The organism is Acinetobacter seifertii, from assembly GCF_000368065.1.
In the GTDB taxonomy this organism is placed as follows: Bacteria; Pseudomonadota; Gammaproteobacteria; order Pseudomonadales; family Moraxellaceae; genus Acinetobacter; species Acinetobacter seifertii.
Genome location: NZ_KB851200.1, coordinates 1,202,904 through 1,260,574, shown reverse-complemented (window position 1 = coordinate 1,260,574; position 57,671 = coordinate 1,202,904). Strand labels below are relative to the sequence as shown.

The 57,671-nt window shown below is 38.3% G+C and carries 48 protein-coding genes and 1 pseudogene (2 of these 49 cut by a window edge); 33 read left to right on the top strand and 16 right to left on the bottom strand.

Features of this window, described 5'->3' with window-relative positions:
- The 3 genes from F985_RS13290 to F985_RS13280 form a co-directional block, all read left to right on the top strand.
- Window positions 1–410 carry the end of a GntP family permease gene (locus tag F985_RS13290; protein WP_004701709.1) on the top strand. Its footprint begins 1,012 nt before the window's first position, so 410 of the gene's 1,422 nt are visible here — the last part of the coding sequence; its start codon lies off the left edge, out of view; the stop codon is at window positions 408–410.
- Between the two features lie 33 nt (window positions 411–443).
- Window positions 444–1,229: a 3-hydroxybutyrate dehydrogenase gene (locus F985_RS13285; protein ID WP_004701707.1), complete on the top strand. Its 786-nt coding sequence runs from the start codon at window positions 444–446 to the stop codon at window positions 1,227–1,229.
- 325 nt (window positions 1,230–1,554) lie between these two features.
- Complete coding sequence (locus F985_RS13280; RefSeq protein WP_004701705.1) at window positions 1,555–2,541, top strand: AraC family transcriptional regulator; 987 nt, start codon at window positions 1,555–1,557, stop codon at window positions 2,539–2,541.
- A gap of 63 nt (window positions 2,542–2,604) precedes the next feature.
- Here F985_RS13280 and F985_RS13275 read toward each other — a convergent pair whose 3' ends face one another.
- Together F985_RS13275 and F985_RS13270 are read right to left on the bottom strand one after the other, a co-directional pair.
- Window positions 2,605–3,948 (bottom strand): MFS transporter, encoded by a 1,344-nt coding sequence (locus F985_RS13275; protein ID WP_004701703.1) that lies wholly within the window; start codon window positions 3,946–3,948, stop codon window positions 2,605–2,607.
- A 16-nt stretch (window positions 3,949–3,964) separates the two neighbouring features.
- Window positions 3,965–5,176, bottom strand: coding sequence for an OprD family outer membrane porin (locus F985_RS13270; RefSeq protein ID WP_409360312.1), 1,212 nt, complete (start codon window positions 5,174–5,176; stop codon window positions 3,965–3,967).
- A gap of 369 nt (window positions 5,177–5,545) precedes the next feature.
- Here F985_RS13270 and F985_RS13265 point away from each other — a divergent pair, with 369 nt between their 5' ends.
- From F985_RS13265 to F985_RS13245, 5 genes are read left to right on the top strand one after another with little or no spacing between them, the layout of a single operon-like run.
- On the top strand, window positions 5,546–6,796 hold the full coding sequence (locus F985_RS13265) for a dienelactone hydrolase family protein (protein ID WP_004701700.1): 1,251 nt from the start codon (window positions 5,546–5,548) through the stop codon (window positions 6,794–6,796).
- Between the two features lie 12 nt (window positions 6,797–6,808).
- Window positions 6,809–7,594: an SDR family oxidoreductase gene (locus tag F985_RS13260; protein WP_004701698.1), complete on the top strand. Its 786-nt coding sequence runs from the start codon at window positions 6,809–6,811 to the stop codon at window positions 7,592–7,594.
- A 43-nt stretch (window positions 7,595–7,637) separates the two neighbouring features.
- A complete protein-coding gene (locus F985_RS13255) occupies window positions 7,638–8,876 on the top strand; it encodes a styrene monooxygenase/indole monooxygenase family protein (RefSeq protein WP_004701696.1) in 1,239 nt (412 codons plus the stop codon).
- A gap of 29 nt (window positions 8,877–8,905) precedes the next feature.
- Entirely contained in the window at window positions 8,906–9,436 is a 531-nt protein-coding gene (locus tag F985_RS13250) for a flavin reductase family protein (protein WP_004701694.1), read from the top strand.
- Window positions 9,437–9,489: 53 nt separating this feature from the next.
- On the top strand, window positions 9,490–10,437 hold the full coding sequence (locus tag F985_RS13245) for a SphA family protein (protein WP_004701692.1): 948 nt from the start codon (window positions 9,490–9,492) through the stop codon (window positions 10,435–10,437).
- A 57-nt stretch (window positions 10,438–10,494) separates the two neighbouring features.
- On the opposite strand, the gene F985_RS13240 is transcribed toward F985_RS13245, so the two are convergent.
- The 4 genes from F985_RS13240 to antA all read right to left on the bottom strand — a co-directional run bounded on the left by F985_RS13240 (window position 10,495) and on the right by antA (window position 14,951).
- Window positions 10,495–11,553: an AraC family transcriptional regulator gene (locus F985_RS13240; RefSeq protein WP_004701690.1), complete on the bottom strand. Its 1,059-nt coding sequence runs from the start codon at window positions 11,551–11,553 to the stop codon at window positions 10,495–10,497.
- 448 nt (window positions 11,554–12,001) lie between these two features.
- Window positions 12,002–13,036 carry an anthranilate 1,2-dioxygenase electron transfer component AntC gene (antC, locus tag F985_RS13235; protein ID WP_081401286.1) on the bottom strand — a complete coding sequence of 345 codons (1,035 nt, stop codon included), beginning with the start codon at window positions 13,034–13,036 and terminating at the stop codon, window positions 12,002–12,004.
- Between the two features lie 5 nt (window positions 13,037–13,041).
- The gene (gene antB, locus F985_RS13230; protein WP_004701688.1) at window positions 13,042–13,533 is read right to left on the bottom strand and encodes an anthranilate 1,2-dioxygenase small subunit; all 492 of its coding nucleotides are present in this window, start codon (window positions 13,531–13,533) and stop codon (window positions 13,042–13,044) included.
- A gap of 2 nt (window positions 13,534–13,535) precedes the next feature.
- A complete protein-coding gene (antA, locus tag F985_RS13225) occupies window positions 13,536–14,951 on the bottom strand; it encodes an anthranilate 1,2-dioxygenase large subunit (protein WP_004701687.1) in 1,416 nt (471 codons plus the stop codon).
- 220 nt (window positions 14,952–15,171) lie between these two features.
- On the opposite strand from antA, the gene F985_RS13220 reads away from it, so the two are divergent.
- The 4 genes from F985_RS13220 (at window position 15,172) to F985_RS13205 (ending at window position 17,802) form a co-directional block, all read left to right on the top strand.
- Window positions 15,172–15,522 (top strand): winged helix-turn-helix domain-containing protein, encoded by a 351-nt coding sequence (locus F985_RS13220; protein ID WP_004701686.1) that lies wholly within the window; start codon window positions 15,172–15,174, stop codon window positions 15,520–15,522.
- A gap of 180 nt (window positions 15,523–15,702) precedes the next feature.
- Window positions 15,703–16,488 carry a molybdate ABC transporter substrate-binding protein gene (modA, locus tag F985_RS13215; RefSeq protein WP_004701685.1) on the top strand — a complete coding sequence of 262 codons (786 nt, stop codon included), beginning with the start codon at window positions 15,703–15,705 and terminating at the stop codon, window positions 16,486–16,488.
- A complete protein-coding gene (gene modB, locus F985_RS13210) occupies window positions 16,485–17,177 on the top strand; it encodes a molybdate ABC transporter permease subunit (RefSeq protein WP_000971591.1) in 693 nt (230 codons plus the stop codon). The genes modA and modB overlap by 4 nt, the downstream gene beginning before the upstream one ends.
- 4 nt (window positions 17,178–17,181) lie before the next feature.
- Window positions 17,182–17,802 (top strand): ATP-binding cassette domain-containing protein, encoded by a 621-nt coding sequence (locus F985_RS13205; RefSeq protein WP_004701684.1) that lies wholly within the window; start codon window positions 17,182–17,184, stop codon window positions 17,800–17,802.
- Window positions 17,803–17,848: 46 nt separating this feature from the next.
- Here F985_RS13205 and F985_RS13200 read toward each other — a convergent pair whose 3' ends face one another.
- Together F985_RS13200 and F985_RS13195 are read right to left on the bottom strand one after the other, a co-directional pair.
- Window positions 17,849–19,453: a PepSY-associated TM helix domain-containing protein gene (locus F985_RS13200; protein WP_004701683.1), complete on the bottom strand. Its 1,605-nt coding sequence runs from the start codon at window positions 19,451–19,453 to the stop codon at window positions 17,849–17,851.
- A 2-nt stretch (window positions 19,454–19,455) separates the two neighbouring features.
- A complete protein-coding gene (locus F985_RS13195) occupies window positions 19,456–19,746 on the bottom strand; it encodes a hypothetical protein (RefSeq protein ID WP_004701682.1) in 291 nt (96 codons plus the stop codon).
- 410 nt (window positions 19,747–20,156) lie between these two features.
- On the opposite strand from F985_RS13195, the gene F985_RS13190 reads away from it, so the two are divergent.
- Window positions 20,157–20,888: a 4'-phosphopantetheinyl transferase family protein gene (locus F985_RS13190; RefSeq protein ID WP_004701681.1), complete on the top strand. Its 732-nt coding sequence runs from the start codon at window positions 20,157–20,159 to the stop codon at window positions 20,886–20,888.
- A 40-nt stretch (window positions 20,889–20,928) separates the two neighbouring features.
- On the opposite strand, the gene entS is transcribed toward F985_RS13190, so the two are convergent.
- The 4 genes from entS to fes are packed head-to-tail and all read right to left on the bottom strand — an operon-like array spanning window position 20,929 to window position 30,784.
- Complete coding sequence (gene entS / locus F985_RS13185) at window positions 20,929–22,179, bottom strand: enterobactin transporter EntS (protein ID WP_004701680.1); 1,251 nt, start codon at window positions 22,177–22,179, stop codon at window positions 20,929–20,931.
- Complete coding sequence (locus tag F985_RS13180) at window positions 22,176–29,327, bottom strand: non-ribosomal peptide synthetase (protein WP_004701679.1); 7,152 nt, start codon at window positions 29,325–29,327, stop codon at window positions 22,176–22,178. The genes entS and F985_RS13180 overlap by 4 nt, the downstream gene beginning before the upstream one ends.
- A 12-nt stretch (window positions 29,328–29,339) precedes the next feature.
- Window positions 29,340–29,555 carry an MbtH family protein gene (locus tag F985_RS13175; protein ID WP_004701678.1) on the bottom strand — a complete coding sequence of 72 codons (216 nt, stop codon included), beginning with the start codon at window positions 29,553–29,555 and terminating at the stop codon, window positions 29,340–29,342.
- 29 nt (window positions 29,556–29,584) lie between these two features.
- A complete protein-coding gene (gene fes / locus F985_RS13170; RefSeq protein ID WP_004701677.1) occupies window positions 29,585–30,784 on the bottom strand; it encodes an enterochelin esterase in 1,200 nt (399 codons plus the stop codon).
- Window positions 30,785–31,049: 265 nt separating this feature from the next.
- Between fes and F985_RS13165 the strand changes: the two genes are divergently transcribed.
- From F985_RS13165 to F985_RS26135, 5 genes and pseudogenes are all read left to right on the top strand, one after another.
- A complete protein-coding gene (locus tag F985_RS13165; protein WP_004701676.1) occupies window positions 31,050–31,820 on the top strand; it encodes an SDR family oxidoreductase in 771 nt (256 codons plus the stop codon).
- A gap of 44 nt (window positions 31,821–31,864) precedes the next feature.
- The gene (locus tag F985_RS13160) at window positions 31,865–33,088 is read left to right on the top strand and encodes an isochorismate synthase (RefSeq protein ID WP_004701675.1); all 1,224 of its coding nucleotides are present in this window, start codon (window positions 31,865–31,867) and stop codon (window positions 33,086–33,088) included.
- Window positions 33,089–33,099: 11 nt separating this feature from the next.
- A complete protein-coding gene (locus F985_RS13155; RefSeq protein WP_004701674.1) occupies window positions 33,100–34,764 on the top strand; it encodes a (2,3-dihydroxybenzoyl)adenylate synthase in 1,665 nt (554 codons plus the stop codon).
- 21 nt (window positions 34,765–34,785) lie between these two features.
- A pseudogene (locus F985_RS13150) lies at window positions 34,786–35,436 on the top strand (isochorismatase family protein); the annotation flags it as partial.
- Window positions 35,437–35,454: 18 nt separating this feature from the next.
- A complete protein-coding gene (locus F985_RS26135) occupies window positions 35,455–35,655 on the top strand; it encodes a phosphopantetheine-binding protein (protein ID WP_406935456.1) in 201 nt (66 codons plus the stop codon).
- A gap of 44 nt (window positions 35,656–35,699) precedes the next feature.
- On the opposite strand, the gene F985_RS13145 is transcribed toward F985_RS26135, so the two are convergent.
- Window positions 35,700–38,849 carry a multidrug efflux RND transporter permease subunit gene (locus F985_RS13145; RefSeq protein ID WP_004701672.1) on the bottom strand — a complete coding sequence of 1,050 codons (3,150 nt, stop codon included), beginning with the start codon at window positions 38,847–38,849 and terminating at the stop codon, window positions 35,700–35,702.
- Between the two features lie 217 nt (window positions 38,850–39,066).
- On the opposite strand from F985_RS13145, the gene F985_RS13140 reads away from it, so the two are divergent.
- The gene (locus F985_RS13140; protein WP_004701670.1) at window positions 39,067–41,028 is read left to right on the top strand and encodes a TonB-dependent receptor plug domain-containing protein; all 1,962 of its coding nucleotides are present in this window, start codon (window positions 39,067–39,069) and stop codon (window positions 41,026–41,028) included.
- Window positions 41,029–41,168: 140 nt separating this feature from the next.
- On the top strand, window positions 41,169–41,570 hold the full coding sequence (locus F985_RS13135; RefSeq protein ID WP_004701669.1) for a transcriptional repressor: 402 nt from the start codon (window positions 41,169–41,171) through the stop codon (window positions 41,568–41,570).
- Between the two features lie 71 nt (window positions 41,571–41,641).
- Here F985_RS13135 and F985_RS13130 read toward each other — a convergent pair whose 3' ends face one another.
- A complete protein-coding gene (locus F985_RS13130) occupies window positions 41,642–43,423 on the bottom strand; it encodes a bifunctional metallophosphatase/5'-nucleotidase (protein WP_004701667.1) in 1,782 nt (593 codons plus the stop codon).
- Between the two features lie 307 nt (window positions 43,424–43,730).
- On the opposite strand from F985_RS13130, the gene ppk1 reads away from it, so the two are divergent.
- The 10 genes from ppk1 to F985_RS13085 all read left to right on the top strand — a co-directional run bounded on the left by ppk1 (window position 43,731) and on the right by F985_RS13085 (window position 52,343).
- Entirely contained in the window at window positions 43,731–45,806 is a 2,076-nt protein-coding gene (gene ppk1 / locus F985_RS13125; protein WP_004701665.1) for a polyphosphate kinase 1, read from the top strand.
- A gap of 223 nt (window positions 45,807–46,029) precedes the next feature.
- On the top strand, window positions 46,030–46,104 hold the full coding sequence (gene pqqA, locus F985_RS0104385; RefSeq protein ID WP_001982218.1) for a pyrroloquinoline quinone precursor peptide PqqA: 75 nt from the start codon (window positions 46,030–46,032) through the stop codon (window positions 46,102–46,104).
- A 75-nt stretch (window positions 46,105–46,179) separates the two neighbouring features.
- A complete protein-coding gene (gene pqqB, locus F985_RS13120; protein ID WP_004701663.1) occupies window positions 46,180–47,091 on the top strand; it encodes a pyrroloquinoline quinone biosynthesis protein PqqB in 912 nt (303 codons plus the stop codon).
- An 8-nt stretch (window positions 47,092–47,099) separates the two neighbouring features.
- Window positions 47,100–47,858, top strand: a complete 759-nt coding sequence (pqqC, locus tag F985_RS13115) for a pyrroloquinoline-quinone synthase PqqC (RefSeq protein ID WP_000195110.1) — start codon at window positions 47,100–47,102, stop codon at window positions 47,856–47,858.
- Entirely contained in the window at window positions 47,855–48,139 is a 285-nt protein-coding gene (pqqD, locus tag F985_RS13110) for a pyrroloquinoline quinone biosynthesis peptide chaperone PqqD (protein ID WP_004701662.1), read from the top strand. Before pqqC ends, pqqD begins: the two co-directional genes overlap by 4 nt.
- Window positions 48,136–49,290 carry a pyrroloquinoline quinone biosynthesis protein PqqE gene (gene pqqE, locus F985_RS13105; RefSeq protein ID WP_004701659.1) on the top strand — a complete coding sequence of 385 codons (1,155 nt, stop codon included), beginning with the start codon at window positions 48,136–48,138 and terminating at the stop codon, window positions 49,288–49,290. The genes pqqD and pqqE overlap by 4 nt, the downstream gene beginning before the upstream one ends.
- Window positions 49,291–49,306: 16 nt before the next feature.
- On the top strand, window positions 49,307–50,359 hold the full coding sequence (locus tag F985_RS13100) for a dipeptidase (RefSeq protein WP_004701657.1): 1,053 nt from the start codon (window positions 49,307–49,309) through the stop codon (window positions 50,357–50,359).
- Window positions 50,360–50,936: 577 nt separating this feature from the next.
- The gene (locus tag F985_RS13095) at window positions 50,937–51,113 is read left to right on the top strand and encodes a hypothetical protein (protein ID WP_004701655.1); all 177 of its coding nucleotides are present in this window, start codon (window positions 50,937–50,939) and stop codon (window positions 51,111–51,113) included.
- 244 nt (window positions 51,114–51,357) lie between these two features.
- Window positions 51,358–51,594, top strand: a complete 237-nt coding sequence (locus F985_RS13090; protein ID WP_004701653.1) for a hypothetical protein — start codon at window positions 51,358–51,360, stop codon at window positions 51,592–51,594.
- Window positions 51,595–51,755: 161 nt separating this feature from the next.
- Window positions 51,756–52,343, top strand: a complete 588-nt coding sequence (locus tag F985_RS13085; protein ID WP_004701651.1) for a uracil-DNA glycosylase family protein — start codon at window positions 51,756–51,758, stop codon at window positions 52,341–52,343.
- Window positions 52,344–52,353: 10 nt separating this feature from the next.
- Here F985_RS13085 and F985_RS13080 read toward each other — a convergent pair whose 3' ends face one another.
- Window positions 52,354–53,919, bottom strand: a complete 1,566-nt coding sequence (locus F985_RS13080) for a phospholipase D family protein (RefSeq protein WP_004701649.1) — start codon at window positions 53,917–53,919, stop codon at window positions 52,354–52,356.
- A 414-nt stretch (window positions 53,920–54,333) separates the two neighbouring features.
- Between F985_RS13080 and panB the strand changes: the two genes are divergently transcribed.
- Window positions 54,334–55,125: a 3-methyl-2-oxobutanoate hydroxymethyltransferase gene (gene panB, locus F985_RS13075; protein WP_004701647.1), complete on the top strand. Its 792-nt coding sequence runs from the start codon at window positions 54,334–54,336 to the stop codon at window positions 55,123–55,125.
- Between the two features lie 307 nt (window positions 55,126–55,432).
- Window positions 55,433–55,900 carry a hypothetical protein gene (locus F985_RS13070; protein ID WP_004701645.1) on the top strand — a complete coding sequence of 156 codons (468 nt, stop codon included), beginning with the start codon at window positions 55,433–55,435 and terminating at the stop codon, window positions 55,898–55,900.
- A 114-nt stretch (window positions 55,901–56,014) separates the two neighbouring features.
- Here F985_RS13070 and F985_RS13065 read toward each other — a convergent pair whose 3' ends face one another.
- On the bottom strand, window positions 56,015–57,175 hold the full coding sequence (locus F985_RS13065; protein WP_004701643.1) for a catalase family protein: 1,161 nt from the start codon (window positions 57,173–57,175) through the stop codon (window positions 56,015–56,017).
- 183 nt (window positions 57,176–57,358) lie between these two features.
- Here F985_RS13065 and F985_RS13060 point away from each other — a divergent pair, with 183 nt between their 5' ends.
- Window positions 57,359–57,671: the 5' end (the start) of a non-contractile tail sheath protein gene (locus F985_RS13060; RefSeq protein WP_004701642.1), read on the top strand. The gene runs 1,559 nt beyond the window's last position; the window shows 313 of its 1,872 coding nt (coding positions 1–313); it begins with the start codon at window positions 57,359–57,361; its stop codon lies off the right edge, out of view.

Sequence of the window (57,671 nt, the reverse complement as noted above, 5' to 3'; positions counted from 1 at the left end):
ATGGCTTTGGTGCAATTATTGCGTCATTACCGGGCTTTGCCATGATTAGTCATGCAATGAGCAGTACCTTCACAAATCCTTTAGTAAATGGGGCGGTGACGACAACCGTTTTAGCAGGTATTACCGGTTCGGCTTCTGGTGGTATGAGTATCGCTTTAAGTGCGATGGCTGAACATTATAACGCCGCGATTTTAGCTGCAGGTATTCCACCAGAAGTCATGCACCGTGTGGTTGCAATGGCGTCGGGTGGTATGGATACGCTTCCGCATAATGGTGCTGTCATTACTTTACTCGCTGTTACAGGTTTAACCCATAAACAATCGTATAAAGATATTTTTGCAGTTACGGTAATTAAAACATTAGCAGTATTTGTAGTGATTACGGTCTTTACCGTAACGGGTATTGTTTAAATCAGCACGTTATAAGTATTAAGGAGTAAATAGATGACTAAACTTTTAGACGGTAAAGTTGCTTTTATTACAGGTTCTGCAAGTGGTATCGGTCTAGAGATTGCTAAGAAATTTGCTCAAGAAGGTGCCAAAGTTATTATTTCTGATATGAATGCCGAAAAGTGCCAAGAAACGGCGAATTCACTTAAAGAGCAAGGCTTTGAAGCATTATCTGCACCATGTGATGTGACCGATGAAGACGCTTATAAACAAGCAATTGAGCTTACTCAAAAGAACTTTGGCACGGTTGATATCTTAATTAATAATGCTGGCTTTCAACATGTTGCACCTATTGAAGAGTTTCCAACGGCTGTTTTTCAAAAGTTAGTTCAGGTCATGTTAACAGGAGCATTTATTGGTATTAAACATGTTTTACCAATCATGAAAGCTCAAAAATATGGACGTATTATTAACATGGCTTCAATTAATGGCTTGATTGGTTTTGCTGGAAAGGCAGGTTATAACAGCGCGAAACATGGCGTGATTGGTCTAACAAAAGTTGCGGCATTGGAATGTGCACGTGATGGTATTACGGTAAATGCTTTATGTCCGGGTTATGTAGATACGCCATTGGTTCGTGGGCAAATTGCAGATTTGGCTAAAACTCGTAATGTAAGTTTAGATAGCGCACTTGAAGACGTAATTTTGGCAATGGTTCCTCAAAAGCGTTTGTTATCTGTTGAAGAAATCGCTGACTATGCAATTTTCCTTGCGAGTAGTAAAGCTGGTGGAGTAACAGGCCAAGCTGTCGTTATGGATGGTGGCTACACAGCTCAATAATTTAAGTGTTTTAAAAGCCGCTTATTTTAAAATAGGCGGTTTTTTTATTCGTTAAAATTTACGATAGTCCACTGTTTAAAATAATGATTTATATCTACTCTATTTGTTTATAAAAAATCTAATAAAATAAGTTCGTTAAGGTATAAAATTATACTTTAAAGGTATTTAACTTATTTCCATTTTTAAAATTTAATAGAGTATGAGAAAGTAATCTTTACTCTCTTTCTTGATTCGGTATTTTCAGGAAAATTCGTCAATTAAAGGATATTAATTGGCATACAAGTTGCTTTTTAAGCAATAAGTTATTTAGCTAGGTGAAAAGGATATGATATCACTCAGCCAACAGATGGAACTCAATCATTATTCACGCAAAGCTGAATTTGCGCAAAATCTGATGTCCACAATTTGCGGTGAACACCGTCTAGATACAATTTACAAAGATACTCTCGATTTTCACTATGACGGAATGCGTTTGCCTAATAAAAAAATGGCGATCGGTACAATCAGTTATGGTGCAAACGTTGCCATTAACATCTCAAATTTAAAAGCTTATAGCATCAGTTTACCTATACAAGGTCGACAAGCTCTCAACATTCGTGGCGCTCATTATCAATCTGATGAAAATAGAGGCCTTATTGTTTCAAATAACGATCAGCAAGATTTGATTATCGATAAAGATTGCAGAAAATTTCAGGTGGTTATTCCTGAACGGAGTATGCAGATTGTGCTTGCGGATTTACTTAATAAACCCATAGAAGCTCCCATTATTTTTAACCCTGAAATGCACTTAGACTCTGAGCAATTGATTGGTGCATGGTGGAAGAACATTCAAAATTTTGTACAGTTAAAATCACAATATAGCAATTTTTATGGTTTGCAGATATTGTCTGAAGATTATGAAAATTTTGTAATTAAAGCGTTATTATTGTCTCAAGAAAATAATTATTCTGAAGCCTTAAAGTCACTCTCACATCAAGACGAGCCAGCTTATATTCTTAAGGTTCGTAATTTTATTATTGAACATGCTCACGAAGAAATCTGTGCAGAAGATTTGCAACGTCTCGCTGGGGTTTCAAAATCAAAATTGTATGACGAATTTCAACAGTACTACGGCACCAGTCCAATGTCGTATTTAAAAAAATATCGTCTCCAACAAATTTATAAAATCCTGAGCACCACAGGTGCAGATAGAAAGGTTTCTATTTCAAAGCTTGCCTATGACTGGGGCTTTAACCATTTAAGTCGTTTTTCTCAAGAATATCGTGAAGAGTTTGGTGAAAATCCAAGTGAGACCAAAGGCAAAATTTTCTGATATTTAATTTTTCCAATAAAAAACTGATGTAGTTGCCTAAATCAGTTTTTTATTGATTAATATTTATAGACTTTCTTCTAGCTTTAACACTTGTTTGTTTTTAGATTTCTCATAAATCACTTTCAGACTAAGCGCAATAAATGAGACGAAAGTTGGTATTGCTAGAATAAAGAAAATACCGCTTAAGCTTAGGTTAAAAGTAAAAATGAGCGAGCCAAAGAAAGCACCTAAAATTGCACCGATACGACCAATACCATGCATCCATGAAACACCAACCGCGCGACACACTGCTGGATAGAACATAGCTGCAAGTGGCAGTAATGAGGACTGAGCACCAGCGAGTAAGGCACCAATTAAGAAAATAGTAAGCCCTAATAAGAAAATATTTGAGCTTACTAGACCTGCAACAATGAATAGGCCGAAAGCAATGAGATATGAATATTTAATGACTGTAGTTGGATTCAGCTTATCCATGTACCATCCCATAATGGTTGCACCAATTACACCACCAAAAGGGAAAATCGCAGCAATTAAACTAAACTGTTGAGTACTGAAACCAGCTGTTTTTAAAATTGTTGGCATCCAGCTTGTTAAAAGATAGAACACCAACAGACTCGTAAAGCAACAGAGCCAAAGCATACTTGAACCCCACAGATATTTTCCTAAAACCACTTTAACCGGGTTTTCATCTGAAGCATTTTCTGCTTGAGTTAAAACAAGGTTTACCGGCTCTTGGAAGGAATGTCCTTGAATATTTTCTAAAATACGCTGAGCTTTGTCTTGTTTATGACGTGTAATTAAGTATTGAGTTGATTCAGGTAATTTAAGCAATAAAGCAACCACTAAAATGAGGGGAATGCTTCCGCCAATAATAATCACTTTAGCCCAGCCATAGCTTTCTAATAGATAAGCTGACAGCACACCGCCACAAGAAATACCCAGCATGAAACCACAGCCAGCAAGACCTGTTAAGAATGCTTTACGTTTTACAGGCATATATTCAGAGACAATTGTACTGATGTTTGGCATGGCTGCGCCTAAACCTACACCTGTAATAAACCTATAAATCATTAAGTCTTGAGTTGAATTAGCAAAGCCGCACAAAATTGTAAATATTGAAAATAAAAGACTTGTAAAAACAATGACGCCTTTACGTCCAAATTTATCGGACAAAGGCCCCGAAATGATTGCACCGATCGACATACCAACTAAAGCAGCACTTAAAACCGGAGCAAGTTGCGGCTTGGTAATTCCCCAATCATCTAATAATGCAGGGGCAACAAAACCAATAATTCCTGTGTCTAGACCATCACAGAAGAAGACAAAAAAGCCTAGGATAAAAACCATCCACTGTAGTGGAGACAGTTTCTCACGGTTGATAATCGTGTTTGCATCTATCGTTTTCATACGTATTCCTTATTCATTAAAATTTTTTGCTGTAATTGACGAAGAAACGGTTTTCAGAGAAATCATTTCCATGCTTAACGTCATAATTGATGAAGATGTACTGAAGAGCTAAGCCTTTGAGGAATGGCTGTTGAAGGGCATAATTGACAATAACGTTTGCTTCACTTTCTTTATTTTTTAAGCCATCTGCTGTCTTAAAGTGATCGCCATATACATATTTGAAAGTGGTATTTAAGCCAGGCACATAACCTTTAAAGTCATAGCCATAAATAAAGTGATAGGACTTTTCATCTTGTTTGAAGAAACCAGTCGTGTTCCAGTTAATGAAATAAGTTTCAGGCAAGAAACCATCTGGTAACGGGTAAGCAGACTCACCAATAATTTGCTGATAACCCACACCAAAACTATGATTTTTTACTTTAAGCGTTTCTAGTAGCCCTACATTTTGTGCATCGATGTCAAAAAGATTTCCATTATCTTTGGCATTGAAATATTTGAACTTTGAATTAACTGAAAAATTAGAATTTTTCCATATATGGTCAATGCCGACATAGTGTTTGTTATATAAATCCTCCATATTCCCAAAGTAATATTCTCCCTTCAATGTAGGCGTAAATTGATAGCGCAGATCTATGTAGTTAAGTCCGTCGGAGTAGCCAGTCACACCTTTTGAAGTAAAAGAAAATCTGTGAAAGTCTTCTTCATTTCGCGGAGATACTTTTTCAATGCGGCCAATTTCTGCAAAAAGCTTATCGTTTAGCTGGCTCTTAAGATTAGTTCCCCAATAAGATGTCAGGAGTTGTCGACTTGCATCTACAGTGGTTACGGGTAGATCCAGCCATAATTCACCAATGCTGAGTAGTGTCTTGTTGTAGCCTAGCTTTAAGGTCGCACCATATTTTAGATAATCGGGTGCTTGTGACTGCGTCGCTTTATCGAAAGGTAATACCGTATCTGCAACATGTTTATCTTGGCTTAAACGAACCGCATATTGTGCTGAAGCATTTGCGCCAATTTGAATTGGGGTTCCCCCAATTTCTAACGGCGTATCATGCATATTTGAGTTGTAAAATAGAGAAACTGATTGTGACCAGCTACCTGTGTCCTTTACATCTGGATTGTCATAGTTTCTGTCTATATATGCATTTTTTGATGTAAATTTCCATTCTTCATCCGCTGAATAAGCCTGAGTAGAAAATGCACTACAACATAAAATATTGATGAGCATTAACGTTTTTTGTTGTCCATAAAGTGGCCATGGTCGATGCATAAATAAAACGCCTTAATTTAGAAAATGACTGGGCTTTTTTTATGTAATCAAACGGATTACATGACTTGATTGAACTATTTTTAGCCAATCGTCACTATCCAATAAGTCCTAATCTTCATCCATTTTTTCCAAATGAGATAAAAAGTATTAATTTAATTTTTTAATTTAAGCTTTTGAAATATAGGTGTTTCTTGTTTTTTTAGTTTTTATCCAGTTTGATAAGTTTTGATAATTGCGCAGAGATTGGATAGTGCTTGCAGCTTTTGGACAGTCTAAAAAAAATTTCGGATAGAAGATAAAGCCATAACAATGTCAGGAGTTGACACTATGGCTGGTCAAACCATTCAAATTAAAACAGCATCTGGAAAGCAGTTCAGTGCATATCTAGCGACACCAGAAACAGGAAAAGGACCCGGTGTGGTGCTTTGTCAGGAAATCTTTGGGGTGAATGCGGCCATGCGAGAAAAAGCAGAATTTCTTGCAGAAGAAGGCTATACCGTTTTAGTTCCTGATTTATTTTGGCGTGTAGCACCTAATATAGAACTGGGTTACACACCAGAAGATTTTCAAAAGGCTTTCGAGCTTTATCAGCAATATGATGAAAATCTTGGGGTTGAAGACATTCAGGACAGCTTAGCTTTTTTAAAGACTCGACCAGAATGTGACACCTCTACAGGCCTCGGTGTGGTGGGGTACTGTTTGGGTGGAAAGCTTGCTTATCTGGCAGGCTGCCGACTTCCTGACGTGGCATGTGCTGTAGGTTATTACGGTGTAGGCATTGAAAAATCGTTAGATGAGTTAGCCAACGTAAAAGGAAGTTTGGTTTTACATATTGCAGAACTGGACCAATTTACACCGCCAGGTGCGAGACAAGCGATTGTTGATGCAGCCAACCAATATTCAAATGTACAAGCTTATGTTTATGAAGGTGTTGATCATGCTTTTGCACGCCCAAAAAGCAATCATTATCACAAACCTTCAGCCCGCTTTGCCCACGAGCGTACAGTAACAGCTCTACATAACACGATTGGACCGAAATATGACTTAGTTGCTTTATGGGAAGAGCATATTCGTCATGAGTTCGATACGCGTGACGTGCCAGCAACCATGGCAACAATGGTCGCAGAACCGTATGTCAACCATATTCCAACCTTAACTGGCGGTGTAGGTCAAAGCCAGCTCGCTCGTTTTTATCAATATCACTTTGTTCATCAAAATCCAAAAGATATGAAGATCACTTCGATCTCTCGTACGGTTGGCTCAACGCAAGTGGTAGATGAGTTCATTATGAGCTTTACCCACGATGCTGAAATTGACTGGTTATTACCGGGTGTAAAACCGACTGGTAAATACGTCGAAATTCCAATGCTAGGTGTAATTCAGTTTAGAGGTTCAAAGCTGTGCCATGAGCATATTTACTGGGACCAAGCATCGGTACTGGTTCAAATTGGTTTATTAGACCCAACGGGCTTACCCGTTGCAGGTGTAGAGACCGCGCGAAAACTTCTTGATGAAGATCTTCCTTCAAATACGTTGATGCCATCTTGGTCAAGTAGTGAAGGCAAGCCAGTCAATTAAGGAGTATCTGTAATGAATATAGATTTAAAAGGAAAAGTCGCTGTGGTGAGCGGCGGCGCAACACTGATTGGTAAAGCTGTTGTACAAGCCTTAGTCAGTGCAGGTGCTCATGTCGCTATCTTAGATATTGATGCCAAAGGCAAGGCAATTGCAGAAAGCTTTAATCATGATGTGATGTTTATTCAAACCGATTTAACCAGTGATGCGGCTATTCAACAAGCTGTGGCAGATATTCACCAACATTTAGGTGAAGTGAGCTACTTGGTGAATTTGGCATGTACTTACTTAGATGACGGTTTTAAATCTTCACGTCAGGACTGGTTACAAGCACTCGATATTAATTTGGTCTCTACAGTTGAGCTGAGCCGTGCTTTATACCATGACCTAAAAAAGCAGCAAGGTTCAATCGTTAATTTTACTTCAATCTCGGCCAAAGTGGCACAAACAGGGCGCTGGTTATATCCAGTGTCTAAAGCCGCGATACGTCAACTCACACAAAGCATGGCAATGGATTTTGCTGCTGATGGCATTCGCGTCAATTCAGTTTCTCCGGGTTGGACATGGTCTCGTGTTATTGCAGAAGTCAGCGGTAATAACCGCGAAAAGGCCGATAGCGTGGCAGCCGATTATCACTTGCTAGGTCGATTGGGTCATCCCGAAGAAGTTGCCAATGTTGTTTTGTTTTTATTGTCACCCGCTGCGAGTTTTGTCACCGGAGCAGATTATGCGGTCGATGGCGGATATTCAGTGATGGGCCCTGAAGGATCACAGCCTGCTATTCCACGTTTAGCCGAATAGCACAGCGTTTTAAAAGCACATTTAGAAAATTATGGAGAATATTATGCGCCGTATTGCAATTGTTGGAGCAGGACAGTCTGGTTTACAGCTTGGTTTGGGCTTATTAGATACAGGCTATGACGTAACCATGGTCACCAATCGAACTGCCGATGAAATCCGCCAAGGTAAAGTCATGTCAAGCCAGTGTATGTTTCATACCGCTTTACAAACTGAACGTGACTTGGGACTAAATTTTTGGGAAGAAGAATGTCCAGCTGTAGAAGGCATTGGGCTAGCTTTAGTTAATCCTGAAAATGGTGGTAAAGCATTTGAATGGAGTGCTCGGCTTGAGCGTTACGCTCAATCGGTCGATCAACGCGTCAAAATGCCATATTGGATGGAAGAGTTTGAACGCCGTGGCGGTCAATTGGTAATTCAGGATGTGGGAATAGACGAGTTAGAACAACTCGCAAACGACTACGAACTTGTATTACTCGCTGCTGGTAAAGGTGAAGTCGTTAAACAATTTGAGCGTGATGATGCACGTAGTGTTTTTGATAAGCCACAGCGTGCTTTGGCATTGACCTATGTCAAAAACATGAAGCCAATTTCGCCATACTCTCGTGTGACTTTTAATATTATTCCAGAAGTGGGCGAATACTTTTCATTTCCAGCACTTACAGTAAATGGTCCTTGCGACATTATGGTGTTTGAAGGTATCCCAAATGGGCCAATGGACTGTTGGCAAGATGTCAAAACACCAGAACAGCATCTGCAATGCAGTTTGGACTTACTCAAGAAATTTGTGCCTTGGGAATATGAACGCTGCGCTAATGTTGAGTTAACCGATGCTGGTGGATATTTAGCAGGACGTTTCCCGCCGACAGTACGTAAACCCGTTTTAACCTTACCGTCTGGCAAGAAAATTTTTGGGATGGCAGATGCCTTGGTGGTGAATGACCCGATTACTGGTCAAGGCTCAAACAACGCTGCTAAGTGTAGCAAAATCTATTTCGATGCCATTTTAGCCAATGATAATCAAAACTTTAGCGAACAATGGATGGTTCAAACTTTTGAACGTTATTGGGCTTATGCAGAAAAAGTGGTGGCTTGGACTAATAGTCTGTTAGTACCACCGCAACCCCATGTTGTTGAGCTATTAGCAGCCGCAAGCCAAAACCAAAGCATTGCTTCCATTATGGCCAATAACTTTGATGACCCTCGTGCCTTTGCTCCTTGGTGGTTTGATGCAAATCAGGCTCAAGCATTCTTGGCCTCAAAAACCGCAGCAAAAGTGGCTTAAGGGCAAAACAGCAAAGGGAGATATGAAAAATGGACACAATTGAAACTTTAGCTTTACAAGCAATTAATGCTGAAAACCCGAGAGAAATCCGTAATTTGCTTGGACAGTTTGTAACTGGCGTTACCGTGATTACAACTCGTGGTAAAGATGGTCGGAAGATAGGCATGACAGCCAATTCCTTTTCATCATTATCTTTAGATCCACCATTAATTTTATGGAGCCTTTCAAAAACAGCACCAAGCTTGTCTGATTTTGTTGAAGCTGAATATTTTGCCATTCACATGTTGGCGCAGGAGCATCATCAACTTTCGGGGCATTTTGCTCGAGGTGCTGAAGACAAATTTGCAGGCATTGCCCATCAACAATGCAATGCAGGCGTTCCAATTTTGTCCGACGCACTCGCAACCTTGGTTTGCCGCAATGTAAATCAGTATGAAGGCGGAGATCACCTGATTTTTATTGGTCAAATTGAACAATACCAACAACGCCAAGGTGAACCATTGGTATTCCACGCAGGAAAGTATCGGATTGCCGCAGAGCATCCAGAATTAGCACATTAATTCACCACAATCACGATCAATCCGGTCGTGATTTTTTTATAGGAAATAAGAAGATGAAAAGCACTTTAATTAAACATGGATTTTTAGCAGGGACATTGTTGGGTTTGCCATTAGTTTCTCATGCCTATGATTTACCGAACGTAAACTTAGGTATGACCAGCTTTCTCGATGGTGGATTACCCGCAGGGCCTGGCTGGTATGCTCAAACTTACTTTCAAAATTACGATAGTAATAAACTGGCCGATGCCAATGGACAAAAATTAGGTTTACCTAAAACAGATTTAAATTATCAAGTATTGGTTGAGCAGATTAGTTATTTATCGAATGTCCGAGTAAAAGATAAAGCCAGCCTAGGTATGAATTTTTTAATTCCTTTTGTCAGCAAAATGGACATGGATGATGGCTTGAATAATGCTGCTATTAAAGCCCAAAGTGGCTTTGGGGACATTATGATAGGACCTTTTATTCAATTCGATCCAATCATGGGCGCGCAAGGGCCGAAGTTTGTACATCGTTTTGAGTTTCAGGTGAATTTACCTACTGGCGAATACGATCGGCAAAAAGATATTAACCCCAGTAATAACGCTGTTTCATTTGACCCTTATTGGGCTGCAACGTATTGGTTTAATCCTAAATGGACTGCATCCACACGTATCCATTATCTCTATAACTTTAAGAATAATGACCCAAGCTATGCTTTTGCTGGAGCTAATGATATGCAAGCTGGGCAAGCAATTCATGCAAACTTCGCAACAGACTATGCCATTACTGAACAGTTTCGCTTAGGACTAAATGGCTATTGGCTAAAACAAGTCACTGATACCGAAGTCGATGGTGAAAAAGTCAAAGGTAGACGTGAGCAAGTCTGGGCGATTGGTCCGGGTGCGATGTATAGTTTTTCTAAAAATGATCACTTGGTTGCAAATGCTTATTTTGAGCAAGATGCTGAAAACCGTCCAGAGGGAACACGACTACAAGTTCGTTATGTCCATCATTTTTAAATCATAAAAAAAGCCTTTTATATCAATCAATATAAAAGGCTTTTATCTATTTTTAGTTTACGAAAAAATTGAAGTAATTAAGCCTGAGCCTTCACTTTGACCAGAACGGCGGGTAGAAGATGGTAATTCCCCATAACGGCGTTTATATTCTTGAGAAAAACGGCCTAAATGACTAAATCCCCATTTAAATGCAACGTCAGTGACAGAGAGATTCTCATTGTGCATCAGCTCTAAATGAGCCTGTTCAAAACGTAATTCTTTTAAATAAGACATTGGGGTAGTCCCCAAATAGTTTTTAAAACCAGTAAATAGTGTTCTCACACTCACGCCAGCATGTTCAGCCAAAATTTCTACATTAAGCGGCTCATGTAAATGTTCTTTAATATAGGCTTCAGTACGCTTCACGAAATAAGGAGAGACTGTTTTTTCTTTATGCTGATCTATTTTATGTAATGCGTTATTGGGTTGACCATAAATGAGTGCATTAAATAGATTTGACTCAAATTGTTTAAAGGCTAAAGGATGATGAAGCGGGTGTTGCTCGCATGCCAAAGCATCTATCAAGGTTCTAACGAGCTGTAAAAAATAGGCTCCACTTTGTGTAGAAAAGTCTAATTTTGGGTCAAAAACGAGTAAGTTATTTTCTGAATCGGCAATGTGCTGACGGCAATGATACGTAAAATCATCCTTTGAAACTTTTAGAATGAGCTGTGGTGAGTTCGCATGCCAGCGCATACGTAAAGATTGCTGAGGAGAAATAAGAGATGCAACTTGAGAATAAGAAATAAACTTTTGTGAACCAAACTCGATTTCTGCATAGCCTTGAGTTGGAATTTGAATTAAGTAAAAGTTATCTAGGTGATCTGGTTCAATGATGACATCCGCACCATATTCCAAGCGACTAATAGACAATGCGCCTGTTTTAACATGGTGCATAGTTGCACTGAAATCTCGCTTCTGCTGAGAGATTTTAAGATCATGTGGTTTAAAAATTTGCCCTACATTTCGGCAAGTTTCGTTTAAATCGTGGTGATCAAATACCAAATTATGTTTGGTAAAGATAGACTCATTTTGAAAATGACGTCCACTGAGTTCTGGGGAGTTGGCTTGGTTCATATTTATCCCTTTTGGCTCACTCCTGTATTTACTGTGCAAAATGTGTGAAGCCTTAGCTTTGCAACACGTAAATACGGCACTTAAAAAATTAAGTTACTCGCAAATTACAATGAGATATAAGCAAAATACAGACCAATTTAACCGCTAGTTAATGTGATTTTCTCAAATTTTTACGTCGGATTTTGTCCATCCATTTAATACATTCGAGAAATAGAATAGGGGGATATAAAAGGTGCTATAAGTTAATCTCATCATGATCTTATTCCTTAAGATCTATCAAAATTTATAGCAAATCCGAGTGAGCTGGTCAATTTATTTTGTCGGAATTAATTATTTTATGTTATTGATATATTAAAACTTTTAATTTAAATGTAAAAGTTCAATATACCCCTTATAAGAGTATATTGAATCATTTCAGGTTTAAGTGGTTTTTAAATTATTTACACTTTTAACGCGAGGTATTGCTCTGTAAAAACTTCTCGCTATAAATACGATAGTTTTGCAAAGATTGCTCATCTAACCAATTTTTCACGGCTTCAATCATTGGTGGTGGGCCACATAAATACATATCAAAAGCTTGTTCAGCCAGTTGATCTTTATTCAAGTGCTCATGAATATAGCCTGCTTTGCCTTGCCATGTTTCAGTTGCTTTAGTCACAATCGGGTGATAACTAAAGTTTGGAAGCCGTTCTGCGTAGGCATGTAAACGCTTTTGTTCACACAAGTCAGTTTCATTATTTACGCCGTAGTACAACTGAACGGCAGGTGAGTTAGGCTGCTCGACCAAGTTATCAAGCATTCCTAAAAATGCGGATAATCCTGTTCCACCTGCCACAAAAACCAGTGGACGCTGTACTTCACGTAAATAGAAACTACCAAGCGGTGCTTCAATAAGTAGGGTTTGTCCGACCTGACAACGATCACGCAAATAATTACTCATCACACCATCTGGCAAAAGACGAATTAAGAATTGCAATTGATTGGTTGCGTTTGGTCTGTTTGCAAATGAATATGAGCGCCAATCTTCAGTATCTGGAATTTGCAAACGAGCATATTGACCCGGTAAAAACTGAAGTTGGGCAGCATGACTGCTTGCATCAAGATGCAAAATTGCTGTTGTTTCAGAAACCAACTCAACAGCGGTCACTTTGGTTTCAATTTTTAAAGTATCACCAGCGTTACAGATCGCAGAATCATGATCGAAATAAAAAGCTGCATCGGATTTCACACGCGTCTGGCAAGCTAACATTTTACGCTCAGCCAAATCACGCTCACTTAATGCGTCTTCATCAACATATTCTTGTTCATAAATACCAGTTTCACACTGACCCTGACAGGTACCACAAACACCTTCACGGCAGTCTAGCGGTAGGTTAATTCCTTGGCGAACTGCTGCATCAAGCAACAATTCGTCGTTATTTACCGAAATGAAAAAGGTTTTGCCATCGGCAAAGTTAAGTGCAACTGAATGTCCCATTTTCATTCCCCTTAAACGTGATAGAAGTCTAAAACGGAATCAATTTTGTCATTGAGCAAAATGCTGTGTTGACGACGAATACGGAAACCATCCGCTGTTTGGCGTAAAAGATAAGTAGCGTGTCCGTAAAAACAGCCTTCTAAGCCTTGACGGTTATAGAGCGTTTGCCATGCGACTTTTGCTTCAATTAATCCGTCATCCAGTGTTTTTACACGAATGTTATTCATGCTGTGTAACGTACGTGGTAGCGGCGTTGCAGATGCAGCTTTACCGGTACGAATACGGAATACACGGTCTTCAAGTCCAGTACGGTCCGCATAATAAATATAAGACAAACCCTGATTTGGATCTTGAACATAGTTATGGTCATCAATCCACTGTGGAATATGATATTCACTATCTTCATCGTAAAGTTCTAGATAGGCATCCCAGTCATAAGCGTCACAAAGTTCTGCTTTTTTGTACAAAAACTGAGATACAGCAAAATTTAGTTCTTGTGACATGGTTACACCTCATCCATTAGGGCATTGTTTTCAAAAGTAATATCTTGCATTTTCAATGCTTTCTTGTTTAATCCGTCGAGCATTAGACGTTGCCAGTGTCCATGCTGGTTTACATAGAGTCCTTCGTGGGTAAACTCACGGCCAGTAATGACGGGTTGAATGCCTAAATCTTGTGAGTTTTTGGTCGCGCCATATTCCCAAGACTGACAGCCACGAGAAATATCGCTCCAACGCTCAAGTCGTGCCTGAAAGCCTTTTTGCTGTTCACGGAATTCAACTAAATCATCTGGTGTACCAAGGCCTGATACGTTAAAGAAATCTTCAAACTGGCGAATACGGTTACGGCGCGCTTCAGCAGATTCGCCTTTAACACCAATACATTGACTAATGACTTCGGTTTTATTCCATGCCACAGGACGAACAATACGAAGCTGTGAACTAATCTGGTCCATAAAGAATAGGCTAGGGTACAAGTTCAAGTTTCTTAAACGGTGCATTGCCCATTCAGCATATTTGTCACCATATTTTTCGACCATATACGGCATAACTGTGCTGTAGCCTGGACGAACCGTTGGGTTCGGCATGTCACTAAACAATACGCTATGACCATTTTTGAAGCTGAACCAGCCATCGTCAGTTTCTGAGTCACCGGCACCTAACTTGCTATAGTCAAGCGTATCGAGTTCTTCACCTTTTGATGCATTGACTTGCTGACGGTGTTGAACTGTAGATACATAGTTATAGTGAACAGTACTTACATGGTAACCATCTAGGCCATTTTCATTTTGTAGCTTCCAGTTACCTGCAAAGGTATAAGATGACTTGCCTTGAAGTACTTCGAGTTCACCTGTTGGCGACTGATTAACCATTAAATCAAGAAACAGTTTTGCATCACCCAAAAAGTCTTCTAGAGAATCTGTTGCTTGAGTATCAAGGCTTACAAATACAAATCCACGATAGCTGGCAATACGGCCTTGTTTTAAGCCTCGGCTTGATTTATCAAAATCTTCACAATATTCACCAGGTGCTTTGACTTTCACCAAGCGGCCATCTGACTTATAACACCATGCGTGGAATGGACAAGTAAATGTAGATTGGTTGCCTTTAGCAACGCGTGTTAAGGTCGCTCCACGATGCTCACAAGCATTGACCATCGCGTGTAATTCGCCCTTACCATCACGGCTCACAATAATCGGTTGGCGACCAATTTGAACTGTTAGGAAATCATGATTGTTTGGAATCTCACTTTCGTGACATGCATAAATCCAAACCTTTTCAAAAATAAGTTCCATTTCCAAGTCAAATAGTTCAGGCTCAGTAAACATATTACGTGCTATACGAAACACGCCATCGTTAGGACGGAAGTCGATACATCCATCTACAAAATCATTCCATTGTTTTAAATTAGATGAGGTCATTTGCTCAATCCTATTCATTCAGCTTTTAACTGATTGAACCGCGATTAGGCTTTGGCCTCTATCCGTTTTTTCCAGATCTTTATCCACTTTGTGCAGTTTTGATTTTTTTAATTGAACTCTTTTTAGGAAAGAGTAGAGATTTAAATTTGTATATGTCTTAGCTTGTTAAACTTCCCTATAATGTTAGTGAGCATAAAATAAACTTTTGTGAACTAAGCCTATGAAAGAAAAAAACTTAAAATTACAAATTAGAATTCTTTTAGAACAGAACATTGCGTTTGGTCCGGGTAAGGCAGACTTACTTGAAGCAATTGAGAAAACGGGTTCGATCTCACAAGCCGCAAAATCTATGAATATGAGTTACCGCCGTGCGTGGCAGTTGGTCGACACCATGAATCAGTGCTTTGAAACAGCTTTAGTTGAAACTCAAACAGGTGGAACACATGGTGGTGGGGCAGCCGTTACAGCTTTGGGCCAGAAAGTCTTACAATACTATCGTCAAATGGAAGTTAATGCTCAACAAGCCTTAGAACATGATTATCAAATTATGAGTAGCTATTTAAAGAAATAAGATGAGGAATACTTTCAAAATCAAAGAATTTAAGCGCGAATCAGTTTTATCTACCAATAGTTTTCAGTTGCTCAGAAAAAATATCCATCTTTATAAATAATTTCTACTTTTCATCGTCTATGGTTATCGCTATATTCTTGGGTATATATCGCTGCAAAAAACGACAAAAAGGTAAATATAATGGTAAGTGATACGAAGATAAAAAAGTTGGCTTTAGTCTGTTCAGTCCTCAGCATAGGATTGGTCTTTAATGTTCCAGCTAAAGCTGAATCGGTTACCGTTTATGCAGCAGCGAGCTTAACAAATGCAATTAACGATTTAGAAAAAATTTACGAAAAACAGAATAAAGTAGAAGTTAAAACTTCATATGCAGGCTCATCGACCTTAGCGAAACAAATTGAAGCTGGGGCACCAGCCGATGTATTTATCTCTGCTGATACACAGTGGATGGATTATCTACAAAACAAAAAATTAGTTGCAGCAAATGACCGTGTAAATTTATTAGGCAACCGTTTGGTTCTAATTACTCCAAAAGGGCAGTCACTAAACGTAAAACTAGATAAAACAACAGATCCAAATAAAGTGTTTACCGGAAAGATTTGTACAGGGGATACCAAAAGTGTGCCTGTAGGCAAATATGCTAAACAAGCTTTTACCAATATAGGTTGGTGGAGCCGTATTGAGCCAAAGTTAGTTGAAACAGAAGATGTTCGAGCGGCATTAAACTTTGTTGCGCGAGGTGAATGTCAGGTTGGTATTGTCTATGCAACCGATGCAGCAATTAGCAAAGATGTGAAGGTAGCTGGCGTATTTCCGATAAATACACATTCACCAATTATTTATCCTGTAGGGTTGATTAAAAAGAACTCAAACTCAGCAAAGTTCTATCAATTTTTACAAAGCAACCAAGCTAAAGCAGTCTTTAAAAAATATGGCTTTAGTGTGCTAGCTCCAGTTAAACCATGATGTTTTCTTTAACCCCAGAAGAACTCAGCGTTCTTCAACTTTCTTGTAAGGTTGCAGCAAGTTGTCTTGTGGTCAGCATTATTCCTGCAATTTGTGTGGGATGGTTTTTGGCACGTAAAGAGTTCTGGGGTAAGTCATTTATTGAAACATTGGTGTTTTTACCTTTAGTGCTACCGCCAGTGGTTCCTGGTTATTTGCTTTTACAAGTTTTTGGGAGCCGCGGTGTTGTTGGGCAATATTTGGCGCCTCTCGGAATTGATTTTGCATTTAACTGGAAAGGCGCAGTTCTTGCTTCGGCAGTAATGGGTTTTCCGCTATTGGTGCAATCGATTCGACTAGCGATTGAACTGGTCGATCAGCGCTTAGAAATGGCAGCAAAGACACTAGGTGCCTCATCTTTAGGTGCATTTTTTCATGTCACTTTGCCGCTTGCGAGCAGTGGTATTTTAATTGGTGCTATTTTGTGCTTTTGCCGCAGTTTAGGTGAGTTTGGTGCGACCATTACCTTTGTGGGTAATATTTCAAATGAAACCCGGACTTTGCCTTTGGCTATGTATAGCTTAATGCAACAGCCCGATACAGAGGCTGCTATTCAACGGCTTATTGTTTTATCGTTAAGTGTGGCTTTTTTAGCGCTATGGTTTGCACAGTGGTTTCATCGTTATCAAAAAAAGCGCTTAGGACGGTAGAAATATGTTGATCGATTGCCGTTTTCAGCTACAGATGGGTCAATTTCATATTGAACCTAACTTCCAGTCGGATGCTGCTGTTATTGGATTATTTGGTGCCTCTGGGTCAGGTAAAACATCGATTTTACATGCCATTGCAGGGTTGAACACACCGCATAGTGGACTCATTAAAATACAGGATCAAACATGGTTTGATTCAGATCAAAACATTAATTTGAGTACCCAAAAGCGGCATGTTGGATTGGTTTTTCAAGATGCTCAGCTTTTTCCGCATAAAACGGTGAAGCAAAACTTATTATTTGGTCTTAAGCATCTTTCCCAACAAGAACGTCACTTTGAAGCAGATTATATTATTGAGTTATTAAAGTTAGGGCACTTATTACAACGTATGCCCATCAAACTCTCAGGAGGGGAAAAACAGCGCATAGCACTGGGCCGAGCATTATTATATTCACCTAAGCTGTTGCTACTTGATGAACCTTTATCTGCATTAGATGCGAATCATAAAGCTGAAATTATTCCTTTTTTTCAGAAGGTAAAAGAGGAAATAAAAATTCCGATGATTTATGTGAGTCATGATATTCAGGAAATTAAACAACTGACCGAAACAATGTGGATTTTATAATTTTTCATATTTCACACATTATTTCAGTCTAGTTAGTTCATGGTTGTTAGCTAGCCCATAAACTACCAGTTGGAGCAGATTTTCGGCGATCTTGGGCTTGTTGATAAAAACGCCAGAAAGCAAAAGCAAAAATGATAGCTAAGAAATCAACCACTAAGATTTCTCCGCCATGTACCCATAGGCCACTTTGGGGAATGGAGTAGGCTAAAAGGGAGGTAAGCGGAATCGCAAATAACACCAAAACTAAGGTTAACAGCAGTTGTGGTAAAGCTTTTGCATAGCCAATCACAAAGGTATAAATCAAACTCAGTAGGAAAATCGCATAATAACCATACATAAAGAGGTGATTCATGCTTTCAATGTTAAGCGCTGCGAAAAGCCAACGACTGGCCAACATTGTACCTGCGACAGCTAAAACACACCCTAAACATGCACCTATCGTTAAGTTCGCAAGGAACACCACATCTTTACGTTGAACAGGAACAGGGTCTTCAGCACGCTTTTGCTTACGTGCACGAGTTTCAACCCAAAGGATGTTGCCCGTATAAAATAAGAAGGCACCACCAACACCTAAAACAAAATAAATCCAACGTACGCCAGTACCACCAAAACTGCCAAAATGCAGGCTAAACATGGCGTTGATTAACTTATTTCCAGCATCAGTCTGTGTGTTAATACCTTTATGATTAAAGTGCTCAACTGCATATGGGTTCATACGCATAAAGTCATGATTTGCACCACGCAACATCTGATCTGAGCTATAGAGAGCAATACGTGCATTGGCTTTTTCAGGTTTATCTAGGCCACTGAACTGGATATAGTCAACTGAATATTCAGGCGCTACTTTTTTAGCTTGAGCTAATATTTGCTGCACATCAATGTGCGTTTGTTTAGGTTGAATAAGCGCAGGGGGAGAACGCTGAAAAACAGGTTGTCCTTTGAGTGCAAGTTGTCCAATCGCATCATAAAAAAAGTCATGAAAAGCAAAGACAATAACGCTAATACTAATAATGATGTGGAAAGGTAAGCTCGTAATTCCAATCACGTTATGCGCATCTAGCCAAAAGCGCTTTTTATTTTTGCCAGGCCGAATAACAAAATAATCCTTTACCAAGGTTGGTAAAAGTATGATCACTCCTGAAAGCAGGGCAAGAAAATATAAAATTGAAACCACGCCCATCACATAGAGACCTAATCCGTGATGGCCTGCCATGCCCGGTATGCCTGCTGTTTCATGTAACTGTTCGATTAGCCAGCCCGCTTTAGATAAGTTTTCTCGGGCAATGATTAACTGACCTTTATCACCTAAGCTAGCCATCCACGTAGACTGAGCAGCATTAAAGCCATCTCCACGTTCATGTTCACTCCAAGTAATGGGTGCATAGTGAAATTCATTGGACGATAAATTCAGTGTGAAGTTCTTTTGTGCGGCAGGATAGGCAGCCTGAACTTTTTGAATAAGCTCATTATATTGGTGGGGTGAAACTTTAGGCAAAACTTGCTGTGTTGGCGTAGCCCATTTACTAATATGGTGCTGAAACATGCTGAGGCCACCAGCAAAGAAACAGATAAAAAGCAAAATCCCAGCACATACACCCACCCAAGTATGCATGCTTTTTGCTAATTTCATGATGTCTGAACGTACTTTCATATTTAACCCCGTAAGACAAAAATACAGCTATACGCTAGGGCATTCGCAATCAATAAATAGATAAGCGCTTTTCGTCCAGTCGTAAAAAAATAACTAGCAAACATAATCGGCATCCAAACCCAAGGAACACTCCACATACCCACTTGCACCAATAAATCCATGGCAACATAAGGTTGGCCTAATAAAACAATCAAATTACCAATAGCGATAGAAAGACTTAGACCAAAAACACCACCAGCAAAAGTTTTACTCCACCAGTCTGGCTGGATCGGAGACTGAATTTTAGCTTTCATGAAACCAGTTTCCGTTTAAAAAGCACCATAAAAGGAAGAAACGACCACGCAAAAATGATGAGCATGAACCAGCAAAAAGCGGCAACCACTTTCGGTAAGCTTGCAAAAAGTGCAATGAATCCAATGCCTAATAGCACTAGACCCAAATACTTAAAGAAAGTAGGAAGATGTTGAGACAACAGATTTTGGTTGCTATGACTACAATAGATACTGACCGCTCCCAACAGGGTCAAAAAAAGTCCTATAAGTTTCATAATCGATGTTTATAAGTAAATTAAAGTCAAAATTTACCCAACAGTATAAGTAAGTAATAATTATTATCAAATGATAAATATAATTATTTATCATAAGAAGTTAGTAATATAAAATAGGGGTAACTCTTTAAAAATATTTATTTTGAAGTCGAATACGTGAGCAATTATCTCTACATTCCTGAACAAATCAGTACATCAATTTATGAAATTTCGAACCCTATTTTTTTTACATCAGAGCTATTTTGTTATGGGCTAGATTTATCGCAAACAATGCATTTGTATATAAACCAACAATTAGAGCATCCCCTAAAAATTGCTCAAGCGTGTGTCGATCGTAAAAATGAGTATTTATGTGGCAGGGTCTTAGCTCAGGCTGTTTTAAATCATCATTTTGGTTTAGATCAGCCCATAACCTCTATGCACGAACCTTTACCCATCTGGCCATCCCATGTTTTGGGGAGTATTAGTCATTCACAAAATAAGTTAATTGTTGCGTTATCTAATAATGCGATTTATTTGGGAATTGATATCGAGCACTGGGTGACCTCAGAATTTGCTCAAGAGAGTGCACATCTTATTTTAACGCCATCTGAGTTCAATTTATGGAAAAGTAAAGCGGCTGATTTTTTGGATTTTGCTCACTATGTGAGCTTAATTTTTTCTATAAAAGAAAGCCTATATAAAGCGGTTTATCCTACTGCAAAGCAATATATTGATTTCTTGGAAGCATCTATCATTGATATTAATTTTGAAAATCAAACATTAACGCTAACTTTTTTGCCGGAAATTCAGCACCGCTATCAACTTTTAGAACGCTATGACGGTGGCTGGACCATAGAACAAGACCATATTATGACTTGGGTTTTTCAGGCACGAAATTTTGCTTAAAATAAAAGAAGGCAACGAATTGCCTTCTTTTATTTAGGGTTTAATTTTCTTGTAACTTAGGATCTTGGAATCCTGTTTCACGCATATCTTGAGAGTTGAATAGGAACATAAATCCTACTGCAAAGCTTAGTATGCCAAAGAAGAGGATACTTCCTGATATTGGTAAAAACCGAGTTAAGAGACCCAAAGTTGTAGTGGCAATCGAGTCGCCTAACGCATCTTGTGCGAGCCAAATTGCGTTAATACGCCCTAGATATTCGTCAGGTGTATGTCCTTGCACAATGCTGTATTGAAGCAAGTTGGCAATCGACATCAAATATCCGAAAACACATAAAATTGGTAAAGTCACGATGAGCCAAGGTGAAAGTCCAATCATAATCATGCAACTAAAAACACCTAAGCACGTATAGAGCATGACTAAGCCGGGTTTGAGTAACCTTGTTGTCCATCCACTTAGTAAGGCACCTAAAGTTGAGCCTAAAGGCACGGCCGAATACATAAGTCCGAGTTCAAATGCACCGCCGTGAAAAATTTCATCTGCCATTTGTGGAAAAATAATTCGAATAGCACTGCTAAAACTAAGCAATGTGCCTATTAAAATCGTGCTACCGATTACTTTATTTTTAAAAACAAATTTAAACCCTTGAGCTAATTGGCGAAGAGGACTCTCACCATTTGATGCATGTTGTGGTTTAAGTGCAGGCAGCCCCATTAATAAAAACACAGTGAGTAAAGTACCCACGGTTGAGACCCAATACACCGTCGCAACACCACTAACCGCAATTAAAATACCGCCGATTGCTGGTGAAATAACGGTTGCAAGCCGTACAGATACCATACTGATCGCACGGGCTTGTACAATATTTTCGCGCCCTACAATCACAGGCATGATCGCCATCATTGCCGTTACACCCAGTGCACCAAAGAAACCATCCCATGCCGATAAAAAATAAATCGCATAGAGTGAAGGGTGCTCAAACATGGCATTGATGGCGAGGCCGGCAAAGCCTAAACCACACACACCACGTGCCAATAAAATCAGCCATTTTCGATCTTTGCGATCTGACAGCAAACCACCAAGTAACAAACCAATAAACATAGCAATGCCTTCAAAAGCCATTGCGACAGCAACGTTAAGCGAGTTCCCCGTAATGTCATAGACTTGTTTTGGAATAGCCACGACCAACATGCCAATGGTTAACAATGACAATGTGCGGGCAATAAATACATGTCGGAAATGAGCATTACGTTTTAAAAGACTAAAATCGGTCAATATAGATTTGAAGCTCATGGCGTGTGCTCCTCTAAACCGCGTGCCTGACAAATCATACGGTTTAAAATCGGGCCAAGTGTTTCAAGCTGCTGCGGAGACAATATATCGGTATGGTCCGCTTCACTGAGTCGAACAATATTGAGTTTTTTAACTAAAGGTGACCATTGTTGTTCTGGTTGGATATACGGCAGCAAGTCTTTTTCAGCGACAACTAAGTGTAGTTCACCATCAAAGTTCGGCATCTTATATGGTTTTAATAAACGGACGGCATCGCGATAGTTCGCAAAAATATCCTCTTGTAAACGGCGGGTTTCTTCACTTAATGCCGTATCTACATCGGCTAAAATATCATTGAAAAATTGAAGCTGTTCTTGTTCGGCTTCTGCATTCATTTCCTCTACCGATAAATCTAACCACTGATGAATTTCAGCAGGGTAAGTGTCTAATAAGCCGAGATAATCAACTTTTTCACCTTGTTCAGTTAACTTCGCTGCAACTGCATAGGCTACAGTGCCGCCAAGTGAATAACCTAGTAACGTATAAGGTCCTGTTGGTTGTTGCTTGCGAATAATCTCAAGTTGTTTTTCAACCAATTCGTCCATATCAGTACTATTTGCCAATAGGCCATCTGGTCGAGGTGACTGCAATCCAATAATGGGTAAATCAGAATGCAGATAACGATTCAGAACCGTATATTGCCATGCCGAACCAGAACCTGGGTAGAAACAGAACAATGGATGCCCAGAGCCAGAACGGATGGGTAAAATTGGTTGCATGCCAGTTTGTTCAACTTCTGCCAAACGTTCTTGTGTAAGCAGTAAAGCCGATAAACGTTGAATCGTGACATGACTCATCAATTGACCAATTGGAATGGTCCGCTTAAATACTTTTCGGATTTCAATTGCGAGCTTCATCACCAAAATGGAATGCCCACCAATGGCAAAGAAATCTTCGTTCACACCAATATTTTGCTCTGTATTTAAAACTTGCTGGAAAATACGTGTCAGTTCATGTTCAAAAGTAGTGGTGGCGTACTGTTTTTCTGTATTTGAAGGAGTAAGGGGTGGTTGCGGCAGCGCTTTACGGTCCAGCTTACCATTATGACTTAATGGGAATTTCTCAACTAATACATAGTGGGTCGGCACCATATATGCAGGAAGCTGTTTCGCCAATTGTTTCTTTAGCTGCTCAATGTCCACAGGGGCTGTTGTTTGCAAATAAGCAACCAACTGAACATCAGCTTTATTTTGTTCAGTAACGATAGGGTGTACAACAACATCAAGACCGCTGAGTATGCGTAATTGTTGTTCAATTTCACCCAGTTCAATACGTTGTCCACGTATCTTTAACTGGTCATCAGCACGGCCCACATATTGAATACTGCCGTCTGCATGCCAACGGGCAATATCACCAGTGCGGTACATGCGTTGACCTGCTGCGAATGGGTTTGCCACAAAACGTGTTGCCGTTAAGTCTGCTCGATGCAAATAACCCATTGCCAATTGATGACCTGCTAAATAAAGCTCACCATCTACTCCAACAGGAACAGGGCGTAAGTATTGATCTAAAATATAAAGCTGGGTATTCCAGACTGGATAGCCAATTGCAACGCTACTTTCTTCCGGATGTAGTCCCAGTGTTGCGTCCATATAACTCACATCTACCGCAGCTTCTGTTGGGCCATATAAGTTATGCAGCTCACAGCTAAAGTGTTCGGTAAATGATTTTGCTAAAGCCGTTGGTAATGCCTCACCACTACAGAATACTCGGCGGATTGGCAAACTTTGGAGTTGAGCAGATGACAAAATTTCGGTGGCAGCATTTTCAAAAACAGCCAGCATTGAAGGTACAAAATGTAATGTCGTTATCTGATATTTTTGAATAAGGCTTAATAATGCCAATGGATCACGGTGTGCATCTACAGGTGCCATAAACAATCGTGCACCAACTAAATATGACCAGAAAAATTCCCATACAGAGACATCAAAAGTGCATGGCGTTTTTTGCAAAATCGTATCGTTGGCTGACAGTGGATATTCTGATTGCATCCATAAAATACGGTTCACAATGGCTTGGTGAGAAACCATGACACCTTTTGGTTGGCCTGTTGTACCCGATGTATAGATTAAATATGCCGGATGCTGTGGGGTAATAACTGTCGTTTTATAACTACTTAAATCAACCTTTGTGTCATCAAACAATTCATTAAAAGCACAGGTAGCTATTGATGGATGGGCAATTGCAGCTAGATCTTTTTGTTCACCAATCACAAGTTTAGATTTGGCATCCTGCAACATAAATTTGATGCGCTCAGACGGATGTTGTAAATCAATAGGTAAATAAGCTGCACCTGCTTCAATCACCGCTAAAATAGCAATACTGAGTTTGATTGATCTTGGCAGGGCAACGGCAACTATGTCTCCAGCCTGCACGCCCATTTTTTGCAATTGCTGAGCTAAAGCACAAACTTGAAAACGTACGTCACTAAAACTAAGCTGATAATGTTCATCACATAACGCTGTTTTGTCGGGAGTATTTCGAGCTTGTTCTCTGAGTAATTGCTGTAAGGTTGTTGGACGAACTTCATGTTGAGTTTGATTAACTTTCTGGATTAAATCACGCTCCCCAGCAAGTTGTAAGCGATAGTGACCTAGACAAGTCTCCGGTTCATTTAATGCGATTTCAATTAATTGAACCATTCGCTCAAGGAAATGCTTAGGCTGATCAATTACACCACGCTGTTCAAGCAACAGCTCAATTTGATGATCAGGGATGACCAGTAACGCAAGTGGATAGTGACTATAACCGCGATTTGTGAGCTTTGAAATTGCAGCATTACCAAGTTTTTGCTGTAAATATTGGCTATCTGGGTAGTTTTCTACAACTAGCAAACTATCAAAAAGATTGCCTTGAGCTATTAACTGTTGAATACCGTGTAGGCCTAAACCATCATGTTCTAAATGTTCAACATGCAATTGCTGTAAATGAGGTAATTGCTCCCAAAGTGATTGCTGCATGTTGAGCTTCACACGCACTGGAATTGTATTTAAAAACAATCCGATTTGCTGTTCTAAACCATTAATAGGTGCTGAACGCCCAGAAACAGGTGTACCAAATACAATATCTTCACGATGAGCATAAATATTTAAGGTTATTGCCCAAATCATTTGCATGAAGACATTAAGCGTGATGCCTTGCTGGCGTAATTTGTGCTGAAGTTTTGCACCCAACTCAGCACTTAAATGATATGAAGTTTCCTGTACAGCTTTCTGTGGTTGATTAAATAAAATAAGTGGCTGCAAATCAGTTAAATCACGTTTCCATATCACTTTTGATATTTCATGGTCACGTGCAGATAAGGCTTTAATGACCTTTTCATAACTATGTTCAAGTGCAGGTAATGGCTGGTTAACTTGCTGATAGGCCTTAATAAAATCTTGTAAAAATAGTGGAGTTGACCAGCCATCTGTTAACAGATGATGCACCATAATCAATAGTTCTAACTGTTCTGGAGCATGTTGAATTAAGGTTGCCCGAATCAGGCCATAAGGTTGGTCGAGATGAATCGGTTGCTGCAATGCTTCTTGAATGGTTTGCTCAAGCAGATCGGGAGTGACTGAACAAAACTGAACTGGCCAAGCTTGAGTAGGGTGTAATGAATAAATAAAAACAGGTTCTTCAGCTAATTCGCTATCAAAATGTCCACCTAGTTGAGGATGACGTTTTAATACAGTAATCAACGCTTGCTGCAAACGTACCGGATCAATGTCTCCATTTAAGCTAAGACGAGTAAAAGCATTATAATTCGATTGTTTTTCAACTTGAGACAAGAACAGCATGCCTTTTTGCAAAGGAAGCAATGGTAAAATAGTGCTTTTTTTACCATATTTTTCTTGAACCTTTTGTTCTAGGTCAGCTGAAAATAACGGTTTTGAAATGGCTGCTTGTTGCTCATCTAGTCGGGTGAGTTGCTGTGCTATAGCAGCGACTGTTTTAAATTGGAATACATCACTTGGTCTTAAGCCGTACCCACGTTGGCGCAATTGAGTACAAAGCATAATCGCAGAAATACTATCGCCACCTGTCATAAAGAAGTCGTCATCAATTCCAATAGCATCAAGCTTAAGAACAGATGCAATAATTTGACATAGAAGTTGCTGTTCAGGTGTTTGGGGCATTCGGCTGTGGGTACGAATTTGAGGCTTTGGCAATGCTTTTTTATCCACTTTGCCACTTACATTTCGTGGAAATTCGGACATAACAGTCAGGGCAGATGGCACCATATATTCAGGTAAGTTTTGACGTAACAAACTTAAATATTGCTGACTTAATTGCTCACTGGTTTTTTCATCAAGTTCAATGTCTTTGACCACACAATAACCGAGTAAACGATGACTATTATTAATCGGTTCTGCAATCACGACTGCGCTTTCAACATTGGCTAAAATCGAAAGTGCATTTTCAACTTCACCAATCTCAACTCGATAACCACGAATTTTAATCTGGTCATCACAGCGGCCCATAAACTCAAGTTTACCCGCACTATTCCAGCGGACTAAATCACCCGTACGGTACATGCGCTGTCCATATTCAAATGGATTCGCTACAAAGCGGGCAGCACTTAAGTCAGCGCGACCTAAATAACCATTGGCAATCCCAAAACCAGAAATATAAAGCTCACCAATAACGCCAGTCGGGCATCGTTGCAAGTGGCGATCGAGTACATAGGCTTGTGTATTACCAATAGGGTTACCAATGACAGGGCGAGCTGTCTGCTTTAATTCTGCTCGGAAAGTATCAACAGTATATTCTGTTGGGCCATATAAGTTATGAGTAAAAAGTTCAGGCTGAGCATTAAGCTGTTGCCATAAAGCTAATGGTGCAGCTTCACCACCAATCAAAATAAGACTTGGATGATGCTGATTTTCAGCAAATAAACCATTCGTTATCATTTGCGCGCAAAAAGATGGCGGTAAATCAAGTGTATCGATTTGTCGTTGCTGAATCTCTTGCACTAAACCAAATGCATCACGACGCATGTTTTCATCAAAGATATGTAGCTCTTGGCCCCAGAGCATCCAGAAAACTTGTAACCAAGATGAGTCAAATGAGAAAGAGTGGGTATGCGCTGCACGTAACGGACGCTCAGGGAAACGCTGATTTACAGCTTCTAATACAGGCCAGTAAATGGTTGGTTTATGCGACAAAATAAGGTTGAGTAAAGAACCATGTGTGTTCATTACCCCTTTAGGACGGCCAGTACTTCCCGAGGTAAAAATTACATAAGCGACGTCTTGGAAATTAAATTTACGATTTTCGGCAGGAATATTACTCGCATCTTGCTTTCGAATTTGTGTTTGAACATCTTCATGATCAAGATATAACTGCTGAATATTTTGTGGTAGTTGCTGTGCGAGTGCTTGTGTGGTTAATACAAATAATGGATTTGCATCTTCACACATCATTTGCATACGATCGATTGGGTAATCTAAATCGAGAGGTAAGAAGCTCGCCCCAGAATTGAGTACAGATAACATCACAACAACTGAGTCAATCGAACGAGGAATAGCTCCAGCAATGACAGTTTGCTTTTTGGCACCATGTTCTTGTAAAAAACGAGTCAGTTGATTCACTTGTACTGCAAGCTCAGCAAAACTAAGATGCTGAAGGTTTGGACGTTCACCACTCACAATTGCGGTACGTTTGGGATACTTCTTAACTTGCTCATAAAAAATATCTAGAACATTATTATATTGTTCAGGATGGCTAACACGCGGACCAATACCACTTTGAGTAAGGGCAGCAAGCTCTTGTGGTGTCGTAATATTAAAATTGCTACAGGCCTGTTCTGGACGAATTAGAGCTTGTTCAAGCAATAAAGTTAAGCGTTGACCATGGTTAAATAGTTCATCTTGTGTATAACGCTGCGAATCTGCACGTAGTTCGATAATGAGTTCATGATCTTGAACAATAAAAGAAAACTCAAAATCATCAATTGGCCCTGTAGAAATATGGTGCGTTTTGACCTTTTCACCACCTAACATCAGGTCTTGATCAAAAGCTTTATAGTTTAAAATAGGGCCGTACATTCGTTCATGAATATCGATACTATTTAAATCTCTTAAAATTTGTTCAGCATCATATTTCTGATGTGGACGAATTTGTCGTAATTGCTCTTGTACATGTTGAGCCAAGCTTACCCAACTGTCTTTTTCAGCAACTTTAAACTTCACAGGCAAGACATTTACCGTCGGTAAGGTTGAGCGAATCGCTTTTGAACCTAAACGGCGCATGAATGGAATACCGTTAACCAAATCGGCTTTATCGGTCATTTTGTAAATATAATGTAATGACAATGACATCATCATGTCATTCAAAGCTAATTTAGATTGCGCAGCCAAAGCCTGAATTTGCTCTAAAATTCCTGTCGAAAAACGGAGTTGATGCTTAATAAATGTCGCTGTGGTTTTTGCCGCTAAATGATGAGTACTTAAACTAACTGGACTAGGTAAATCTTCACAATATGCCTTCCAGAAAGCTTGGTCTATTTTAAATTGATGGCTATTTTCATATGCTTGGCGCTCAGAAATAACATCATTAACGCCCATGAAAGGAGAAATTGAAAGGTCTTTTTCTTCTTGTAATTGTTGATAGAGTTCAACAATACGTTTGGTCAGGTTAATCATGCTAAAACCATCAAGCATGATGTGGTGATAACGTTGATACCAATACACTTTGTCATGGGTCGTAAATAACACCTGACGGAACAGTTGAGATTCACCCGCTTTAAGTGATTTAGCACATTGACGATCTGATGGCATCCAGTCCCATAAACGTTGCTGAGCTTTTTTAGGTGTTAAATGACAAAAATCAAACTCCTCTATTTGTATTTGAACTTGATTGTTAAGCTCAATAAACGGTTGAGACGCGTCAGATGAATATGAAGCAATGACCGTATCGGCTTCATTTAAACCAATTTGAATGGCTTCTTTAAATAATGAAAGATCAACCGATTTAGGAAGTTCAAGACAGTGAGCAATGGTATATAGATCATTAATAGAACTTAAATGATCGGCAAGAAATATCCCCAATTGTGTAGAAGTAAGCTCAAAGCGTGTTGGCCCAGAAAGCTCTTGGGTAAACTCATTATGTAATGCTTGATTCATGATTGTTCTCCATTACGCTTGTTGAAAAGGATTAATGGTTAACCAATGCTTTTCTACATATGCAATACATGAAGCCCGCGTATCTGGTCCATGCTGAATATCCCACCCCGATGGCACCTGATGTTGAGCAGGCCATAAACTGAACTCACCTTGCTGATTTTTTAGAACTTGAAAAGATAAACTTTCGTTATCAAATGGATTGATATAATTTTCCTGTAAGTTACGCATGATATTGTTATCCTTGATGAAACAAATGGTTATAGTGAAGGTGTTTGTTGCAATGCCTTAAGCAAGTCAGTACGCCAATTCACAGCATCATGTCCGCCTGGAAAAGTGTGAAAACTCACTTGATTGAATGATTGCAATTGTTGATAAAGCTGAAGGGCATCGTCCCGCATATCGGTTTCATACGTGCCGGCACTGATATAAATTTGAGTTGTTTTTGATAATTGATGAGATAGGTTTTGAAGCAGTTCTAAAATATTACCTTTATGCTTTTGCCCTAAAATACTGTTTGAAAAATCTGACCACCAATAAGATCCAGATTGCAAAATTAGGGAAGTAAAAATGGTCGGAAACAGCAAAGCGCTATGTAAAGCACATAAACCACCTAGACTTTGACCACATAACGTAATGTCGGTTTTAGAAATAAACGAATATTCTTTTAGGAGCATTTCAATGAGTTCTTCAACCAACGCCCGACTAAATGCTTCATGACAACCATAATCTTGTTGGCGTTGTTGACTATTTAAACTATGAACAAAAACATAGGCTGCTGGACGAATCTTATTTGAATCAGTCAAATGTTGAATTTCGGACAGAATTGAAAGCTCTCGACTCCAGATTTGGCCATCAAGCAAAATAACTAATGGCAGACTTTCTTCTGCTAATTCACCACTAATAAAAATATCGACCAAATAATCCTGTTGGCATAAGCGACTTGACCATTTAAATGTCTTTGTAATTGGGCAATCGCTTATTAAAGATTTTGTGTTCTTGAGTTGAATCTGATTGATATAACGCGCTAAATGTCCTGTATAAACTGCTTGGTGGCTTAAAGGATCAATTTGAGCATTTTGTTTAAGCTGTGTCTGCCACCATGAGCGGCGTGTGGACGTGCAATCTGTTTCTGGCGCTTCTTCACTAGCCGTAACTACAACATAACTACCAGCCCAAGCTAGAGGCAGCTCTATTTCAAAAAAATGCACATCTGTCCCAGCTATACGGCTAAAACGATTCCACTTTTGATAGATAGAAGGGCTTTGTGAATAAATATCAATATAGACAAAGATACTTTCTTTAGGCTCAGGACTACGCCAAACAAAGGTACATAGCGCTTTATTTTTTTGTAGGTTAACGAGTGGGTTACCTATTTTTTTAACGATATTCCACCAGACCTCACTCCCAACATTGAGTTGTTGAAATAGGGGATGTAAGGGATGAGAAAATGGCTTCATTTTGAGTCCATCTCGACAAGAAAGCGCGGTCAAATTATCAAAATGATTATCATTAGTAAATGAAAACAATTATCATTATAATCAATAAAGAAATGCTTATTTTTATAATATTAATTAAAAACAATAACTTAATTTAAAATTATGGTTAATAAATAGCTTAATTTAGATTGTAATCATATGTTTGATATTTATTGCACTTGATAATAATGATAATTATTTGCAATTATGTTGCGCAATTTAATATTGCTTCAAACAGGAGTTAAATATGAGCTCTACCATCGTAGTCACAGGTGCTGCAAGAGGTATTGGAGCTGCTATTGCAAAAAAATTATTGCAGCAAGGGTATCAAGTGATTGGTATTGACCAACAGGAAAACCCAGAACAATGGGAAATCATTCAAAAGCTAGAAAACTATGAAATATCACATTGGCAAGGAATTTCACAAGACATTACACAGCAACAAACTACTCAAAATTTGATTGCGGAGCTTTTGGAAAAGCACAACATTACAGGCTTAGTAAATGCAGCGGGCGTATTAATTATGCGTTCTATGCTTGAAGCAAAAACAGAAGACTGGCAAACACTTTTCGCTGTAAATGTCATGGCACCCATTGCGATTAGTCAACAACTTGCTAAACATTTTTGTGAAAAAAAGCAGGGAAGCATTGTCACGATTAGCTCGAACAGTTCACGTATGCCACGTATACAACTTGGCATGTATGCAACGAGTAAAGCTGCACTGAGCCATTACTGCCGTAATCTTGCACTTGAAATCGCACCTCACCAAGTCAGGCTCAATATTGTTTCACCAGGCTCTACGCTCACTCAAATGCAGCAGCAGCTTTGGACAGATAATTCACCTCCACCTGCTGTTATTGATGGTGACTTAAACCAGTACCGTACTGGTATTCCACTTAGAAAACTTGCTCAGCCTGAAGATATTGCTAATACCGTTAGCTTTTTACTTTCAGACCAAGCAGCACAAATTACTATGCAAGAAATTGTGGTCGATGGGGGAGCCACATTAGGCGTTTAAATATTAATTCATCACAACAAAATAATTTTATAAGGAGTTGCGAGATGTCGGTACAGCATCCGTATTTTATCCAACGAGAAAATTTTACTGAAAGCAGAATTACACTCGCAAAAGAAGTTTTAAATTGCACTGATAACGCTGGTTTTATATTTACGACTCCTGAATACATCATATCGAGTCATCAAAAACTTAAAGATATTGAGGTTACAAAAGACACTCAGTTAAAAGAGTGGCTAACCGAAGCCCGTTTACAATTACAACAAGCGATTGCAGATGGTTATAGCGATGCCAAGGTTATGGGTGGGTTGCCATTTAGTTCATCGGCAGATGTTAATTTAATGCTGATGCAAGATGCCAAGGTTTACCAGAAAGCTTTATTTTCACAAACCGATATTAATCTTGATGACTTAATCTTAAAGCAGGCCGATTATTTACCTTCAGGTGAACACTATAAACAACAGGTTGAATATTTAGTACAACAAATGCGGGCACAAAAGCTAGATAAAGCAGTACTTGCTCGTATTTTACAACTTGAATTTGAAGAGAATCTTCCAGTCTCAGATGTACTTTATAACTTGGCCAAGCATAATCCTGAAGGATATAACTATGCAGTTGCAAGACACCCTCAAAGCGAAGGTTGGTTTGTTGGTGCAAGTCCTGAACTATTAATTGCAAAGCAAAATAATAAAATGTGGAGTAAACCTGTTGCGGGCACATTAGCACGCGATGATGATCCGATTGTTGACCAAAATAATGCAAGAGCTTTATTAGCTTCACAAAAAGATCAATATGAGCATGCTCTTGTCATCGAAATGATTGCCGATGAACTCACTCCTTTCTGCAAGCAACTACATGTGCCCAAACAACCTTCACTTATTCGCACCAAACGTCTTTGGCACTTGGCCTCACACATTACGGGCGAGCTTAAGCAAGCCGATACTCATGTTTTTGACTTAATTGAACGTCTACATCCAACACCTGCAATTTGTGGTGAGCCAAGTTCCATAGCAAAAAATTTGATTCAGCAACTTGAACCATTTAACCGTGAACTATTCGCTGGAACCATGGGTTGGGCCGATGCCGAAGGTAATGGTGAATGGTCTGTGACCGTGCGCTGTGCTCGTATTTATCAAAATATTGCCCGTTTATTTGCCGGTGCAGGAATTGTGGAAGCCTCACGTCCACAAGCTGAACATGCTGAAACTGCTGCAAAGTTCCGTACTGTACTTGATGGCTTGCACATTTCACCAGACCAATTACCACGATAAGGAATATACAGATGACAACAAAAAAGTATTTAGAGGGCGCTGTGCCATATCCAGAAGAATTTGCCATGGCTTACCGTAAGAAAGGCTATTGGATTGGACAAAATCTGAGTGATTTTTTACGGGAAAGTGCTCAAAAGTATGCGAAAAATATTGCAATTTATGATGGTGATAAAGCTGTTAGCTATGAAAAATTTGACAACTTAGTTGACTGTTGTGCAAGCCATTTATATCAATATGGCTTACGTGCGGGCGATAAAGCCGTCGTACAAATGCCAAACCGCTATCAGTTCTATATTCTATTTTTTGCACTGATTCGATTAGGTGCTTTACCTATCATGTCTTTGCCTGCCCATCGATATGCCGAACTCAGTAGCTTTTTTAAACAGACGCAAGCTAAAGCTTATTTCTGCGCAGATTTTGGCGCCCAAAAATTTGATTACCGAGAGCTTGCCGAAAAGCTTCAGCAAACAGCACCTTGCTTAGAGCATGTATTTGTACTTGGTGATGCTGGTAATTTTGTTGCTATCGAAAATCTATTAAAAGAAACAGAAATTCTAGCGGAAGCAATCTCGCCAACTACAGCAGATCAAGTGGCTTTTTTACAGCTTTCGGGGGGTAGCACAGGTGTTCCAAAACTGATTCCACGTACTCATGATGATTATCTCTACAGTGTGCGTGAGAGTGCCAAAATTTGCCAACTCAATCAGGCATCACGCTTACTCATGGTTTTACCTGCGGCACATAACTTTTCAATGAGCTCGGCTGGTTCTTTAGGCATTTTTTATGCGGGTGGCGCGGTGGTTTTAGGTACAGATCCAAGCCCTGAAACTGCATTTCCACTTATTAAAAAACACGGTGTGACAGATGCTTGTTTAGTTCCTGCATTGGTTCGACCGTGGATGGATAAAGCAGCAAAAGATCAAGATCCAATATTATCAACTTTACGTTGCCTGCAAGTCGGAGGAGCCCGTTTACCCGATGCAGTTGCCACACGCTTGATTGATGAGTTTAAGATTAATTTGCAACAGGTCTTTGGAATGGCTGAAGGACTTGTGAACTACACCCGTTTTGGCATGTCAAAAGAACAAATTATTCATACCCAAGGTTTAAAAATCTCGCCAGATGATGAAATTTTGGTGTTGGATGATCATGACCAGCCAGTTCAAGCTGGAGAGGTAGGGCATCTACTCACTCGTGGTCCTTATACCATTCGCGGCTATTACCAAGCACCAGAGCACAACGCTCGTTCTTTTACGCCAGATGGTTTTTATCGTACAGGTGACTTAGTTCGTATTCGTGATGATGGCTGCATTGTTGTCGAAGGACGTTCAAAAGAACAAATCAATCGTGCTGGTGAAAAAATTGCGACTGAAGAAGTGGAACAAGCTTTATTAACTCATCCACAAATTCGCCTTGCAGCACTGGTTGCTATGCCTGATGAGATTATGGGTGAAAAAAGCTGTGCCTTTATTGCATGGCAATCACAAACCAATGATCCAAGTCCAATTCGCCTTGCTATGTCAGTTCGTCAACATCTGAAAGACTATGGGCTTGCTACCTACAAAATTCCCGATCGTGTCGAATTTATCGAGCAGTTTCCATATACAGCCTTTGGAAAAATCGACAAAAAAACACTCCGTCAACAACTTGAAACTAAAACCAATGTTCTTGCTTAAAGATAAAAAAGGAAAAATTTGATGAGTATTCCCAAAATTGCCAGTTACAGTATGCCTCAAGCCCATGAGTTTACACCTAATAAAACCCATTGGCAGTTACATACTAATCGCGCCGTTTTATTAGTGCACGATATGCAGCAGTATTTTTTAGACTTTTATGATCAAACTCAAGCACCTATTCCAGAGCTCATTAAAAATACCAAAGAACTGATTGAAACTGCGCGTAAGTTTAATATCCCTGTCGTCTATACTGCACAGCCCGGTAACCAGACACCTGAACATCGCCAGTTATTAACTGATTTTTGGGGAACTGGTCTAAAAGATGATCCGTATATTACTCAGATTTTGCCGGAAATATCACCTCAGAAAAATGATACCGTTTTAACAAAATGGCGTTATAGCGCATTTAAGTTTTCACCACTTGAACAACTTATGCGTGAGTCAGGTCGTGATCAGCTCATTATTTGTGGTGTTTATGCTCATATTGGCTGCCTCATGAGTGCCGCAGAAGCCTTCATGCTCAACATACAACCATTTTTATGTGGTGATGCACTCGCTGACTTTAGCCGTGAAGAACACGACATGGCATTAAAATATGCAAGTACACGTTGCGCTCAAGTCATGACCACCCAGCAAGTGACTCGTGCTTGGACACTTGAACAAGCAGCCTCGCCATTAACCCAAGCAGGGATTGTTCAAGCGGTAAGTGAGCAACTACAGATTCCAGCTTCGGACATTCGGTTAAATGATGATTTACTCATGCTTGGGCTTGATTCAGTTCGCCTAATGACTTTAGTGGGTAAATGGCAGGCTTACGGCGCTCAAGTGAGCTTTGAAGATTTAGCAGAACAACCTACATTAGAAGTATGGATTGAGAAACTAGTCGCTTAAATTTAAACAATAAAAAAGCAGATCATTGATCTGCTTTTTTTGTTCTATAAAGAGGAATGATCTTTTCTATATTTAGATACACGTCTAAACCAAACCCGTCCAAGCGACCATTGCAAAGTCGGTAAACTATGTACCAAGACAAAGAAAAACACCGTAAATACAGGGACCAGTACGGTTCCTATAATCACACTGCCAAATACACTCATACCAATTTCATGGCGACTCACTGCACCAGCACCTGTGGCAACAACAAGGGGAATAACACCCGCACCAAAAGCCAGCGAGGTCATTAAAATTGGACGTAAGCGTAGAGCTAAAGCCTCACATGCGGCAGTAACATAGCCTTTACCTTGTTTTATGGCTTTAGTTGCGAACTCCACAATTAAAATCGCGTTTTTACAAGACAAACCAATACCCGTTAGTAACGCGATTTGGAAATACACATCGTTTGGTAAGTTAAAAATTTGAGCAAATACAATAGTTCCCGTAATGCCTAGCGGAAGTCCTAGTAAAATAATAAGAGGTACTTTCCAGCTTTCATATAAAGCGGCTAAACATAAGAAAATAAATAAAATAGAGATAATGTATAAAAATAAGGCTTGCTGGCTCGATTGCTGCTCTTGTAAAGAGAGGCCACTCCATGCGACATTTACACCAGACTGTTTACTCACCATATCACTTAACTGTTGCATTGCCTGACCTGAGCTAAAGCCAGAACTCACATTTGCTTCAAGTTGTATTGCAGCAAGTCCCATAAATCTTGTTAGTGTTTCTGGACCACCAGTCCACTCACTTTGACCAAAATGGGCAAGAGAAAGCATTCCACCTGTATTATTACGGACGTGCCAATAAGCTAAATCTTCAGGTTTAGAGCGAAATTCAGCATCACCTTGCATAATGATTCGTTTAATTTTGCCTCTTTCAACAAAATCTCCCACATAGTTTCCACCCCAAGCAGTTGATAAAGTTGAACGTATTGCTTGTTGATCAATCCCTAATATCTTGGCTTTATTCTGGTCGAATTGAATAAAAACTTCAGCCTTATTTTCATCTACAAGCGGACTTAAATTTTCAAACGCAGGGTAATTGTGAGAATCTTTTTCTAAGGCTTTATATTGTTTAATGAGTTCATCGCGTCCTTGACCATTTACATCTCTGAGCCAAAGTTCTAAAGCATCAGATTGGCCCAAACCAGAAACACTTGCAGGCATACCCACCATAACTTTGGCTGGTAAGTTTTTTTGCAAGTAATCTTGCGCACGTCCACGAATAGCACTCGCCGTATTGGCTTCTCCTTTACGCTCATTCCAATGTTTAAGCGAAACAAAGGCCATACCTAAATTTGGACCGCTTCCCGAAAAATTTTGTCCATTAACTACTAAGACGGTATTGATATTTTTGGCTTCATGTTCAAAGAAATAGTTATTGACCAGTTTACCTACTTCTTGTGTTTGGCTCATAGAAGCACTGTTATGCAAACTATAAGGCACAGCCAACAAACCTTGATCTTCATTTGGAATAAAGCTCGTCGGCAAACTACGATAAATCACAATTAAAACAGCAGCTAAAGCTAACACTACAAGACATGAAAGTGCTTTAAATTTGATTAAACTTTTTGCTAAAAAACTAAAACCAACTTTAACTTTTTCAAGCAAAGTCTCAAGTTTTTGTCCCCATTTAGGTTGTTGAGTTTGTTTTTTTAGTAAGACAGCACACAAAGCTGGCGTAATAAACATGGCTACCAATAAAGATAACAACATCGCAGCCGCTAGGGTGATTGAAAACTGGCGGTAAATCATACCCGTTGAACCACTAAAAAAAGCCATAGGGATAAATACGGCGGTTAGTACCAAGGTAATACCCATCAATGCACCGCTAATTTCTTGCATCGATGCTAAACATGCATCCCGAACACTTAATTGTTGCTCATGCATAAGCCGTTCAACATTTTCAACCACGACAATCGTGTCATCAACCAATAAACCAATTGCTAGAACCAGTGCAAACAGGGTAAGTGTATTAATACTCATTCCAGACAAATACAACACAACAAAGGTACCGCAAATCACAATAGGTACAGTAATGGTTGGAATAAGTGTAGCGCGCCAATTTTGTAAAAAGAGATACATGACAATGACGACCAACACCACAGCTTCAAGCAGAGTAATGATGACTTGTTTAATCGACTCTTCAATAAATGGGGTATTGTCACGTGGATAAACTACTTTATATCCAGTGGGTAGATGCTGCTTGAGCTGTTCAATTTTTGCTTTAATTAGAGCAGAGGTTTCAATTGCGTTCGCATCGGGACTGAGTGAAATGCCTAAACCAGCAGAAGGGTAGCCATTTAGTGTATTAATACTTTCATAGTTTTCGGCACCTAACTCGACTCTCGCTACATCTTTTAAATAAACCAGACTCCCATCTACATTGGCTTTAACCACAACCGATTTAAAATCGTTGACTGTTTTTAATCGAGAACCCGCTGTGACTTTGGCATAAATATTCTGATCAGCAGCCGAAGGCATAGCACCAATCGAACCTGCAGCAATTTGGGTATTGTAGTCTTCAAGTGCCTTTTCAATATCACTCGGCATAAGTTGATAATTTCTAAGCTGATTTGGATTTAACCAAATACGCATGGCATAACTTGAACCAAACACATCCACCTCACCAATTCCTTGCAGTTGCGAGAGAGGTTGTTCAAAGTGATTGACCATATAGTCCGATAATTCGATATTGCTGGCTTTACCTGTCTCATCGTATAGACCCACAATTAACAGCATATCACCTGTGGTTTTCCAAATATTTACCCCTTGCCGTTGTACTTGCTCGGGGAGACGGTTTAATGCACTGTTAATGCGGTTTTGTACTTGTAGTTGTGCCTTATCAATATCTGTACCAATTTTAAAATGAATATCAATACTGGCCGTTCCTGAAGATTCACTATTTGATGTGAAATAGAGTAAGTTATCCAGTCCTTTGATTTGTTGTTCTAAAATCTGAGTTACGCTTTCTTCAACAGTTTCAGCAGACGCACCTCGGTAATTAGCAACCACTGTGACACTTGGAGGAGCTAAGTTTGGATAACGCTCAACGGGCATTGCACGAATAGAAAAAAAACCAAAAATAAGAATAGTGATGGCAATGACAGATACAAAAATGGGGTGATAAATAAAAAATCGAGAGAGCATTGTTATGTCTACTTTAAGCTTGTTTTCAATAGGTTTTTAGGCACACCAAATTGCAATATTAACTTTTTTAAATCAAACAAACAATAATGATTATCATTATATAAATAATAATTACTTTTATCTTGAACAATAAAAGTCATGAGCCTATCATGCTCGGCACATCATAAATGATAACAATTATCATATGGTAATCGTTATAAAATATAAGGACCGAGAAATGACGTTAACAAAAAAGGCGCTGGTGGTCGCCCTCTCAACACTGCTTCCATTCGCAGTCCAAGCAAATACAGATATTGAGCAACAGGGCACAAATGAACCTGTTCAAAAACTTAAAACCATTGTGGTTTCTGCTGCTTTAAAAGAACAAGATGTAGATAAAGCACCCGCATCCATTAGTGTCATCACAAGTGAAGATATTGAACGTAGTGCAGCACTGAGCCTTGCAGACGTTTTACAAAAACAAGCAGGGGTATATAACTATAACAGTGGTCAAGATAAAATCGTTATACGGGGAATGCTGAATACCTCGGGGAACTACACCTTAATTCTTTTAAACGGTAAACGCATGTCATCTAATGGCGCCATGTGGCGAGGTAATGACTTTGACTGGAGCGCAATTCCTTTAAATAGCATTGAGCGTGTTGAAGTGATTCGTGGGCCTATGCCATCACTCTATGGCGCAGATGCGATGGGCGGTGTAATTAACATAATTACTAAAAAAGCAGAAGATGGACAATTACACGGTTCTATTTTTGGTCAATATAACCGGGCTGACCGAGGCGATGGTAAAAACCAGTACCGTTATGGATTTAACCTATATGGTGGTTTAACCGATAATTTAAGTTTTACTCTGGCAGGTGACGCCTATAACCGCGATGCGTGGTATAGAAAAGGCCAGCCAGATCCAGATGGTGCATATTTTGTAGAAAAAGACACCAAAAATGTAAATGGTACTTTAAGCTGGAATATTAATGATCAGCAAACTCTAGATTTAGATTTGGGTTATAACAACGATAAACGCCCGCTGACGCAAGATGCAGCTACATCTATTCAAGAATCTGAAATGAAGCGAACCAATGTAGGCATTGCTCACCGTGGTAAATGGGTTTGGGGAAAAACAGAAGCTTATATTGGTAAAGAAACAGCTAAAATCTATGACTATGACAGTGAGTACGATGCGCCGCAAAGCCGTCACTATAAACAAGAAAATTTAATTGGTCGTGCTTTTGCCAACTTTGACTGGCTCATGAATAACACGACTGCTGGTTTCGATTATAAAGACCAGAAAATTACAGACGTTGTAAGTTATATCGGCACTGGAAAAAATCAGCAAAAAAGCTACGGTATTTTTGTGCAAAACGATACCCACATTAATGATGCACTTACCTTAACATTAGGTGGTCGTTACGACAACTTTGATGACTTTGATGGTAAAACGACTGGTAAAGCCTATTTAGCATATCAACTCGCTGAAGGAGTCATACTTAAAGGTGGCGTGGGACAAGCTTATAAAGTTCCGGCTCCTGCTCAGTTAGACATTAACTACTCGATGATTTCATGTGGAGGTAGTTGCCACATTCGAGGTAATCCAAACCTAGCGCCAGAAGAAAGTACAAACTATGAAGCGTCTTTAATTGTGACGCGTCCAAACTGGAATGCTGTCGTTACGATTTTCCAAAACGATGTAAAGAACTTGATTGAAGCAATTACCTTGAGTGATGGGGACCCGCGTTTAGTAGGTGATTTTAGAAAAATCTGGACCAATGTGAGCCGCGCAGAACTGAAAGGTGTTGAGCTTACAGGTGGATATGATTTCACTGACAATTTAGGCGTTAAGGCAAACGCAACTTATCTGGATGCGAAAAACAAAACTACAGGTAAAGACTTAACTGAACGACCAGAATGGCTTGCCAATGGCTCTATTTCTTGGGCACCAGTTCAAGACTTTCGTGTAAATGCAGGCGTGAGTTATGTAGGCAAACAAATGTACTCTGCAACTAAGGAGTTACCAGCGTATACGACCTATGACCTTACGTTTACCTCGCCAATTTCGCCACGTTTAACACTGGACTACGGTGTGAAAAACCTGACCGATGTTGACTTGGAAGATAAAAACAAAACTTTTAATACCAAACTTTATGGCCGCAATTACTTTGTGAAAGCGACTTATAGTTTCTAAGTTAAATCTAGGCTCAAAGCTTATTCATAGGGGAATAGGCTTTGAGCTTTTCAGTTAGAAAACATCCATAATTTTCAAGTAAATATAGACAAAATAATTTTTAAAAATTTCTATATTTCTAAACTTTAAGGTTAATTAACATGACGACAATATCAAAATCATTATTAAATGGATTACCTATAAAAAAATCGAGAATACAGGTTTTTGAAATTTTAAATCAGAACCCACATGGCTTAAGTGCGGATAGCATTTATGCACAAATTAAAAATGAATATAAAATTACACTAGGCACCATTTACCGAATTTTATCTGAGTTTGAAAATCGCAAACTCGTCAAAAGAGTGTTTTTGGGAAAAAGTAAAAGTATTTATAAGCTCAGAAAAGACAAAATGAGTTGTAATCTGATTTGCTTAAAAACAGCAGAAACTTCAAGCTTTGAACATGAAAAAGTGAAGGAACTATTGCATGAAGTTATGGATATTATTTTTGCAAATACTGGAGCAGACATCAGCAGTGTAGAACTTAATCTCTATACTGAATGAAAGCTCTTTTAGCTTTTCATATAAAAATAAAGGACAGCTTCGTACTGTCCTTTATACGTCATTAAATGAAATTATTTGATGACTTTAATTCGAGTAGTAGCCGGAATAATGAGTGGTGAATTTTTAGCAACATAGCTCTCAAAGGCATCAATATCTTGACCGCCACCAACACGGTTCTGACCATCCTTTAACACCGTAAAGTTGTCACCACCATCTGCCAAGAAGCTATTGACTGTTACACGGTATACCTTGGTGTCAACCAATGGGGAACCAGCAATCATAATATTGCTTGCTCTCGGTGAAACAGTTGTATTTGCTGAATATTGATAACTTAACTCTTTAGATGGCTGTAAAATTTTAGGTGAGCTTGCATTTCCACCCGTCCATTGCTGCTCAAGCACATCTCGAATTTGTTTACCGGTTAAGCTCAGCGTCACAATCGAATTACCAAAAGGTTGAACCGCAAAAATATCACCAAAGGTAATTTGATTACTGCTGTTAATCAGTAGGTCGGCACGTACACCACCTGGGTTCATGAGTGTAAAGTCCGAACCTTGGTCGCTTGCTTTAAGAGCAGAGGCTTGTTGTGCATCAGCAATCATATCGCCTAATGGACTTTCACCACTTTCAGCCTGAGTACGGCTCACAACGGCAGTAGACGTTCCAACCACGCGCCCAGAAATAGTCGTTACTGCTTGACGGTATTTGTCTAAAATCGCTTCGATACTTGGTGTCTTACTAAATTTTTGATAAAGATCTGTAAGGCTTACAGTGGTTGTACCTGAAGTATAGGCCTCACTTTGAACCGGAACTTGTTTAGCATCTTTTTTAATAATGTCGCCAGTTTTACCATCTAGCTCAATCTTAATATCGGTAATCAGCGTGCCATATTGGCCAGCGGAAGTCAGTAAGAACGGTTTAGCCGGGTTTTTAGTTGCATAGTCACAAATATAAGATTGATGCGTATGCCCTGAAACAACAATATCAACTGCCGGATTTAAGCGATCTAAAATACCTAAAATCGGCCCACTTAAACCATCACATGTTTTTTGATTAAGCTTAGTACTTGGTGCTGCACCTTCATGGACAACCACCACAAAAGCCTGAATGCCTTGTTTTTGTAGTTCAGGAATAAGGGCATTGACTGTATCAGCCTCATCACGAAACTCAACGTCTTTTATACCAGCTGCAGACACAATGCTTGGAGTTGCTTTAAGTGTTAAACCAATAAATGCAACTGGAATTCCGCCATAAGTTTTGACTTTATAAGCTGGAAAAATTGTTTTGCTTGCATCGTTTTTCATTGCAACGTTGGCGGCAAGGAAGTTAAATTTTGCACCACTAAAGTTTTTATTAATTTGGCAGGGTGCTGTACTTGTATATTGTTTACAGCCACCATTTTGCAAACGGCGTAACTCATCTGTACCGCGGTCAAACTCATGGTTACCCACAGCATTAAAGTCAATTTGAATATCATTCATGACATCAATGGTAGGTTCATCTAAAAATAGTGAAGAAGTCAGTGGGGAAGCGCTAATTAAGTCGCCCGCTGAAACAACAGCATTATTGGGATTTTGAGCTCTAAGTTTCTTAATTGCATCTGCAAAGTAACTCACACCACCAACGGGAATACGTACTGTCTGAGATGCATCATTTGGGTTAGTTGCATCAACATAGCGTTTAGGTGGTTCTAAATTTCCATGAAAGTCGTTAAAAGCTAAAATATCGACCGTCTGGTTACTTCGGGGTGCAGATGTATTTGAATCACTGTCATTGTTATCATTACAACCAGCTAATAAAGCCATTGCCAGACATAAAGATGTTGTCTTAAATAATATATTTAAAGTCGTCATTTTTTATCAATTGGTGAATTAAGATGCATAAAAAATACGCATACTATATGAATATTTAATGAAAACTAAATCTTTATCAAAATCAGATGATCTTTAAAAAATTAATGCTAAGATGATAATAGATACCCATAAACGCAAGGAAATAAGCAAAAGGTTAAAATAGATCGTAATTTTGAAAGTTTTCATAAAAAATTCATGAATTTGCAATAAAATAGTTACAAGATGTCCGGTGAATAAAATCGGTTATACATTATTAAATTAATCTTTTTTATTCATGTACAATTTTTATCAATTATAAGAGTCAAGAATGACATCATTACCTACATTATCTAGCCCAAACCAGCATAATTTAGAAACGTATATTAATAGAGAACTCTCTTTATTAGAGTTTCATAAGCGAGTGCTTGCTCAGGCCAAAGATATTGAACACCCATTACTTGAACGTTTAAATTTTTTAATTATTTTTTCACGTAATCTGGATGAATTTTTTGAAATCCGTGTTGCAAGTTTAATCCAGAAAATTAGCTTAATGAGTCAAGCAACTGGGCCAGAAGGCTTGCCATTAGCAGAAGTATTAAAACAAATTTCGAAAAATGCACATGAAGCCGTTGAAGAACAATATAACATTTTAAATTATACCTTGTTGCCACAGCTACAAGGTTATGGTGTTCATTTTATTCAGCACGGCGATATATTAGAGAAACATAAAGACTGGATTAAAGAATACTTTTTTAAAGAAGTACAACCTGTCGTTACTCCAATTAGTCTAGATCCGGCGCATCCATTTCCACGGTTAGTTAATAAAAGTCTTAACTTCATTGTGACTTTGGAAGGTAAAGACGCTTTCGGACGCCAAATTGATTTAGCAATTGTCCCAGCACCACGCTCTTTACCAAGACTGGTTAAAATTCCAGAGCATATTTCTGGTGGTGCAGAACATTACATTTTGCTCTCGGCTATTATTCATCAGCACATTTCAGATTTATTTCCGGGCATGAAAGCCACAGGTTGTTATCAATTTCGCGTGACCAGAAATGCCGATTTAACCGTTTCAGAAGATGTAGAAGACTTGGCCGTGGCTTTAAAAGGTGAGTTATCTTCACGCCGTTTTGGTCAAGCGGTTCGTTTGGAAGTTGCAAAAAAATGTCCTGAAGAAATTGCAAACTATTTATTAGAGCAATTTGATTTAGATGCTGAACATCTTTATTACGTCGATGGTCCCGTCAACCTAGCCCGCTTTATTTCAAACTTTGATTTGCCAGATTTACGCTATAAACCGTATCAACAAGTTTTACCAAAACTCCTCTATAGCAAAAAGCCAATTTTTGATGTGTTAAAAGCAGGAGATGTTTTACTTCATCATCCGTTTGACTCATTTGCACCTGTCATCAAGTTTCTTCGGGAAGCTGCACAAGATCCAAATGTCTTGGCTATTAAACAAACCTTATACCGTAGTGGAGCGAACTCGGAAATCGTTCAACTTCTTGCAGAAGCTGCACGTAATGGAAAAGAAGTTACTGCGGTCATTGAGTTACGGGCACGTTTTGACGAAGAGTCCAATATTGAAGTAGCTAACGTATTGCAAGAAGCGGGCGCAGTTGTCGTTTATGGCATTGTTGGCTACAAAACTCACGCTAAAATGATTTTGGTCGTTCGCCGTGAACAAGACAAAATGAAAAGATATGTCCACTTAGGTACAGGCAATTATCATGCGGTGAATGCCAAAATTTATACCGATTTTGGCCTGCTTACGAGTGATGCTGAAATTTGTGAAGACGTACATAAGATTTTCCAAGAACTGACTGGTATGGGCAAAATGGCAAAGCTTAAAAAACTTTTTCATGCACCGTTTACCTTGCACTCTCAGTTGCTAGAGCTTATTGAACAAGAAATTAAAAATCGTCTTGCTGGCAAGAAGGCACATATCATCATTAAAGTGAATGCACTCACTGAACCACAGCTCATTAGCGCGCTTTATAAAGCTTCTCAAGCAGGTGTACAAATTGATTTAATTATTCGTTCCATTTGCTGTTTAAGACCACAAGTTACAGGGCTGTCCGATAATATTCGGGTACGTTCAATTGTTGGCCGTTATTTAGAACATACTCGGGTTTACTATTTTTATAATGATGGCGATACAAAAGTGTTTTGCGCTAGTGCAGACTGGATGGAACGTAATTTGTTCTCTCGTATCGAAACTTGTTTCCCAATCGAAAGTAAAAAATTAAAGAAACAAGTGATTGAAGATGGGCTAAACAATTATCTAAAGGATAATCGTCAAGCGTGGGAGTTACAAGCCGATGGAACTTGGGTGCAATGTCAGGCTAAAGAGGGGCAAGAGCTTTATATTGCGCAGCAACACTTAATGAACTTAGCCGTGTAAAACATCTGTCATAGCAGTATATACATCTGCTATGGCCTTTTAATCGCCTTTGATTGATAAGGAGTTATTAAAATTTGGACAAAAAACACAATTATCGAACAATATCTTGTACCAACCTTATCTACAAACGTGACATTTTTAATTAGAATAAATTTTTAATTGCTTTATAAGATTTGATCAAGTGATTCATTTCACAAGATTAATCCTGACTGGAGAAAAATTTATGCAATGGACAAAACCAGCTTTCACTGATTTACGTATTGGTTTTGAAGTAACAATGTACTTTGAAGCACGTTAATTATTTCTATTCAAATCTGTCATAAGCCCTAGTTTTGTTCTAGGGCTTATGTCTTTCTAATAAGATATTAATTTTATGTATATTTATATTTTAGGTTCAGCAGCTGGGGGCGGCTTCCCTCAGTGGAACTGTAATTGTCCTAATTGTCATGGTGTCCGTACAGGTACGATGAATTCCAAAGTGCGTACTCAATCTTCAATTGCGGTTTCAGAAAACGGCGTAGACTGGATTTTATTAAACGCATCACCAGATATCCGTCAGCAATTATTTGATTTTAAAGCAGCTCAACCTGCGCGTAAATTACGTGACACGGGCATTACCAACGTTATTTTAATGGATAGCCAGCTTGACCATACCACTGGACTTTTAACTCTACGTGAAGGCTGCCCAATGAATGTGTGGTGTACAGAAATGGTCTATCAAGACCTGACCACAGGTTTTCCAGTCTTTAATATGTTGAAGCACTGGAATGGAGGTCTTCAATACAATGAAATTAATCCTAAACAAGCTTTTAAAATTAATGGTTTCGAAAATTTAGAATTTTTACCTTTAATTATTCAAAGCGCTGCACCACCATATTCACCACATCGCCATGACCCGCATGAAGGCGACAATATTGCTTTAATCATCAAAGATCGTAAAACACAAAAACAGTTGTTTTATGCGCCAGGGCTTGGAAAGATTGACGATCAAATCATGCAGATTATGCAAAATTCAGATTGTATCATGATTGACGGTACACTCTGGACCGATGATGAAATGCAACAAACGGGTGTAGGTAAAAAAACTGGCCGTGAAATGGGTCATTTATACATTAGTGGTGAAGGTGGTTCGTTGTCTTATTTGAACCAACTCAATACACCGAAAAAAGTACTAATTCATATTAACAATACAAATCCGATTTTAAATGAAGACTCCGCTCAGTTTGCCGAACTAAAGGCAAATGGTGTAGAGGTTGCCTATGATGGCATGCAGATCGAACTCTAAGGTGAGCTATGACACAAACACCTGAAGCTTTAACAACCGAACAATTTAAACAGGCTATTATTGATAAAGGTCAGTATTATCATATCTATCATCCATTTCATGTAATGATGTATGAAGGTAAAGCGACTCAGCAACAAATTCAGGCTTGGGTTGCAAACCGTTATTATTATCAAATCAACATTCCACTCAAAGATGCCGCGATTATGGCAAATTGTCCAGACCAGCGCGTGCGTCAGGAATGGATTCAACGCATGATTGACCAAGATGGTGAATATCCTGACGGTGGTGGTCGAGAGGCATGGCTACGCTTGGCAGAAGCTGTTGGTTTGAGTCGTGAGCAAGTGATTTCCGAAGAATTGGTTTTACCGGGTGTTCGCTTTGCTGTAGATGCCTATGTAAATTTTGCACGCCGTGCATCATGGCGCGAGGCAGCAAGCAGCTCTTTAACTGAACTTTTTGCCCCACAGATTCATCAGTCACGACTTGAGTCATGGCCACAACATTACCCTTGGATTGATGACAAGGGTTATGAATATTTCCGCTCTCGTTTAAGTCAAGCACGCCGTGATGTTGAACATGGTTTAACAATCACACTTGATTCATTTACCACACATGAGCAACAACAAAGAATGCTCGAAATATTGCAGTTTAAACTGGATATTTTATGGAGCATTTTAGATGCCTTAACACTGGCATACGTACACAATGAAGCACCGTATCACAGTGTGACTCAAGAACGTGTATGGCATAAAGGACTATTTAAATGAATAAAGAACAATTTGATTTAAATCTTGTGCCAACATGGCGACAAGGTTATCGTTTCCAATTTGAACCCGCTCAAAATGGCTTTGTGATTTTATATCCTGAAGGCATGATCAAGTTAAATGAAAGTGCAGGGGCCATTGGACAATATATTGATGGGAAAAATAATGTCTCTGCCATTATTGCCCAGATCAAGCAACAATTTGGCGAGATAGCTGAAATTGATAGTGATGTTATTGATTACATGTTAGTTGCCCAGCAACAGCACTGGATTGATTTTATATGACCAATGGTGTTGGTTTACCACTATGGTTACTAGCGGAGCTAACGTATCGTTGCCCGCTACAATGTCCATATTGTTCAAACCCTTTAGACTACGCACAGCACAAAAATGAATTGACCACTCAAGAGTGGTTTGACGTTTTCGATCAAGCGCGTCAAATGGGTGCTGTGCAACTCGGTTTTTCGGGTGGCGAGCCTTTAGTACGTCAAGATCTAGAAGAGCTTGTAGCACATGCGCACCAACTTGGGTTTTATACCAACCTGATTACCTCTGGTATGGGCCTTACCGAACAGCGTATTTCCCATTTAAAGCAAGCTGGCCTAGACCATATTCAAATTAGCTTTCAAGCAAGTGACCCAGTTGTTAATGACGCTTTGGCAGGTTCAAAACATGCTTTTGAACAAAAGTATGAAATGTGTCGTCTGGTAAAAGAATATGATTATCCGATGGTTCTTAATTTTGTGATTCATCGACATAACATTGACCAGATTGATAAAATTATCGAGCTTTGCCTTGAACTTAATTCAGATACAGTCGAGTTAGCTATTTGTCAGTTTTATGGTTGGGCATTTTTAAACCGTCAAGGTTTATTACCAACGCAAGAACAACTTATACGTGCAGAGCGTATTACCAATGAATATCGCGACAAGTTAAAAGCACAAAATCATCCTTGCAAACTTATTTTTGTAGTGCCTGACTATTACGAAGAAAGACCAAAAGCCTGTATGAATGGCTGGGGCAAAATTTTCTTTACCGTTGCACCAGATGGTATGGCTTTGCCTTGTCACGCCGCTAGACAGTTACCAATTTCTTTCCCAAATGTTCGTGAGCAAAGCCTTTCCAATATTTGGTATGAATCTACAGGTTTTAATCACTTCCGTGGCGATGCATGGATGCCAGAAGGCTGCCGTAGTTGCCCAGATAAAGACCGCGACTTTGGTGGCTGTCGTTGCCAAGCCTATATGTTAACAGGCGATGCAAGCAATGCAGATCCTGTCTGCGGTAAATCGCCATATCATCAGCTTATTGAACAAGCACGTGCCGAGAGTGAACTCGATTCCTCTCTAGAAAAACTAGTGTTCCGTAATACTAAAAATTCAAAGCAATTTACGGTTCAGCAAAACATTCCTGTTCAAAATATTGCAGATGAATAGTGGTGAGAACGTAAATATGAACCATAGCTCAATTCCTGTTTTTGATGGTCATAATGATGTACTAACGCGCCTTTGGTTAAGCGATCATCGCAATCCTGCTCAAGCTTTTATTCAGGAACGTTTAGCAGGGCATCTCGATTTAAAACGCTGTCAAGAAGCGGGTTTTGTTGGCGGTATGTTTGCTATTTTCTTACCACCTTTTGCCTATGTTCAGCAGCACCATCCTAATAAGCTTTTTGACCAAACTTCATCTGACTTCACACAACAGCAAATTGAACAAATTTGTCTGGAACAACTCGATTTAGCAAAACAACTCGCCGAGTATTCTAATGACATTCAAATTTGCACAACTGTTCAGGATATTCAGCACTGCTTAGCAAAACAAAAGTTAGCCATTGTATTGCATATGGAAGGCGCCGAAGCACTACAACTTAATCCAGATTTACTCGATGTATTTTATGATGCAGGGCTTCGTAGCATCGGGCCGCTTTGGAATAGACCTAGTCGTTTTGGACATGGTTTAAATGCTAAGTTTCCACATTCACCAGATACGGGAGCCGGCCTTACACACGAGGGGAAAGCATTTATAAAGCGCTGTGTTGATAAAAAAATGGTGGTTGATGTTTCCCATATGAACGAAAAAGCTTTTTGGGATACCGCTAACATTCTTCAACAGCCCATTGTCGCGACTCATTCGAATGTCCATGCCTTATGTCCACAGGCCAGAAATCTAACAGATGACCAACTCAAAGTGATCAGAGACTCTAAAGGGATAGTTGGATTAAATTTTGATGTCGCATTTTTACGTAAAGATGGACAGCGTGATGCAAACACATCCATTGATGTCATTTTAGAACATCTAGAATATTTAATAGACGAAATAGGGATAGATCATGTTGGTTTTGGTTCCGACTTTGATGGGGCGCTCATTAGTCATGAAATTGAAGATGTAAGGGGACTACACCTACTCATCGAGAGAATGCAAAAAAGGCACTATTCGCATGAAATCATAGAAAAAATCTGTTTTTCTAACTGGTTGACTGTGCTTAATCGTATTTTAGATGAATAATCTATCGCTAAACTTATTGAAAATAGCGAATTATTTTACATTTTTTATTGGCCGAAATGACTAGAAAAAGTACAACTGGTTTAATTGTCAACCATTCGGTAAATTAAATAGAATCAATATTACTGAATGTAAGAACATTTGGTATTTCAGGTCTTTAGTGGTTTTCACTTGCGCCCATTTTTTCTTGAGAAGTAGAAATGGGCGTTTTTTTTTGCTTGTAAAAAATGAGAAGTTCATCACAGGATTTACTAATTAACTGCAAATCATCTCTTTACTATCTTGACTAAAAGTTCAGCATTAAATACATTTAAGTTGTATTCAAAGATAAATAAGATTGCTTCAAGCAATTAATAATACTGCTTAATCCTGAAATACAGTAGAAAGCCTATTCTTTTTTTAGAATAGGCTTTTTGCTTTGTATCAAAATTTATTTTTGAAACTATTACACTCTTCAATTAACATAAAAATTAAATACCTTACAAAAGCGGCTCAAATCAAAGCCCTTAAATAACAAAGAATGTGCTATTAATTTAAGCTGATTTATAAAAAGTTTCTCCGTCGATTGAAGAGGTGTAAAATGTTAAAATCAATTTTAGTACTAGGAACAGGTATTGCAATTGGCATGTGCATGTACAAGAAAAAGCAGAAAAATAGTAAGAGCTTTAGCACAGGTAGTGACACTGACTCATTAATTAATAAAGATAATAACAAAATTAAAGATGATGGCTCACTCGATAATGCTGTACAAGTTTAGAACTTCATAAGGGTTCATCAGTGAACCCTTCTAACATTTAAAATTAACTTTATCTAAAATAAAAATAAGACTAATAAGTTAATTTAAAAATAAATTTCATGTTATATAAAATTTTATTATTCATCTAATTATTTGAGAAATATTTAATAAAACAAAAAGAACACTTTAAATGTTAAATTTTACACATTGTAGCAAAACAAACTCTATTATTTTTTATGTTAAGAATAAGAAAATGGAGACTAAAATGTCTAAACGTCATATTTTAAAAGAAGTTAATGCGAAAAGTATGTGCGGTATGGAAATTGTAGTAGAACAAATTTTCGAAAATATATTTGAAAAAAATTTGGCTTCAAGTGAAATACAACAAAACTGGTTACCTCTTTCTAAGATTGTGATTTCAGACAAAGTCATCAATTTAGATCAAGACAATAGCTTTGCTCATCCGAGAACAGGTAAAGTCTTTAAGGTATTAAACTCTTAAATAATTTAGCTTTAGATGAATATAAAAGAAATGATTGAGGCGAAACAATAAAGGGTTCCGCCTCAATACTTTTGATTAACAGAATTTGCATTTATTGACTCGTGATTAATCTGAAAATGCGTTAAGTTATTTATAAATTTTGAAGTAAATACTGATTTTTTATGATAATTGAGATAGAAACCCATCCACTACAACCATTTTTACCTGAAAATGCTCGTTTACTAATGCTAGGGAGTTTTCCACCACCTCGTAATAAATGGAAGATGGATTTTTATTATCCAAATTTTCAAAATGACATGTGGAGAATTTTTGGCCTAATTTTTTTCAAAGATAAAACCTATTTCTTAAGTGAAAATCAAAAAACATTTAATGAAGAACGTATCCGAGAGTTTTTAACTGAAACAGGTATTGCTATTTTCGATACGGCTTATCAAATTAAACGCCTCAAGGGTAATGCTTCCGATAAATTTCTGGAAATTGTGACTCCCACAGACTTGACGACTCTGCTTCAGCAAATTCCTTTGTGCCAGACAATTATGACGACAGGCGACAAAGCAACTGATACCTTAATTTCGGTTTTACCTGAAAATACGGAAAAACCTTTAATTGGGACATCTACATCAACTTACTTTGCAGACCGCAATATTGATTTATATCGGTTACCATCTTCTTCTAGAGCATATCCATTAGCTCTTGAGAAAAAAGCAGAAGCCTATCAACAATTCTTTAATAAAATCGGATTCTTGTAATATTGAAAAATTACATCATCCATTCAATAGGCAGGTAAGAAACAGCTTTAATCATTGTTCGTTGAAAACGGCTAGTTCCCGGGTCTTTATTATATTCAATTACTTGTCCATTCGACTGGTAATCGAGCCAGACTATTTGTCCTTCGCTATTTAATTTCAGTTGATAGGCCACTTGAGTTAAGTGTTGATCTAACATAACGGAAATTTGGGTTTGTAACTGGTTAGACTCAATCACTAAGCCAACTTCAGTATTTAAATAGGTAGAGCGGGGGTCAAAGTTAAAAGAACCAATAAATACTTTGCCGTCTACATCAAAAAATTTAGCATGCAAACTGGATTTATTTTTACCTTTTGCTGGTATAACGCTACCCGTTACAATTTCGTACCAAGTTCTACGCCGCCGTTCTAGCACAGGTTTAAACTCATAAAGCTCAACACCATTTTTAAGCATTTCTACGCGGTATTGACTATAAAAAGCATGTACGATCGCAACATCATTTGCGGCAAAAGAGTTGGTTAACGCTCGAACTTTGATTCCTTCAACTCGCAGTTGCTTTAAATAATATGTACCTTGTTGGGTTGGTACAAAATAAGCCGAAGCTAATTCTAAGTGTTGCTTAGGTTTACCCATAATAGACATGACTTGCCCATATAGCATTTCATGTTCAGTTGCTGTACCTAAAATCTTCTTGGGTGAGTCTGCCACAAAGTGTGCTTTAGACCACTGAATAGGATTATGCTCTAAAAGCTCTTTTAAATAACTCTGGGCATCATAAAGCTTATCTTCTGTAAGGCTTTGGCCTTCATGATGTAATTGTTCATAATGCTCTCTTAGAGCTTTTAAATGATGCTCAGCACAAGTTCCAATAATATCAGTTGCATTTACACTTAAGGTACTTTCCCAAAAATCAGTAAATACAGCTTGGGCATGTCTTACAGCATCTCCATAGAACAAAATATCCATATCAGTAAATTGAAACTTACTGCTTGCTTCAAAGTATTCACTACTAATATTTCTACCACCTGTTACTGCAATAGTGGCATCCGCAATAATAAGTTTATTATGCATGCGGTGATTCACTTTTTTGAAGCGAAAAATATAATCAAATATTCTTAAGTATCTAAATTTATAAGGATTAAAGAGTCTGATTTCAAAGTTAGAGTGCTGTAAAAGACTTCTTAATATGCCATCAAGCTTTATACCGTTTTGATCATCAATTAACAGTCGAACTTTTATTCCTCGATCTGCTGCTTTAAGTAACTCATGCAGAATCAGGTTACCCACAAAATCATTAGTCCAAATATAATATTGTAGATCTATACTTTCCTTGGCATTTCTAATGACATATATACGTGAGGCGATACTCATAAATGCATCATCGAGGGCTACAAAGGCGGTAAGACCCTGACGCGTTTTTTCTTCTGCTACATCATCATTCAACCAGCTATTTGTCTTTATCACTATATCTTTCTCATTAGGATCGTATCTATCTGTATAAGAAGGTAAATCAGTAAAACCCCAAGCACTTAAGGCCATAGTACTATATTGCTCGTACATCTGATGAAATTTAGTCATATATTTTGGTTAACATTACCAATTTGACTATTTTTTGCATATTTTTATGAAACTAAAAAGAAAGCGGGAAAAAATAGAAGTAAAGCTTATCTTTTACAATGTTAAAAATATAGCTATATAATTAATATATATAAATTTTTTAATTAAATTTCTTTAAATACTCATGTTAAATTTAATAGTTGTAAAATAAAATTTTTAAAATAAAAGGGGCATAATACTTTGATAATAATTCATAAATTAAGAAAAAAATCTTAATTATATTAATCAATATAATAAAGAAAAATAAATTAATTTTTACCTCATCTTTAGAAGATTTTTCTAATGTTGTTATTTTATATATTATTTTTTAGTAAATTTTACCTTTCAAAAAAGACTAACCTTTAAATCCTTCTTTAAAAATTAGAATCACTAGCTATGAAAACGATAACTTTAACGACATTAAAAGCTATGAAAGAACAAAAACAAAAAATAGCTGTTCTGACTTGTTATGACTCTACCTTTGCTAAGGTCGCAAATAATGCAGGAGTAGACGTTTTGCTAGTTGGAGATACTTTAGGTATGGTATTACAGGGATATGACAGCACTTTACCTGTAACAACTGAACAAATGGTATATCACACTGCTTGTGTTAAAAGCGGAAATACTAACGCATTTATTATTTCTGATATGTCATTTATGACTTATGGAACGCTGGAAGATGCGCTAAAAAATGCTGGCCTTTTAATGCAAGCGGGAGCACATATGGTAAAAATCGAAGGAGATTCATGGCTTGCTGAATCAATTCATAAATTAACTCAAAATGGCGTACCTGTATGTGCTCATATTGGATTAACACCTCAATCTGTAAATGTTTTGGGTGGATTTAAAGTTCAAGGTAAAACTGAAGACCAAGCAAAAAATTTAATTAATACAGCAAAGCATTTAGAAGAAGCTGGAGCAGCAATACTGTTGATTGAATGTGTACCTTCTGTTGTTGCAACACAAATCAGTCAATCAGTTTCTATACCAGTAATTGGAATTGGTGCTGGTGCCGATACAGATGCACAAGTACTGGTCTTACATGATATGTTGGGTTTAAACGATAAGCCCGCAAAATTTGTGAAAAATTTCATGGAAGGACAATCAAGTATTGAGTCTGCTATTAAAGAATATGTTAAAGCTGTAAAAGAAGGTTCTTTCCCAAGCGAAGCACATCAATATATTTAGAAAATTGATTTAAACATAAGGGAAGATAATCAAAAGTTAAAAATGATTATCTTCTTTTTTTAAAATTGATGTAGTTAAGTATTTTGAAAGCTGCTATTACCAACACTAAAAATTTATCGTTAAAAACCGAGACACACCACATCTTCAGTCCAAATATTGTGAATTATTTATCAATAGAATTTCACAACTACACATTAATTACATTTAGATATTTAAGAATCACAAGAAAACACATGTTTTGTATCATACTTCTTTAAAAGGCTGAGTAAGCAACCGACCAAGAAGGAAGGTAAAAAGGAGATAGGACATGCCCCAATATTTGATGATTGCTGAAAAGGTTTATAAACGATTTAAAGATCAAGATCTTTTTTCAAATATTCCCACCGAACAACTAAACAACTTAATAGCAGTAATTCGTAAAGAAATTAAAGACACCAAATTTAAGCTTAAATATAACTTCATTGATTTTGAAGAGTGTCTAACCAAACCACTAGATCAGTGCGCCGTTAAAATTGATATTAGTTTGATGCCTAGTTATAAAAATAAAGATGAGTATATTTTATGGCTAGCAGGATTTATTGAAAGAATCACTACTGGTGGAGAAACTAGACTTCCGTCTATTTCAAAGTTAATTCCCCCGGATTTTAAGTTTAATAGTGAGTTTGACCACTATAAAAATTCTTCAGAAACTGCACAGAAAAATGATGATGGTGAACTGATCATTAAGTACTTTAAATCGGAAGATTTTAAAAAAATGGTAAAAGAAAGAAAATAATTTAAAGAATATAGAAGTGTTTCCACCACACTTCTATGTATCGCTGTTAAAATTCAGCAACCGCCTTCTGGGGCGGTTTTTTTATTCAAAATTTCATTAAGCTGAGCTAATTTATCACGGTTCATGACGTGGAGCAGAATTCATCTCATGTCTAGTTCTACTTATATCTTCGTAAATAATTTTACGCATTCTATTTATTCCGCCTAAAGGCTTATGCTCAGGTAATGCATGCCACGGCGTAAAAGAGAGATTTTCACAAAATTGATTTTGCTCAGGTGTATCAAAGCTCTGTTTTGGTATATGAAGAGTCGCAACTTGGTAAAAGGGTGCTTCCGTTTCTTTCCACTCAGTCATTGCATCTTCAACTTGCATTTTATTTGAAGTTCTTGGCTGTATTAAAAATTCCATGCAAACATCCTGCTTCTGCAAAGTATCTTTTAAAGCATCTCTTAAAAAATCATGGCTTGGATGATCAGGGAAAGCTGGGGACACCGCCGAGCAATTTCTTACTGAATATTTAACAGCTTGACGGTCATTACCTAATCCTAATTGATAGGGCACCATAGACCAGTAACGTGCATAGAGTGGATTGGAAATTTTAGAATTACGAGCTCCTAAAGCATTGATTGTTCCTTTTAAACCTAGGGCAAAAGGAATGTGGAGTTTATTAAAGAAACCCTTATTGTTCACATCATGAATAAATGAAAGATATCTTTGACCGTCATTTACAAAAAAGACTGGATGATTGATCATGATAAAATCTTGAGTTGTCGCTTCCTTTTCACTCTCTAAAATTTTGTCACCCGGTACACCTAAGACTTTTATAGCCATGCCGCGGGCATCTTTTTCAATATCTGCTTGAGAAGCATCGTTAGATGCATTTGAAAAGCGAATCCATGCCTCATAGCTTTTATCGGGAACAAATACACCTTTTGCGAGTTGAGTTGGAATATTTTTAAGTACATGAAACTCGGCACGAACACAGCCATGTGCTTTAGGATGTGCATCTCTTAAGGCTTTGCCGGGTGAGTATTCTTTTCGGATAGATTCTTCAATAACTGTGGATATTTGCTGAGCCACTAACTTTTCATTTGGTTGCAGCTTTTCACCCAAGTATGTATCTGGCTCAGGATAAGATTTCGCAATACTTGAAGAAATAACTATAGGCTTATTATTTTTATGAAATGCTGTATCACTGCAACCACTTAATAATGATAAAGCTGGAGTCAAAAGTAACACTATTCTAAAGTGTCCTAACCGAGAAGGATTTGGCATTCATTGCTCCTTATTGCAAAGTCCACTTTAGAATTAAAATAATGTGTTAGGTTCATATTATTTTAATAATCATAATAATTATCTACTCTTCGTAGATTAAACTCAATTGTTACTTATCCAAACAATATAAATAAAATAATTATTTAATATAAGACTTCTTAAAGCCATTAAGAGCATTATGACATGATAAATAACTCACAAAATGTACAAAATAATTCTACGGTTTCTCCTCAACCCATTACTCAAAATATACTTATTGACAGGTTCAGTCCAAGCTATTGGACAATAGATGGCCCACAAAGTATGTCTTTTGCTATTACCAATTATGGCAATGGTTTTGAGGCAACTTTCCGCTCACGTATGACCACAGACTTAGCAGGTATTAGTTGGAACTCGTATGACACTAAAGATCATAAACTTTTAGCTTATGAAACTAAGTATAGCTATTCAGGCGTGATATGGGACTTTAACATTGAACTGTCATCCTCTATGCCTG

What these genes read in the sequence shown, in the direction of transcription:
- F985_RS13280 (WP_004701705.1), top strand. Translation starts at nt 1,555, where the DNA reads ATGATATCACTCAGCCAACAGATGGAACTCAATCATTATTCACGCAAA.
- F985_RS13065 (WP_004701643.1), bottom strand. Translation starts at nt 57,175, where the DNA reads ATGCCAAATCCTTCTCGGTTAGGACACTTTAGAATAGTGTTACTTTTG.
- F985_RS13205 (WP_004701684.1), top strand. Translation starts at nt 17,182, where the DNA reads ATGTTGATCGATTGCCGTTTTCAGCTACAGATGGGTCAATTTCATATT.
- fes (WP_004701677.1), bottom strand. Translation starts at nt 30,784, where the DNA reads ATGAAGCCATTTTCTCATCCCTTACATCCCCTATTTCAACAACTCAAT.
- F985_RS13195 (WP_004701682.1), bottom strand. Translation starts at nt 19,746, where the DNA reads ATGAAAGCTAAAATTCAGTCTCCGATCCAGCCAGACTGGTGGAGTAAA.
- F985_RS13270 (WP_409360312.1), bottom strand. Translation starts at nt 5,176, where the DNA reads ATGCTCATCAATATTTTATGTTGTAGTGCATTTTCTACTCAGGCTTAT.
- F985_RS13130 (WP_004701667.1), bottom strand. Translation starts at nt 43,423, where the DNA reads ATGACGACTTTAAATATATTATTTAAGACAACATCTTTATGTCTGGCA.
- F985_RS13255 (WP_004701696.1), top strand. Translation starts at nt 7,638, where the DNA reads ATGCGCCGTATTGCAATTGTTGGAGCAGGACAGTCTGGTTTACAGCTT.
- F985_RS13275 (WP_004701703.1), bottom strand. Translation starts at nt 3,948, where the DNA reads ATGAAAACGATAGATGCAAACACGATTATCAACCGTGAGAAACTGTCT.
- F985_RS13175 (WP_004701678.1), bottom strand. Translation starts at nt 29,555, where the DNA reads ATGCGTAACTTACAGGAAAATTATATCAATCCATTTGATAACGAAAGT.
- antA (WP_004701687.1), bottom strand. Translation starts at nt 14,951, where the DNA reads ATGACCTCATCTAATTTAAAACAATGGAATGATTTTGTAGATGGATGT.
- F985_RS13140 (WP_004701670.1), top strand. Translation starts at nt 39,067, where the DNA reads ATGACGTTAACAAAAAAGGCGCTGGTGGTCGCCCTCTCAACACTGCTT.
- F985_RS13165 (WP_004701676.1), top strand. Translation starts at nt 31,050, where the DNA reads ATGAGCTCTACCATCGTAGTCACAGGTGCTGCAAGAGGTATTGGAGCT.
- F985_RS13240 (WP_004701690.1), bottom strand. Translation starts at nt 11,553, where the DNA reads ATGAACCAAGCCAACTCCCCAGAACTCAGTGGACGTCATTTTCAAAAT.
- panB (WP_004701647.1), top strand. Translation starts at nt 54,334, where the DNA reads ATGAAAACGATAACTTTAACGACATTAAAAGCTATGAAAGAACAAAAA.
- pqqB (WP_004701663.1), top strand. Translation starts at nt 46,180, where the DNA reads ATGTATATTTATATTTTAGGTTCAGCAGCTGGGGGCGGCTTCCCTCAG.
- F985_RS13180 (WP_004701679.1), bottom strand. Translation starts at nt 29,327, where the DNA reads ATGAATCAAGCATTACATAATGAGTTTACCCAAGAGCTTTCTGGGCCA.
- F985_RS13085 (WP_004701651.1), top strand. Translation starts at nt 51,756, where the DNA reads ATGATAATTGAGATAGAAACCCATCCACTACAACCATTTTTACCTGAA.
- antB (WP_004701688.1), bottom strand. Translation starts at nt 13,533, where the DNA reads ATGTCACAAGAACTAAATTTTGCTGTATCTCAGTTTTTGTACAAAAAA.
- F985_RS13145 (WP_004701672.1), bottom strand. Translation starts at nt 38,849, where the DNA reads ATGCTCTCTCGATTTTTTATTTATCACCCCATTTTTGTATCTGTCATT.
- F985_RS13250 (WP_004701694.1), top strand. Translation starts at nt 8,906, where the DNA reads ATGGACACAATTGAAACTTTAGCTTTACAAGCAATTAATGCTGAAAAC.
- F985_RS13090 (WP_004701653.1), top strand. Translation starts at nt 51,358, where the DNA reads ATGTCTAAACGTCATATTTTAAAAGAAGTTAATGCGAAAAGTATGTGC.
- ppk1 (WP_004701665.1), top strand. Translation starts at nt 43,731, where the DNA reads ATGACATCATTACCTACATTATCTAGCCCAAACCAGCATAATTTAGAA.
- F985_RS13080 (WP_004701649.1), bottom strand. Translation starts at nt 53,919, where the DNA reads ATGACTAAATTTCATCAGATGTACGAGCAATATAGTACTATGGCCTTA.
- F985_RS13200 (WP_004701683.1), bottom strand. Translation starts at nt 19,453, where the DNA reads ATGAAAGTACGTTCAGACATCATGAAATTAGCAAAAAGCATGCATACT.
- antC (WP_081401286.1), bottom strand. Translation starts at nt 13,036, where the DNA reads ATGAAAATGGGACATTCAGTTGCACTTAACTTTGCCGATGGCAAAACC.
- modA (WP_004701685.1), top strand. Translation starts at nt 15,703, where the DNA reads ATGGTAAGTGATACGAAGATAAAAAAGTTGGCTTTAGTCTGTTCAGTC.
- pqqD (WP_004701662.1), top strand. Translation starts at nt 47,855, where the DNA reads ATGAATAAAGAACAATTTGATTTAAATCTTGTGCCAACATGGCGACAA.
- entS (WP_004701680.1), bottom strand. Translation starts at nt 22,179, where the DNA reads ATGAGCTTCAAATCTATATTGACCGATTTTAGTCTTTTAAAACGTAAT.
- pqqC (WP_000195110.1), top strand. Translation starts at nt 47,100, where the DNA reads ATGACACAAACACCTGAAGCTTTAACAACCGAACAATTTAAACAGGCT.
- F985_RS13265 (WP_004701700.1), top strand. Translation starts at nt 5,546, where the DNA reads ATGGCTGGTCAAACCATTCAAATTAAAACAGCATCTGGAAAGCAGTTC.
- F985_RS13245 (WP_004701692.1), top strand. Translation starts at nt 9,490, where the DNA reads ATGAAAAGCACTTTAATTAAACATGGATTTTTAGCAGGGACATTGTTG.
- F985_RS13155 (WP_004701674.1), top strand. Translation starts at nt 33,100, where the DNA reads ATGACAACAAAAAAGTATTTAGAGGGCGCTGTGCCATATCCAGAAGAA.
- F985_RS13160 (WP_004701675.1), top strand. Translation starts at nt 31,865, where the DNA reads ATGTCGGTACAGCATCCGTATTTTATCCAACGAGAAAATTTTACTGAA.
- modB (WP_000971591.1), top strand. Translation starts at nt 16,485, where the DNA reads ATGATGTTTTCTTTAACCCCAGAAGAACTCAGCGTTCTTCAACTTTCT.
- F985_RS13135 (WP_004701669.1), top strand. Translation starts at nt 41,169, where the DNA reads ATGACGACAATATCAAAATCATTATTAAATGGATTACCTATAAAAAAA.
- F985_RS13070 (WP_004701645.1), top strand. Translation starts at nt 55,433, where the DNA reads ATGCCCCAATATTTGATGATTGCTGAAAAGGTTTATAAACGATTTAAA.
- F985_RS13100 (WP_004701657.1), top strand. Translation starts at nt 49,307, where the DNA reads ATGAACCATAGCTCAATTCCTGTTTTTGATGGTCATAATGATGTACTA.
- F985_RS13095 (WP_004701655.1), top strand. Translation starts at nt 50,937, where the DNA reads ATGTTAAAATCAATTTTAGTACTAGGAACAGGTATTGCAATTGGCATG.
- pqqE (WP_004701659.1), top strand. Translation starts at nt 48,136, where the DNA reads ATGACCAATGGTGTTGGTTTACCACTATGGTTACTAGCGGAGCTAACG.
- F985_RS13260 (WP_004701698.1), top strand. Translation starts at nt 6,809, where the DNA reads ATGAATATAGATTTAAAAGGAAAAGTCGCTGTGGTGAGCGGCGGCGCA.
- F985_RS13285 (WP_004701707.1), top strand. Translation starts at nt 444, where the DNA reads ATGACTAAACTTTTAGACGGTAAAGTTGCTTTTATTACAGGTTCTGCA.
- F985_RS13220 (WP_004701686.1), top strand. Translation starts at nt 15,172, where the DNA reads ATGAAAGAAAAAAACTTAAAATTACAAATTAGAATTCTTTTAGAACAG.